The organism is Bradyrhizobium erythrophlei (assembly GCF_900129505.1).
In the GTDB taxonomy this organism is placed as follows: Bacteria; Pseudomonadota; Alphaproteobacteria; order Rhizobiales; family Xanthobacteraceae; genus Bradyrhizobium; species Bradyrhizobium erythrophlei_D.
Genome location: NZ_LT670818.1, coordinates 3426926 through 3483803 on the forward strand (window position 1 = coordinate 3426926; position 56878 = coordinate 3483803).

Here is a 56878-nt window from a genome sequence, read left to right on the forward strand (position 1 = left end):
GGGTCGTCTCCGGCGCGAGGAAGGCGCGGAGCGCCTTGCGGTTCGCCTCCGACGGGTCTTGCCAGTAGGCCTTGATTGGACTCCAGCCCTCGCTGAGGCCTTCCTCATAGGCATTGCCGTTCTGCGAGATGATGGCGGTTATCCGCTCGGGATGGCGGACGGCGAGTCGGAAGCCCGTCGGCGCGCCGTAGTCGAAGACGTACACTGCAAACCGGTCGAGGCCGATGACTTCGGTAAAGCCGTCGATCACGCGAGCGATGTTGTCGAACGTGTAACCGAATTTGTCTCGCGGCGGCATATCGGACTGACCGAACCCGGGAAGGTCCGGCGCGACGATGTGAAACCTGTCGGCCAGCAGCGGGATCAGGTCACGGAACATGTGGCCAGCGCTCGGGAAGCCGTGCAGCAGCAGCAGCTTCGGCGAAGCGCTCGACCCCGCCTCGCGATAGAAAACCTTGAAGCCGTCGACTTCGGCCGTGCGATACTTGATGGATGCCATCCATTCCTCCTGTTCTTGTGATCATGGATAAAAAAGGTCAGCGCGTGAGCAACGATCACCCGCCAGGTGCGGGAGCAGGGGCTTGTTTAGTCGCCGGTTATGGAGCGGATGGCGTCGCGGATCGTGTCGACGACAAATCGTGGAGCAGTGACGATAGGCGTGTGATCGACCGCATGCGCCTTTACCTTCGCCTTCATCCGCGCCGCCATGTAGCGCTGCGTTTCCGGCAGGATCATCCGGTCGCCTTCTGCGACCAGGAACCAGCTCGGAACGTCCTTCCAGAGCGGGCGCCCGACCGGGACCGTGATGCACTCCAGCGAAATCGGCCGCTGCACTGCCATGAGTACAGCTCGATCATCCGAGGATGCGTTTGGCGCGAACGCCGTCGCGAAGGCTGCTTCGGATAGCCAGATCAGGCCGTTGCTATCCGGTGAGAGCTTCGGCGCCTGGGGATGGGGTTCGAGACGATAGAATACGTCTGCGACCTTCTCGCCCTCATCGGGCGCGAGCGCGGTGACGTAGACCAGTGCTTTCACGCGCTCGGGGCGTACCAGCGCGATGACTGCACCGGCATAAGCGTGTCCGGCCACGACGATCGGCCCTTCCGTCCGGTCCAGGCTGCGATTGAGCGCGGCAACGTCATCGGCGAGCGAGGTCAGCGGAAGCGGCGCCGCCATCACCTTGATAGCGTCCGCCTTTAGCGCCGTGATGACGCGCGCCCAGCTCGATCCATCCGCCCATGCTCCATGCGCGAGCACCACGCTCACATCCTTTATCGCCATTTCATTGCTCCCGATCGCGAGGCGCCGCCAGCGCGTAACCTATCTAGTAGCTATTGACAGGTTACGGTCGCGCGCCATAACTTGTCAACCGGTGTCTAACAGGTTATGCGACTGGAGCCAGCTCTGGAGGGGCCGATTGTGCATCACAGAATGCCAGCGATTTTTATTGCCGATTCGCCCGGTCTCGACTTCCTGAATTCGATCGCCACGCCGGTCGATACGGTTGTTGACTGGCTGGACAGTGGCGATGGGCTGTTGAGGTGGCTAGCTCAAGCCAAGCTTGTTCCAGCGGATGTTCTGGAGGAGCTGAAAGCGCGAGCAACGCGTGGTGAGTTGGACAAGGTTGCGGGCAAGGCGCGTGAGCTGCGCGAGTGGTTCAGGGGCTTCGCGCGCAAGCATATGGGCCGGCCGCTGACGCCCAGAGCGCTTCAGGAACTAGGTCCCTTGAACAGGTTGCTGGAACGCGACGAGGCGTTCAGCCAGATATCACGGCATCCGCATGGCGATGGCGGCCCGCTTGAACTGCGGTTGATGCGGCGCTGGCGATCTCCTGAATCCCTGCTGCTGCCGATCGGCGAAGCGCTGGCGAAATTTGTGTGTGAAGAAGATTTTACCGATATGAAGGCGTGCGAGGGACATGCGTGCACGCTGGTGTTCGCCGACCATACAAGAAGGCGGGCAAGAAGATGGTGCAGCATGGCTGTCTGCGGCAATCGCGCCAAACAGGCCGCGCACCGCAGCCGGCTCAAGAACGGGCACTGACGGACCGACGAACTCCGGGCAAGGGGCGCAACAAGACAGGAGTCCATGGCACGGCCATCACCCCTTTTTCACGTAGAGAACCAATCAACGTCCTTCCGAACTTCGGGTTCAGTGCGGACGGCGTCAAGCACCATAAGCCGTCGCGCGAGGCTTACGCCCACGTCGAGAAAGCGCCTGGCGTTGAGCTAAGCGTGGTTCCGAACATCGGCGGCGTCCAGTGTGGGCGTGCTACGAGATCGCAATGATCTCGAGCTCTTGACCGGATGTGGCGACTACATCCCCGACAGCCTTGCCCATCAGAACCCGTGCCACTGGGGATGCGAAGGAAATAGATCCGGCCTTGGGGTCCGCTTCGTCCTCTCCCACGATGTAATATGTCTGTACGCGCCCATCATCGCGCCTGAAGGTCACCGTGCTGCCAAAGGCAACGATATCAGTCGACGTCGGCTTGGTGACGACCTGAGCCGACCGAACTCGGGCCGCAAAGTAGCGCCCATCGCGCAAGGGGGTTGCCGCCTGCCGTCGCCGTTCATTCACGTCTTCGATCTTCTGCGCCGCCTCGAACGCTTCGCGAGCCTGGCGGAGCTGAAGTTCCAGAGCCTTCAATCCTGCTTCCGTCACGAGATTCGGATGAGGGGAAACGGCGCGGTCAGGCAGCAGAAGCTCCGACGCGGTTTCGGCACTGTCCTCCTTGGTGAAAGCAACGCTCAAAGCTCAGACTCCTCTTAAGTTAGTCGTTCGCGTGTCGTTTTAATCAAGAGGTCGTTCACTCCTGCTGCAAAGCGGCCGCCAGCCGTTGAAAACATGCCAGGAGGCTTAGCGCCACCCGAGCGCCGGAGCCACGTGTGTCAGGATCGATTCAATGACGTGCACATTGTAGGCCACGCCGAGTTGGTTGGGGACGGTCAGCAGTAACGTGTCGGCCTCACTGATGGCCTCGTCCTTCATCAGCTGCTCAATCAGAACGCCCAGCTCGGCAGCATAACCGCGCCCGAAAATCGCCTGGGTCTGCGGGTCGATGAAGCCGATCTGGTCATCGTCTTCTCCACCACGGCCGAAATAGGTGCGGTCGCGATCGTCCATGATGGCGACGATGCTGCGGCTGACGGACACGCGAGGCTCGCGCCCGTGGCCCGCCTCCTTCCAGGCTGAGCGGTAGGCTCTGATCTGGGCAGCCTGCTGGATGTGGAAGGGTTCGCCTGTTTCGTTGTTCTTGAGCGTCGAACTTTGGAGGTTCATGCCCAACTTCGCCGCCCATATCGCCGTGGCGTTCGAGCCGGCTCCCCACCAGATGCGATCGCGGAGTCCCGAGGAGTGCGGTTCAAGACGCAGCAATCCCGGCGGGTTTGGAAACATCGGACGCGGATTGGGCTGCGCGAAGCCCTGGCCGCGCAGCACGTCCAGAAAAACCTCTGTGTGGCGCCGCCCCATGTCGGCATCTGTTTCGCCCTCGGCCGGCTGATAGCCGAAATAGCGCCATCCATCGATGACCTGCTCGGGCGACCCTCTGCTGAGCCCAAGTTGCAGGCGGCTGCCCGAGATGAGATCGGCCGCGCCGGCATCTTCGGCCATGTAGAGCGGGTTCTCGTAGCGCATGTCGATGACCGCCGTGCCTATCTCGATGCGGCTGGTTTTTGCGCCGACGGCTGCCAGCAAAGGGAAAGGCGAGGCGAGTTGGCGGGCGAAGTGATGAACGCGAAAATAGGCGCCGTCGGCGCCCAACTCCTCGGCCGCGACGGCGAGGTCGATGGATTGCAGCAGCGCGTCCGCCGCCGAGCGGGTCTGCGACTGGGAAGAGGGCGTCCAGTGGCCGAACGATAGGAATCCAATGTGTTTCATACAGGCAATCTAAGCTCTTCCCGTCGATTTGCGACCGTCGCTGTGGCGGGCTGCCCCCTCGCACCGGGCCCGGGCTCGACGGCTCGTCGCCGTCAGGAGGGGCGACGCCGATTTCGGCGGACGCTTGTTGCTGGCGCAAAGCACCCGACGGCCCATGTTTAACCAAAAACCCTTCGAAATGCCAAAGGCAAGTTATGGGTTGAAAGGGAGGGCGCAGCGCTACCGCTGCGTCCTCCCGCCTGACACGCGGCGACCCACGGCCAACCCAATGCGCGCAAGGAGATTGCGGCGGAGTCCGTTGACACTGCCGAGCGGGGACACGACATATCCTGTACCGTCGATCGAGGTCACGGCTCAGGAGCAAGATATGGACGCGCCACCAAACATCGATCCCGTCACCGCGCATTCTGACAGCGACGTTGTGCACTGGCTGACAAACGACACGCGCGATGAGCGCTTCATTGACAATATTTTCGCTGAGCTGTGTGTCCGGCTCCAGCGGGCGGGCATTCCCGTCAAGCGGGCGTCGCTTCATGTCCTGATCCACCATCCGCAATGGCTTGGTGCCCGGATCATGTGGGCCGACGGGATGCGCGCGGCCGTGATTGAGAGAGTCGACTACGATGTCAGGGGGCGATCCGAATACATCGATAGTCCCGCCAACGAAATCCATGACGGCGCCACCGAGGTACGCGAGAATCTCGAACGCGATCCATCGCTTGGCCGCAAGCACGCCCTCTATGACGAGATGCGGGCGAAAGGCCTGACCGACTATGTGGCGTGGCCGCTGTACCATACGCTCGGCAAGCGGCATATCGTGACCTTTGCAACCGACCGGCCCGGAGGTTTCAACGACGCGCATATCGCCGGCCTGCTGAAGCTATTGCCGGTCCTGGCGCTGGTCAGCGAAATCCGTATCAAGAACCGGCTGGCGCGAACGCTGCTCGAAACCTATGTCGGGTCGCACGCCGGCGAGCTCATTCTGGCCGGCGCCACCAGGCGCGGAAGCGGGACGACGGTACGCGCCGCCATCATGATCTGCGACCTGCGTGATTTTACCAGGATCTCCGACAACTGGCCGCGCGATGACGTCATTGATCTTCTGAACGGGTATTTCGACGCGATGTCGGAGCCGATTGCACGACATGGCGGCGAAATATTGAAATTCATCGGCGACGGCCTGCTCGCCATTTTTCCGCTCAGCCAGCCGTCGGCCTGCGCAAATCTGCTGCGTGCCGTGGCCGAAGCCCGCCAGGCCATGGTTGCCCTGAACGAAAGGAACGGCGAAACCGGTCGCGCGCCGCTGAACTACGGCATCGGTGTCCACGTCGGAGACGTCATGTACGGCAATATCGGGTCGCGCACCCGGCTCGACTTCACGGTCATCGGTCCTGCGGTCAACATGGCTTCGCGTCTCGAAACCCTCACCAAACAATTGGGCAGAACGGTGCTGCTGTCCCGCTCGTTCGCCGACTTCGTCGAAAGCGATTTCGATCTCGAACGCGTCGGCGAATATCCGGTCCGCGGCTTCAACGACCCGATCGAGCTGTTTGCGTATCACGGCTGAATGCCGATCTCAGGCGTTCGGTGCGCACAACCTCGGCCTCGTAGGAGCCGGACTGGCCGTCATCGCACTCATCGTCGCGGAGGTCGCGACAAGTCGCAGATCTCGGCCGGAATGCAGGTGCTATATGGGGCATGGTACTACGCCGCCCTTTTGAAGCCGTTCTCAACGAAGCGCGACAGGCACAGCATCCAGTCGCCGAAAACCTGAGAGCGGAAGGGCCCGACCCCTGGAAGACAAGTATTTTCGGGTCCTTTGCGAATCACTATCTTGCTCGCCTTTTGGAATCCCGTTAAACTTAGGGTACAAGGCGCTGCGTGCAATTAATCAGAAGTTGTTACTAAAATTGTTTCGAAATATCTGCACTGAACTCATCGCGCGCAGCGGCGCAGGGGGAGAGTGCCATGTTTCAAAGAATAATTCTCGCGACACTTGTTTTGATCGTGTTAGCGCCCCAGCCTGGGCGTTCGCAGCCCAGACCATTGGTTCCTCCGGCGTGGCCAATTCTCGCCCAAAATGTCAATAAGGCACCCTCGTGTGTTTTCTGGACTCCGCAGACGACGGGAAAGCCAGAATATTTTTGTGCCGTCATAGTCGCTGATCCCTCACGCGACTTGGACACCAGTCTCTGTCCCGCGAGCACCTCCCCGAACTGTGCCGTGGGAGCATTGCGTGCGGTTCGGATCGATCCGGCAACGGGTACGGTGACTGTTGGTCCCCCTGGCCCAACCCAGTCAATCATACTGCAACAGAATCCAGATAGCGTCACCTGCGCAGTTATCCCGCCGGGCTTTGGCCATCCTCAATCAGTGCAATGCCTTTATGATTCGGTTGAACGAGTCGGTTGGAACGGCACGAACTGGTGGAGCGTCACTATCGGAACGAACCCCACTGGGATCCAAGGGCCGGGACCGGACCCCGGCATTCTAGTGAGCTCCAACCTCAGCTGCGCTCCATGGATCGGATCGGCCACGACGACCTGCTTTGGAATTGAGACCGTGTTCCAAAACGGGCTGCCGTCGGTCTACGTGGTTGATCAATGGACAAGAGATTCCGGGACACACGATTGGGCCAGGGCTTCCAATAACCCTCTCAGTCCCGGTCTCGATCCAATGGGGTCTACCCTACCAAACACAGGGCCGCTGGTATGCTCTGCGACTGCTCCGGGCCTATTTGCGTGTATCCTGATCGCGAATCGCAAGCTGTTTGAGGTGACTGGGAGCACCAACCCAGCGGCGGATGGCGTCGCGTGGCCGCCGTTAGTCGCGGGCGCGAATGAATTTGTGCACAGCGGAGTCAACACGGGACAAGCATGTGTCACGTTTCCATCCGCTACGTCGGCGCCCGCTCGCGCTGATTGTTTTTTCGGGGACGGTGGTCTCATCCCTGCGCCGCCGCCCCCTTTGATTCCCTGCGAGTTCGGCTCGCACGGGCAAATCCTGCGATGCCAAAAGGGTCTCCCAGCGTCGTGGGGACTTTTCTGGGCGCCAGATGATGCAAGCCGCCCTGTTCAAATCGCGATGCTTGAGCAATTCCAGTTGAAGGCAACACCAAGTTGTATCGGTTGGAGCGCAGGGCAGATCGAGTGTTTTTACCCGAATAAGGCCCTTTCTGACTCGGTGACAAGCAGTGAGACCAATGCGAATATTTTTCACGTCCTCAGCTACAATACCGATCATGGCGGCAACCTGCTACGCGAGGAGCTTGCGTTCGACCTGTTGAGAAATGGTATCGTCATGAACACAGGATTTTGGCAGGAGTCTCTCGGGGTCGCGGCGCCGACGACAGAACTAGGCAGGGTGACTGTAAGGGGGCATAGTATATTGGCCCCCGTTCAAAATCCGAAGTCGCTTAGTTCATTTGCTTGCTTCAAGGGCCCGCCATTTCAGTCGTTCTGCGTCGCCGGCTTGATCGACTCAAGATTTGCAACCGTCAACCCTCCGACAACTGCAACTATACCGACCTATCGAGCCTCACGTCGGCTCGTGTTTAATCTGGTGGGCAACCCTAATGGCGTCGCGCCGCAAGAGCCGCCGACTATCCTAAAGGTGAGCGTTCCAGTCGGAGTAAGGCAACCCAAACATTAGTGCATGCTCTAACGTTGAAGTTCGTTTTACGGAGCAGCAACGGCGTGTATCGAACGCCGTGCGGCTTGAAGGACTGCACGCAGAGGGACGTTATAGTGCAGCGTCCGTGTTGGCAGCAAAAAAATAAGGAGCCAAATTCATTGGGCGGGTACCGACATCCGCGTCGTGTATTCGCCGGGTATCCACATAAACCTTTCCGTCCTTTCTCCGACATGGCCAAGGCCGGGAAAGGAAATGTGAGCGGCGCCGATCCAGTAGCGTTGCTTCGCGGCGTCGGCAAAGATGCGCTCGCGGTCGGCTTCGGCCTGGTTTTCGTCGGTGTCGTATTCGACGGTGACGGACGGGTCGGGAAACTGGATAGGGGCGACGTGCACGACGTCTCCCCACACCAAAAGCTTTTGTCCTCTGCTTTCGACCATATACGAAGTGTGGCCGGGGGTATGCCCGGGTGTCGGTATGGCGCGGATGCCTGGTAGCATTTCCTGCTCGCCCTCGAATGGCAGGTACCGGCCGGCGAGGATGTAAGGTTTCAGCGAAGCCTTGTCGCCTTCGAACATCGGCCGCAGGAAGTCGTGGGCCGCCCTCTCGTTTTCGTCGTTCAGCCAGTAATCGGCGTCGAGTTTGCTCGACCGGATGATGGCATTCGGGAAGGCCGCGATTCCGCCGGGTGCGATCCCGCCGACGTGATCGGCATGCAGATGCGTCAACAGCACCTCATCGACCTGCTCCGGCTGATATCCGGACGCGCGAAGATTCTCGATCAGGTGTCCGCAGCATGAACCGTAAAGCGTGCCGGCGCCGCTATCGATCAGGACCAGCTTGCTACCGGTGTTGATCAGGAAGGCGTTGATAGAGCCTTCGGTCGGAGCTTTCAGGTCCGAGGCGGCAAGCAGAGCGTTCGCCTGTTCGGGATCGTCCGTGAACAGTTTCGATCGTCCGGCCGATTTATCAGCCCTTGCCTTCGTGAGTACCTCGGCGGCGGGAAACGGATGGGTGCCGTCGAGCAGGGCGGTGATTTCGAAATCGCCCAGCACCATGCGATAAAAGCCGGGCGCCTGCAGCCGTACCTGCGGCGCGGCGGCGGAAACCGGCGCGGGGACGGTCCACGCGGCAGCTCCCAGGAGCAATGCGAACCATAACGTGCATGTTGACCGGGTCTTCATCGTGGTCTCTCCATCGGTTTTGAAGATGCGGCTCGCCGCCCAAGGCGCTTCGCGGCATTGATGAGTGCGCCTTGAGCGCCGGGCCTATTGTCCCTCGACGAAATTGACGGCTTCCTCGATGACACCAGCGACTTCAGCGGGATGCGACAGCAACGACATGTGGCTGGACTGCAGAACTGTGGTCTTCGCCTTCATTCTCTCGGCCACGGCGGCCTCGAGTTCCGGACTGATCGTCCGGTCGTTCGCCGAAACCACGAACCATGACGGCTTGGTCTTCCAGGCAGCGACCGACGGACTTTCGTCGAAGGTCTTCACCGCGAGGGGGCCCTGGGTCACCGCAAGGGTTCGGGCTTCCTCCAGCGGCAGATCCGGCGCAATGTTCTCGATGAAGCCCTCGACGGTCGAAGTCACGAAGCCGGCCCCATCCATCTGCACCGCCGAAAGTGCGGGCGGCTTGGGATATTTGCCGATCAGCTCGCTCCCCGATTCTCCCGCGTCGTTGCCGAAAGCGGAAATGTAGACCAGCGCGCTGACTTTCGGATCGGCGCCGGCCTCGGTAATTACCGTTCCGCCCCAGCTATGCCCCGCGAGGACGACCTCCCCCTTTGCGGTTGCGATGATCCGCTTCGTCGCGGCGACGTCGTCCCCGAGAGACGTCAGGGGACTCTGGACCGCCAGCACCGTCATTCCCTTCGCCAGCAGAAGCGGTATCACCTTGCTCCAGCTTGAGGCGTCGGCCCATGCACCGTGCACCAGCACGACGGTGACCTGCTTTGGGCGCGTACCGGCCTTCGCCGTCGTTCCCGTCGACGATTTAACGTCTGCGTCGAATGCTGTCCTGGGCATTGGGTCTCTCCTGGGGGAAAAATTGTTGGGCCTTGGCGGCGCCGCCCTTTCCGGGAATTCCAGCCCGCCATTTCGTCTTCGGTGGTGAAACGATGCCCGCCAGGCCGCGAAGACGCCAATAAAGGTTTGAAAATATTTGAAAGGCGCGCGTTCGCAAGTTTCCGCGGCCTGTCGGCATCGGTCGAATCGGCAATGGCTGTCATGGACAGGGAGCGCTGGCAGCTGTTAGATTCGATCGGAACAGGCCCGGGCGGCAACCGTGAACGATTTTTCGTTATCCTTTGGGCCTTTTCGTCTTAATCCAACGCGCCGCGTTCTCTCCCGCGACGGCAAATCGGTTCGCCTTGGCAGCCCCGCACTCGATCTCCTGATTGCGCTCGTTGAAAACGGAAAAGAGCTCATCAGCAAGGAAGATTTGCTCAAACGCGTCTGGCCGGACACTTTCATCGAAGAAGCCAATCTGAGGGTTCACGTCGCCGCGCTGCGCAAGCTGCTTGGCGGCGAAGGAACCGGAGACCAGTACATCAATACGGTGGCCGGCCGAGGCTATTGCTTCGTCGCCCCGGTGGCTCGGGTCGACGAAGTCGTCGACCCTCCCGTCGCCGCTTCGCCGGTTCCCGACACGGCGCCCGGTCTGCCTCCGTCGCTCACACGCGTGATCGGCCGTGCCGAGTGCGTGGGCGCCATTTCGAACCAATTGGCGCGCCGCCGTTTCGTGACCATCATCGGGCCCGGCGGCATCGGCAAGACGACGGTCGCCCTCGCCGTTGCAGGAAAACTTGTCGATTCCTATGCCCACAAGGTTTGCTTTGTCGAGCTTGCCCCGCTGACGGAGGCGCGTTCGATCCATGGCGCCCTTGCTTCCGTCCTGGGACTGGCGACATTGGGCGATCAGCCGCTGGCCGCTCTGGTCGCTCATCTTCGAAGCATGTCGATCCTGATCGTGCTCGACAATTGCGAGCATATGCTCGACGCGACTGCGGTTCTCGCCGAGGCCTTGTTGCGGGGGGCGCCGGGCGTTCATCTGTTGGCGACGAGCCGTCAGCCGCTGCGGGGAGAGGGAGAGTTTCTGTTTCACCTGCCGGCGCTCGCCTTTCCTCCTCCTGCGGAGCGCTTGTCGACGGCCGAGGCGCTGGGTTTCCCGGCGATCGAGTTGTTCGCGGAAAGGGCAGCGGCTTCGCTCGACTCCTTCGAACTCGATGACGGCAACGTCGCGACCGTCATCGAGATCTGTCGCCGCCTGGACGGGATCCCGCTGGCCATAGAACTCGCGGCGGCACGCGTAGATCTGTTCGGCGTCGAGGGCTTGGCTTCGCGGCTCAATGATTGTTTCTCTCTTCTGACAAAGGGACGCAGGACGGCGCTGCCGCGGCATCAGACCTTGCGCGCAACGTTGGACTGGAGCTTTGAACTGCTTCCGGAAGAGGAAAAGCGCGCCCTCGCGCGCGTTGCAGCGCTGGCCGGCGAATTCACGATGGAAGCGGCCATCGCCTTGGGTTCCGCAGGCGGGAAGCCGGCTGCCAATATCGTGGACACGATCACCGGCCTGATCGAGAAATCCCTTGTTGCAACCGATCTCAGCGGCAACGTCGTGCATTACAGGCTGCTGAGTACGACGCGCGCTTACGCGCTGGAAAAGCTGACGCTGAGCGGCGAGCAAGCGTCGATCGCGCTGTGCCACGCGGCGTATTTCAGGGATCTTGCCCGCAAGGCGGAGGTTGATTGGGAGACGGTGCCGGCCTCCCGGTGGCTGCAAATCTACGGCCGCACCATCGACGACATGCGTTCGGCCATCGATTGGGCGCTTTCCGCGATCGAGCATCACGCGATCGGGTTCGATATCATCCTCGCGACGGCCCCGCTCTGGTTCCAGCTTTCGCTGATGGATGAATACCGCGAACGCCTGCAAGGCGCCCTGGACCGCTTGAATCAAAGCGCCGATATCGACCTTCAGAGGAAGGCGCGACTTCGAATCGCGCTCGGACACGCCGTCTGGTATGCCCTCAACGACCCGGACCAGATGGAAGACGCGTTCACCAGAGCCCTTGCAATATCTGAGCAGATCGACGACCGATCTGCTCAGTTGCAATCCCTCTGGGGCATGTGGGCGGTGCGGCGCAGCCGCGGCCAGTATCGGCAAGCCCTTGCCCTCGCCACGCGCTACGAGGCCGTGGCGGCCGCGTTCGGAGAGCCCAAATTCATCTCGCTCGCGAACCGCATCCTGAGTGTCAATAATCACTATTTGGGCCATCAGGACCTGGCCCGGCGTCTGGTCGAGCAGGTACAAAGCCAGGCGCCGCAGCCGGTCCGATCCGCCAATAACGACTTCCAGCTCGACCGCCACGTCGCCATGACCTCGCTGATGGCGCGAATCTCGTGGCTTCAGGGATTTCCGGAACGGGCCGCCGCGAGCGCACGCGAGGCGATCGAGGCCGCGCTAGAGACCAGGCACGTGCTTTCGCTGGGCTATGCGCTCTGCATGGCCGGGTGTCCCGTCGCCCTGTGGACCGGGGACCTTTCGGAAGCAAAGAGGTGCACCGACCTGCTCAGGGAGTACGCTGCAAGGAATGGTCTCTACAGTACCTGGGGTAAATGCTTCGAGCACATTATCCGGCTTCAGCAGGGCACGGAACGGGAGGCGCTTGCGGCGAACTATATCGAAGCGAGGGTCGACGTTTCCACGATTTCCCGTCTGGCCGATTTGAGCGCCGAGAGGCTGGGCGCGGGTCTCGTCGCCGATCCGTGGTCTGAAGACGCGCTCTGGAGTTATCCGGAGGTCTTGCGGGTCGACGCCGAATTGCTTTTGACCAAATCGACGACGGGCGACAAGGAGGCCGAAGCAAAGCTGCTCCGGTCGCTCGATATTTCCCAGTCGCAGTCGCTTCTGTCCTTCGAGCTGCGTACCGCGGTCGACCTGGCGCGCCTCTGGAATCGCACCGGGCGCCGCGCAAAAGCCTCTTCCCTCCTGAAATCGACCTACGGAAAGTTCACCGAGGGCTTTGCGACAAGGGACCTGTCGAGCGCAAGCCATTTGATGGCGGAGCTTGCGTAACGACGTCGCGCGGTTTCGGAAGGAGCGGGCGGCTTCAACGCCGGCTTTAAACGGGTACATACCGATACGCGCCGCCATTGCGCTCGGCGTAGCCGACACCGGGATACGTCCAGTGATAGCCAAGGAGGCTCGTCCGATCGGCGGCTGCGCGTTCGATCAGGCGGGCGCGGTTTTCGATGGCGAGCTCGGGAATCGTGTCGTAGCCGAACCGCGATCTTGGATGCTGAAACGACGCGATTTCGTTGGTCGCAGCATCCGCGGTGATGATGAGGCCTTCGCCCCCGGCCATCTCCAGCGAGAGATGGCCGGGGGTGTGACCCGCAGTATCGATCGCCCTCAACCCCGATACGATATCGTCTCCGGGTTTCAGCATCACAACCCGGTCCTTGATCGCTCCGAGATCGCGCTGCGCGCCTCTCGCGAATTCATGAAGCTCGAACGGCATCATGGTGAGGTAATCCGGATTCATCCAGTAATCCCATTCGGCGGCCCCGACGTAATAGGTCGCGTTTTTGAATCTCAGGCTGCCGGTTTCGGTGAGCGTGCCCCAGACGTGATCGGGATGCGCGTGGGTGAATATGACCTTGGTGATGGCATCGGGATTGATGCCGCTGGCCTTGAGATTTCCGAAAAGCCTGCCATCGGTCGGTTGATACTTGTCGCCCGAACCAACGTCGACGATGATCAGATCGCGTCCCCTGCGGATGACCGGAATATTGGTCTTGGATTCCACGAGTCCGGCCTTGATATCGCCGGTGCGCCGCAATATCTCGGCGCGCTCACCCGGCGTGCCCTCTACGATGTCGATCGGCACGGTGATGAAGCCGTCGCTCAGCACGGTGATCGAGAACTCGCCTTGAACGAAGCTGAAATTATTCGCAGCCGGGGTGGACCTTGACGCAGCCGGCGAGAAAGCATTTTCGAATGGGTCGGTCCGGGCTTCGATCATGTTGCATTCCCTTCGGGTTTGATTTGGAGTTGTCTGACGGCCCCCATCAGCGCCCGGGCGGCTGGAATTGGAGATTTCGAACCATCGCCGACGATCAACAGACCCTCGCCGGCGCCTTTTGGAGCAAGATCGATCCCGCTCGGCATCACCGCGACCGGCTTGCCGGCACCGAGCAGCCTGGAGATCAGGGCGCCTGCAGAGTTTTTGTGTTCGGGCCGCCAGACGGAATCAGGAAGTCCCACGCAGAAAGCGGCATCGAAATCGTCGGTGTAAACTTGCTCGAGGCTCAGCGTGTCGCTGAAGTCGTCGATCGCGTGCTTGTCCCTCTCGAAGCGCTGCATGACCTCGGTAGACGCTTCACCGCCGCTCGCGACTTTCATGACCGCCGGCCCCCCGTCGGGCGAGGCCAGCACCACTTCAACGTCGGCGTCCCTGAAGGCGTAGTAGGGTCCGGCGGCTCGTTCGAGTCGAACGGCCGGATCGCGCTTGCTTCCCGGAACGTCGTTTTCCGGAATAAGGATCATCAGGACTCGCATGGCGACCGGCTCTTCTGCGCATTTTCGATTTCCGGCTTCCCCAGGGTGCGAGGAAGCCGGAGCTTCTCGAGCACATCAGGATTTGATGAACGCGAGCAGGTCTGCGTTGATGATTTCCGCATGAGTTGTGGGCATGCCATGCGGCAGGTCCTTGTAGACCTTTAACGTGCTGTTCTTGAGCAGCTTGGCCGACAGCGGCCCCGCATCGGCGAACGGCACGATCTGATCGTCTTCGCTGTGCATCGCCAAAACCGGCACGGTGATCTTCTTGAGATCCGCGGTGTGATCGGTCTCCGAGAACACCTTGATGCAGTCATAATGGGCTTTGGCGCCGCCCATCATCCCCTGGCGCCACCAATTGTCGATCACGCCTTGCGAGACCTTCGCGCCGGGGCGGTTGAATCCGTAAAACGGGCCGGCCGGGAGATCGACATAAAACTGGGCCCGATTGGCGGCCAGCGCCGCGCGAAAGCCGTCAAACACCTCGACCGGGAGGCCGCCCGGGTTCTTCTCCGACTTCACCATGACCGGCGGAATGGCGCTGATCAGAGCCGCCTTGGCGACGCGGCCACGGGCGTGTTGGGCTACGTAGCGCGTGACTTCGCCGCCACCGGTCGAGTGGCCGATATGGATCGCGTTCATCAAGTCGAGCTTTTCGGCCAATTCCGCGACGTCGGCAGCATAGGTATCCATGTCGTTGCCGACCGAAGTCTGGCTGGAACGGCCATGCCCGCGCCGGTCATGGGCGATGACGCGGTAGCCCTGCGCCAGGAAGAACATCATCTGGTTGTCCCAATCATCGGCGCTGAGCGGCCAGCCGTGGTGGAAGACGATCGGCTGGCCCTTGCCCCAATCCTTGTAGAAGATTTCGGTGCCGTCTTTGGTTGTCATCGTGCTCATGTTGTTGCTCGCTTTGCTGGTATGAGGCGGGGATGTTTTGGATGGCTGGTCGGCGACGCCTGCCTGCGCAGGCAGGCGAACGAGAGAGGTGATGGCCAAGGCAGACGCCCTGAGCAGCAAGCCGCGCCGCGTCGCCTTCCAGGATGAGATTGCTTTGGTCATTGCCGTTCCCTTCGATCTGCCGTGATCAAAGGATGCGCGCGGGCCGCGGCGTAGGCGAATAAAGCTTTGAAAATATTTGAAAGGACCCTGCCTTTTCAGCCTTTTCGGATCGGGACCATTCGGTCCGTTTCGACCAGGTGGGGTCACACGAATGTCGCTAAGCGGAGTTCGTCCCGGGACCGGTCAGGCAGTCCGCGTTGCATCAAAATCCAGCTCTGAGGGAACGCTCTTTCCTGGCGCAAAGCGCCCGACGGGCAAATCAGTCGTAGGGCTGTCCAGCCCCGCTTGTAAAAATATTCCGCTTCTCGTTTCACCCAAATCAACTTTAGAACTCCCGCCATCCCGTCCCACACAGAGGGGCGTTTCGCGATCGTCACGGACGTTGGTGCGGGATGCGGTGGACGCTGATGGTGTGCTGACGAAAGCACCTGACGCGGACGGCGAAGTCGCGTGGTCCTGATGCCCCGACGCTGGCATCAAGTTGGCGGAGTCATTTTCGCCAATGACGGTGGCAAGAAAGCCCGGTCACCGAGGAGAGCGCGTTATAAGCCGTAAAACCATTGCGCGGGGAAAGCCGGAGTGATTCCGGTTGAACCTGTGGTCCTACCCCCGTGCTTTTTTTGCACGGGACCCATGGGTGCAATCGGCACCCGGCTTTCCCTGCGCCCTCTGTACGGAGGGAAAGGAATTTCAGAGCAAACCTCGCGCGAAACCTGCGGCGAGATCGCGAAGCTGTGTTCAAGCACAGCGGCTGTTTGAAATTCAAATCCGAAGGCGGACACGCCCAACCCATCGTCGCTTGTTGTGCCGGTCGCCCGGGGCGTTTCGCTACGGATCGAGTTCCGTGTCCCAATATAAATAATCGAGCCAGCTATCGTGCAGATAGTTCGGCGGGAACAGGCGGCCGTTGCGGTGCAGCTGGTGCACCGTCGGCGCGAACGGGTGCTGCCTTGGAAACATCCGCGCCTGTTGCGGCGTCAGATTGCCCTTGCGCAGATTGCACGGCGAACAGGCGGCGACCACGTTTTCCCAGGTGGTCTGGCCGCCCTTGCTGCGCGGGATGATGTGGTCGAAGGTCAGATCGTCGTGGGCCAGGCAGTACTGGCAGACAAAACGGTCGCGCAGGAACACGTTGAACCGGGTGAAGGCGGGATGCGTGCTCGGCTTGACGAAGGATTTCAGCGATACCACGCTCGGCAGCTGGATCTCGAAGGAGGGGCTGCGCACCGCACGGTCGTAGTGCTCGACGATGTTGACGCGGTCGAGGAACACCGCCTTGATCGCGTCCTGCCACGACCAGAGCGAGAGCGGATAATAACTGAGCGGCCGGAAATCCGCGTTCAGCACCAGTACCGGCCAACCGCCTTGCGAGACATGTGCGTTCAAGTAACGCTCCTGACTCCCATATTAGCTGCGAAGCAGCATGAGATGACATACTACAGGCAGCGTGACGGGATTGTGAAGACCGTTGGCGGCCTTATCCGCCTCCGCCTGCGGGTTGCATGATGCCCGCGAAGGCCGCTAAACCGGGGCGGGCGGCGTTTTTCGGCCGTATACGGGCTCAAAAATAATGGTCACCACCTCGCGTTTTATTGAAGCGCCGCGCCGGCTGCGGGCGTTCGTCCGCGCCCATGAAACCAGCCTGGTCGTCCTTGCGGCCCTGATCGGCGTCATCGGCGGACTGGTCGTGGCGGCCATGAGTGCGGCGGTCGAAGGCATGCATGTGCTGCTGTTCAACATCGAAATAGGGGAACGCCTGTCCAGCCAATTCGCGATCGACCCGCTGCGCGCGCTACTGGTGCCGAGCCTGGGCGGACTATTGCTGGGTGTGGCGTTCCTGGTGCTGCAGCGATTTCGGCCGGCGCGCGAAATCGACCCGATCGAGGCCAACGCCCTGCATGGCGGCAGGATGTCGTTTCGCGGCAGCGTGATCGTGGCGCTGCAGACGGTGTGGTCAAGCGGCGTCGGCGCTTCGGTCGGGCTCGAGGCGGGCTATACCCAGTTGGCCAGCGGTATTGCCGCCTCGCTGGGCCGCGGCTTCCATCTGCGCCGTGCGGATCAGCGCATCATGGTCGGCTGCGGCGCCGCGGCGGCGATCGCGGGCGCGTTCAGTGCGCCGCTGGCCGGCGCCTTCTATGCCTTCGAGCTCGTGATCGGCGGCTATACGCCGGCCAGTCTTACGCCGGTCGGCGTCGCCGCGGTGGCGGGCTATTTCGTCGCCCATGCCTTTACGGTGCTGTCGCTCGGTGTCGGCATCGGCCCGGTCGGCGATGTCCTCGGCCGCGATCTTGCGATCGCGGCCTTGCTCGGGGTTCTGGCAGCGCTGTTCGGCATCGGTATCATGCGCGGCGTGGCGCTGTGCGAGCAACTCCTGGCCAGGACGCGGCTATGGCCGCCGCTGCGCCCGGCGCTGGGCGGCCTCGTCGTGGGCCTGCTCGCTTTGATCTCGCCGCAGGTGATGTCGTCCGGCCATGGCGCGCTGCATTTTGCCGGGTTTGTTTCGATTCCGCTTTCGGTGCTGGCCAGCATCTTCATCCTGAAAGCGATCGCGTCCGTGGTGTCGCTGGGATCAGGCTTTCGTGGCGGCCTGTTCTTCGCCACGCTGTTCCTCGGCGCGCTCGGCGGCCATTTGTTCGCCGGCGCCTTCGACGTGATCTGGCCGGGCCTCAAGCTCAGCCCGAACGTCTATGCCATCATCGGCATGAGCGCGCTGTCGGCCTCCGTCATCGGGGGGCCGCTGACAATGTCGTTCATCGCGCTGGAATCGACCGGCAATCTGTGGCTCTCGACCGCGGTGCTGGTCGCGGTCATCATCTCGACCCAGATCACCCGTGAGCTGTTCGGCTACTCCTTCGCGACATGGCGGCTGCATCTGCGCGGCGAGACCATCCGCAGCGCCGCCGATATCGGCTGGATCCGCGACCTCACGGTGCGCAGCCTGATGCGGCAGGACCTCGCCACCGTCAATGCCAACATGGGCATCGAGGAGTTCCGCGACAAATTCCCGCTGGGCTCGAAGAACCAGGTGGTAGCGGTCGACGGCAGCGGCCGCTATGTCGGGCTGGCGCTGGTCGCCGATGCCCACGCGACGGATATCAAGACGACCGGCGGTTTGATGGGCCTCTTGCATTTCCGCGATGTGGTGCTGCGTCCCGGCATGAATATCCAGGAGGCCATTGCCGTGTTCGACGCCGCGGAAGCCGAATCGCTGGCGGTGGTCGATATCGACGGCGAACAACGCCCCATTGGGGTGCTCAGCGAGGCCCATGCGATGCGGCGTTATGCGGAAGAATCAGAGCAGCGCCGGCGCGAGGTGCTGGGCGAGGTCTGAAGCCCAAATTGTAGCTGCTGAAATAGACCAGAAGGCGTTGCAAACGCTTCATCCGGGGGGAAACCGCATGCGCAAATTGCTGGCCGCGATGGTCGCGACCGTGCTCGGCCTGTCATGCGCCGGCATCGCAGTCGCGCAAACCTATCCGACGCATCCGATCACCATGATCGTGCCGTTTCCCGCCGGCGGCGCCACCGACACCCTGGCCCGCTTCCTGGCAGAGAAGATGCGGGGCATTCTGGGACAACCCATCATCATCGAAAACGTCGCCGGCGCCGCCGGCAGCATCGGTGTTGGCCGCGCCGTGCGTTCGGCCCCCGACGGCTACACGCTCTCGATCGGCACCTCGACCACGCATATGCTGACCGGCGGTCTCTATGCGCTCCCGTTCGACCTATTGAAGGACCTCGAGCCGGTCATCCAGCTCGGCAGCGAGCCGCTCTTGATCGTCGGCAAGAGGAACCTGCCGGCGGACGATCTGAAGGGGCTGATCGCCTGGCTCAAGGCCAATCCCGACAAGGCGTCGGCCGGCATCGCCGGCGTCGGCGCGACCGGCCATCTCACGGGAATTTCGTTTCAGAAGGAGACCGGGACGACATTTCAGTTCGTGCCGTTTCGCGGCAACGCACCGGCGATGACGGATCTGCTGGCGGGTCAGATCGATTTCATGATCGAGCCGTCGTCCAATTTCAAGTCGCTGATCGCGGCCGGCAGCGTCAAGCCCTTCGCCATCACCGGGCGGACGCGGCTGCCGTCATCGCCGGATATTCCGACCGCGGACGAGGCGGGGCTGCCCGGCTTCTTCGCTTCGCTCTGGTACGGGCTGTGGGTGCCCAGGGATACGTCGAAGGATATCGTCGCCAAACTGAATGCCGCCCTGGTGCAGGTGCTCGCCGATCCCACGGTGAAGCGGCGCCTGGACGATCTCGGCATCCAGATCACCCCGCTCGCGCAGCAATCGCCGGAGGCCTTGCGGGCGTTCCAGAAAGCCGAGGCCGAGCGTTGGTGGCCGATCATCAAGGTGTCCGGCATCAAGGCGGAGTGAGAGGGAATCGTCGGGCTAGCTTTCGATATCCTCTGCGGCGATGATCCGCTGGCGAAGCGCAAGTCGGACGAGCTCGATGTCGGACGCGACGCCGAGTTTGGCGCGGATCAGATAGCGCGTGTTGGCCGCGGTCTTGACGCTGATATGCAGCGTCTCGGCGATGTCATCGACGGATTTCTCGGCCAGCAGCATGCGCAGGATCTCGAACTCCCGCGGGCTCAGCGCGTCGACGGCGGCAGGTTCGTCGGCGAGCCGGTTGATGGCGAGTTCGTGGTCGATATCGGGACTGAGCGCGATGCGCCCGGCCATCACCTCGGCGATCGCACGCAACAGCGCGTCCGGCGGGTTGCTTTTGGTGACGAAGCCGCGCGCGCCCGCCTTGATCGCCTGCACCGCGTAAGCCGCGCTCTGGTGCATGGTGAACACCAGGATACGCGCGAGATGGTCCCATCGCCGGATGCGCCGGATCGCCTCGACCCCGCCAATTCCCGGCATCGATACGTCCATGATGACGAGGTCGGGCCTGACCTCCTTGTAGACACGATAGGCCTCGGCGCCGTCGCCGGCCTCGGCGACGACCTGCAGGCGATCCTGCTTGTGCAGCAGCGAGCGATAGCCCTCGCGCACGATCGCATGGTCGTCGGCCAGCATTACGCGCGTGAAAGTTTTGGTGTCCGGCATCCCTAGGCTTCCGATCCCACATTGGGAATGGTCGCGACGAGCCGGGCGCCGCCCGCTGGCCGCCTCTCGAAACGCAGCGTGCCGCCGAGCGAGACGACCCGCTCCTGCATGCCGAGAAGTCCCATGCCGGCTTTTGGCGCGAGATTTCCGTTCACCGCCTCGCCGTCGTCTTCGACGCTCAGGATGATCTCGGCGTGTCCGGCCTCGAGACGCAGCCGCACGCACCTCGCCCGGGCATGCTTCGCCGCATTGGTGATCGCCTCCTGCGCGATGCGATAGAGACTGGCGCAGACGCTTGGCGGCAAATCATCGGCCTTGCCGATGATGGCAATGTCGAACCGGGTGCGGCCCTTTTCGAAGCCGTTCCAGCTTGCCACGAGGCTTTCGAGGCTCAGCGTGAGGCCGAGTTCCTCGATTTCGGGCGGGCGCAGGCGCACCAGCGCGCCGCGCAGCGTTTCCATCATGCCCGCCGTGGTGCGCGAGATGCCCCGGCATTCCTCCAACAGCGGCGGACATTCGCGCTCCGCCGTATGGGCGGCGGCGGCGGCCTGCGCCGCGATGGCGGTCAGCGACTGGCCGAATTCGTCGTGCAATTCGCGGGCAAGATGGCGCCGCTCCTCGTCCTGCACGGCGATGAGCTTTCGCGTCAATGCGTTGCGTTCGGCGAGGGCGGCTTGCAGCTTCTGCGCCAACGCGTTGAAGACGTCGGAAATCGCCGAGAGTTCCGCAAGGTCGAAACTGGGCAGCCGTGCGGAAAGATCGTTCGCCGCAAGCTGCGTCAGCCCGGCGCGAATCACACGCGTCGGCCGCAGGGCGCGCGCGAGCGCGGCGTAGACCGCAAGGCAGAGCCCCACCAGCGCGAAAGCCATGATGGAGAGAAGGCGGCTGGTCTCGCGCCAGCTCTGGCCGATCTGCGTGGCGGGATCGAAGGTCGCGACCGCCACGCCGGAGGCGTTGCCTTCGACGAGAAGCGGCATCGAGACCGGCTGGCCGGGATGGAAGATGGCGCGATAGAGCGCGGTGAAACTTTCGGGCGCGACGGTCTCGTCGGCGAGCGCGCCGTTGCAAATACCCTGGCGGAAATCGCCGACCTTGTTCCGATAGGCGATGCAGAGGCCTGGTTCCATCAGCGGCGCTGCGACCCGCTGCAGATCCGGTGTCGCGTTGGCGGACAGCGAATACCATTGCGCCTGCGCCTGCTGCAGCGAGATGTCCTTGGCGACGATTTCGGCGATCCGGCTCGCCTTCGCCCTGGCGGCCCGGTCGCTGTCGACCAAGGCGTAGGCCGCGACCGCGAGAAGGCAAACCGCCGCCAGCGCCGCGACGCGCAATGTCAGCCGCAGCTTCAGATCGATGGCGCGCGCGGGGCCCGCCACGAATTCAGGGGCCTGTTGCAAGCTCCCTCCCATGTCCATCGCATTTAGAAGCAAATTTCGTCGGGAAGAAAGCACCGCAAGGTTAGATCGGGCATTTCACCCGGTCAATCCAGGGAAAACCGCCGTTTCGCGGGTGTGAAAGGTCGGCTGAGATCATGGGGAATTTGCAGCTTCAGGGGTCATTCATGCGCGGCATCACTTTCGTTCTCGCCCCAGCCATGATTGTTGCAGGGCTCACCGCCGCCAATGCGGCCGAACCTGCCGCACCGCAACCGATAAAACTTGCGGTGTTTCCGTTTGAACTGGAGGATTTCAGCGCCGCTGCGGCCTATACTCCCCCCGATGACATCGACCGCGAGCAATTGCGGCTTTCGACGGAAGAGGCGCGTCGGCTGATCGGGCAATCGGGACGCTATCAACTGGTCGACGTCGGCGCGGTGAGCGACGAAGCGGCCAAGGCCGGCAAATTGCACAATTGCGATGGCTGCGAAGCGAAGATCGCCGCTGCCCTCAACGCGGATCAGTCCATGATCGGGATCGTCACGCGCATCAGCCGAACGGATTACGCGGTAACCTACAAGATTCGCGACGCCCAATCCGGGGCGCTGGTCGACGTCGAGCAGACCGACCTGCGTGCGGGCGCCAATTCGGCCTGGAGCCGCGGCGCGCGCTGGCTGATTCAACGCCGCCTCCTGGAAAAGGAGAACTAGCGTGGAACACAAAAGCCAGCCCTGAGGTTGCGGAATAGATTGCAACGGGATGCCAAGCCGCATCGCCAAGTGAGGATCGTGTCGTATGCAAAAGCCGATGAAAACGGGGTCAGCGGGCCTCGCTTTGGTAGCCGCCGCCGTTTTCTGCGCCAGTGCGGTTACGCAAAGCCGAGCGCAAGCGGAGACGCCCGTCCTCGCGGTCGCCGAAATCCAATATGTCGACACCTCGGGCGAGGTCATGGATCAGAGCGCCGACCATTTCCGGCGCTTGCGCGAATTCGAGGCTTCATTGCGCACCGATCTGGCGGCGAGCGGCAAGGTACAAAGCGTCAATCTCGATTGCCCGCCAAACGCCTGTTCGATCGGTGACATCGATGCAGATCAGTTGCTCGGCATGGCGCAAGCCGCCGGTGCCGGCTATCTCCTGATCAGCAGCTTTCACAAGATGAGCACACTGGTGCAATGGGCAAAATTCGACCTCGTCGAGGTCAAATCGCGGAACGTCGTCTTTAATCGTCTTGTCACTTTTCGCGGCGACAACGACAAGTCCTGGCGTCACGCGGAATCCTTCATCGTCCGCCAGATCCTGGATCACGAAGACCAGTGAAACCTACGCGCTCCGCGGCAGCAGCCCTTCTTCGATGGCCTTGATCTGCAGCGCCAGATATTTCGAGTTGATCCGGCACTGCGCGAGGCTGCCGGCGATGAACCAGAGGCCGGGCTGCGGCGTGCGGGTGTACATGTTGCGCAGTTCCTGGCCCTCGCCGAAACCCCAGATCGGGCCGACACGCGTGGCGATGTCGGTGCCGAACAGTTTGCGCACCAGAACCTCCTGTGGCTTGTAGCCGGTCGCCAGCACGATCAGCTCGGCGGCAAGCCGCTCGCCGCGCTTCATCCACACGCCGTCGGCGACAAACGAGTCGATATCCTCGAACTGGATCAGCTTGATCGCGCCGCTGGCGACCAGATCAGAACAGCCGACGTTGAAATAATAGCCGCCGCCGCGGGTGAGGTATTTGAACTGCCAGCCGGTGCCGCCGTCGCCGTAATCGAGCTTGAAGCCGACCCGCGTCAGGCCGTCGAGCAGTTCCTTGTCGAGATTTCTGGATTGCTCGGTCAGCATCACGTGGCTGCGCCTGGCCAGCACCAGCGGCATCGAGGTCGCGATCAGGTCGTTATCGTCAAGCGTGCCTTCGTTGTACGCCGCATAGGCCAGTTGCGCGGAGGGTTCGATGTTGGTGACCAAGGTCGAGCTGCGCTGCACCAGCGTAACGTCGGCCCTCCTCGAATGCAGGTCCTGCGCGATATCGTGACCGCTGTTGCCGGTGCCGATCACGAGGGCCTTCTTGCCCTTCCATGGCTCGCCGTCGTCATACTGGCTGGAGTGCAGCACCGTGCCGGTAAAGTTTTTCAAAGCGGGAATATCGGGCAGGTTCGGAATGCCGCTGACGCCGGTGGCCATCACGACATGGCGCGGACGCATGACGCGCTTCGCACCGTCGGCGAGGCGCAGCGCCACCGACCAGCGGCCGTCCGCTTCGTCATAGCTGCCGCTCTCGAACTCGGTGCCGGTCCAGTAGTTCAGCTCCATGGCATCGACATAGGCCTCGAACCAGTTGGCGAGCTTGTCCTTGGGGATATAGACCGGCCAGTTCGGCGGGAACGGCATATAGGGCAGGTGATTGACCTGGACCTGATTATGCAGTGTCAGCGCGTGATAGCGCTTGCGCCAGTTGTCGCCGATGCGCGTCTCGCGGTCGACGATCAGCGTGTCGATCCGCAATTGCTTCAGGCGCGCCGCGATCGCGAGCCCGGCCTGGCCGCCGCCGACCACCAGCACGATGGGATCGCGATCGGCATATTGGGCCGACGCCTCCCGCAGGTCGAGCCAGTTGGGCCCGCGAAAATCCCGTGAATAGGATTGGCCGCGCGGCCGCGCCGATCGCAGCTGCTCCTCGAACCCCTTCAGCTCGTCGAGCGCGGTAAGCAGCGTCCAGGCCTTCAGGCGGTTGCCGTCGGCGGCGTCCGGGATCAGCCGCAGAATCCCGCTGCCGCGCCCCTGCGCGGTTTCGAACTTGAAGATCGCCTCGATCGAAACGGTGCCGGCGCGGGTGACCGGCCGTGGCGCGGCGCGGTCGGGATCGATTGCAAAATCGCGCGGCGCGGCGCGAATGGCGTGAACCTTTAGCTCGCGCAGGATCTCGTCGCCGCCGTTGATGGTCTGCAGATGCCAGCTCAGCGCCAGCACGTCGCGCCAATAGCTTTCCGGGTGAAACAGCTTCTTCAGCGCCGATTCATCGGGCTTTGCAATGGCGCTTTCGAACTCCGACAGCCAGTTCTCGGCGGCGATCGAGACATCGTCGGTTCTGTCCAGCATTTGGCGTTTTCTCATTCCCGGCCGTCTTCGCGGCGTTTCCCTGTGGCAAAGCCTATACCGTTTGGGATCGCGCAGAAAGGTCGGGATGAGAACTCCGCTATGTCGTCAGCGACAGGATGTGACCCTGCTCCGGCAGCACGCGGCCATTCAGCGTGTCGAGATAAACCTGCTTCACGGCCTCCTCGCCGCGGCCTTCGATCACGTTGAGCCATCGATCCAGCATCGGCGCGAAGCCGGACCACGCCGCGCCGAACCGCGTGTCGATCCCGCCCGGGCCCCATTCCCTGGCGCGTTTGCGAATCAGGTCGGGCGCGAAGAACCAGCTCGGTTTGGCGCCCGGCAATTGCGGCTCGTCCGGCGATGAACTGCGGTGGGTGAGCCCGATGCGCCCGGAATATTTTATTCTATCGCCGAAATGCCGATGCAGGGTGGCGCGCAATTCGCTGTTGCCGGCCATGTCGACGAAGGCGACGGGCACGTCCGAGGGCAGCGAGGTTACGGCGTCATAGGTCACGACCTCGTCGTAACAGCCGAGCGACCTGACAAAATCGACGTTGCTCGCCGAGGTCAGCCCGATCACGCGGACCTCCTTGCGCAGCGTGTGCAAAAGATGCGCAAGCCCGAACGCGGTCTTGCTGGAGGCGCTGGAGAGCATCACGCGGCGCGCGTCGAAGAACGCATTCTCGGCAAGAAAATCATCGACCAGGAACGACAGCATGAACAGCGGCCGCAGCAACGCCTGATAATCGCCCTGCCGTCCGGCGAAGGCGGGGTCGCCGCTCACGCGCGCATAGGCATTGTAGACCGGCGCCACGCCCTGGCGATGCGCGGCACCGTCGCGCAGGCCGCGCTTGCGGACGTCGGCGGCTTCGATGACGAGATGGGTCGCCATCGGAAAATAGCCGAACAGGCGTTCGCCCTCAGCGACGGCCGGATGCGCCGAGGCGATCACCTCGCCAAATCCCCACACCGGGATGTTGCCGAAATTTTCCGGCGCCGGAAACAGCTGCCAGTATTTCAGCTCGTCGCCGAGCACGGCGTAGGTGATGTTGTTGGCGGTGAAGGCGAAGCGATCGATCTTGACCAGCAGCGTCTCGGCGGGAAGCTCCGCGGCGTCGGGCAGTTGCGTCTGGATGAATTTGCATTGCTGCAGATCATCGCGGGTAACGATGAAGTCTCTGGATTTCATGTTTTCGATCCCGGCAGTTTCGCTGCCGCGATATTTGCTTTTGCCGATGACCGTTTTGCAACAGCCAACTTGTTTAAAACAGCGTTCGCTTTTGCTGCGGCCTTGTCCGCTCCTGCGATCACGCCCTCGCGCTTCTTGATCGCGCGGTAATAGGACCACCACAGATGTGCCGCGGCGCCGCGCCAGGGACGCCACGGCTCGGCCAGCGGCGCCATCTGCTTTGCGGTCGGCCGCGTCTTCAGGCCGAGCCCGATCTTGACCGCTTCCTGCACGGCGAGGTCGCCGGCGGGCCAGGCATCGCCATGGCCGAGGCAAAACAAGAGATAGACGTCGGCGGTCCAGGGGCCGATGCCGTGCAGCGCGGTCAGCGTGTTGTGCGCGGCGTCGGCGTCCTCGTTCGCCAGCACGTCGAGATTGAGCCGCTCGGCGGCGATCTCGCGCGCCAGGCTCTTCAGGGTCTTGATCTTTGCGGCTGACAGGCCGAGCCGGCCCAGCCGGCCGGCGCGCACCTTGCGCAGGGTCTCGTGATGAAACGGATCGAACGCGGCCGTGAGGCGGGCCCAGATCGCCGCGGCGCTCGCGGTGGACAATTGCTGGCCGCAGACGATCGCAGCGAGGCCGGCATAACCGGGCTCGCGCCGCCGCAGCGCCGGCATGCCGGCGATGTCGAATACCGGTTTGAGCCGCGGGTCCTGCCTGACCAGCGCGTGGATGGCCTCTTCAAGGTCGGCCTGGGTGTTGAGGTGGAAGGTCATTGCGACTTAAAACCACCATGTCCGGTGAAAGAGATCAATGCCACCCGTTTTCCGCTTTGCGCCGAGCCCAAACGGCTATCTGCATCTCGGCCATGCCTATTCGGCGTTGCTGAATTTCGATTCGGCGCGCCGGAGCGGCGGCCGCTTCCTGCTGCGCATCGAGGATATCGACGCCACCCGCTGCCGCCCGGAATTCGAGACCGCGATCTATGAAGACCTCGCCTGGCTCGGCATCAGCTGGGAAACGCCGGTGCGGCGGCAGTCCGGGCATCTGGCCGATTATCGCCAGGCGATCGAAACCCTCGCAGGCCTGGGCCTGGTCTATCCGAGTTTCGAGAGCCGCGCCGAGATCGCGCGACTGGTGGCGGAGCGGCGCGCGCAGGCAGCCTGGCCGTGCGATCCCGACGGCGCGCCGCTCTATCCCGGTGTTGCAAAACGGCTGCCGCAGGTTGAGCGCGCGCGGCTGCTCGAAACCGGCGCGCCTTACGCGCGGCGGCTCGACATGGAAGCGGCCTGTGCCAAGACCAACGCTAAGACCTACGCCAAGACCGGGGCCCTGACCTGGATCGAGCACGGCCAGGGTCCCGAAGGCGAAACCGGCGTCGTGGCCGCGGGGGCGGAAGCGTGGGGCGACGTCGTCCTCGCGCGCAAGGAGACGCCGACCAGCTATCACCTTTCGGTGGTGGTCGACGACGCCCTGCAAGGTGTGACCGAAGTCGTGCGGGGACAGGACCTGTTCTGGTCGACCAGCGTCCACCGGCTGCTGCAGGCGTTGCTCGGCCTGCCGCCGCCGGTGTACCGGCACCACCGCCTCATCCTCGATGCGGCGGGGCGGAAGCTGTCGAAGTCGACCGCGGCGACCGGGCTTCGCGAACTCCGTGGCCAGGGTGCGACATCAGCCGATATCCGCCGCCTGGTCGGCCTGCCGTAACCGAGGGGCAGCCCCGATTTAGGGCAGCCTTGTTGCGGGCCGATTGCAAGGGGAAAAGCCCCCTTCGGCGTGACTCACCGCGTCCAGCCGTGGCATGGTGGGGATGGCCAGGGTCAGGGGAATCATGGCGGCAACATCGCGCTCACAGCGCACCACGCGGCCGGTGAAAAAGCGGCCGCCGAAAAAGCGTGCTTCCGGCCTTGCCGCCCGCAAGGCGCGCAAGCGCGTTGCCAAGACCCACGCAATGAAAACGGTCGGACCGGGCATGGTCGAGGCCGCGCTCGCCGCATTCGCGCACGAGGTCCGCACCCCCCTTACGGGTATTCTCGCCATCAGCGATCTGCTGGCGACCTCGGATCTCGACGAGCGCGAACGGCGCTGGGTCGACACCATCAAGGCGGGCGCGGAACATCTCGCCCGCCTTGCGACCTTGTTCGTCGATGCCGCGCGGGGCGCGGTTGTCGCCGGCGTGCGGCAGGATTTCTTCGATCTGCGCGCGCTGGCGCGCAGCGCCGGCGATTCGCTCGCCGGCCGGGCGGCGGCGAAAGGCCTGCAATCCGGCGTCGATATCTCGGACAAGCTGCCTGCGCTGGTGGTCGGGGATCCCGTGCGGCTGCGCGCGGCGCTGGAAAACCTGATCGACAACGCGGTCAAGTTCACCGATCAGGGCGGCGTCGCGCTCGAAGTGGTCCCGATGCGCGGCGTGAAGGGCAAGGTCGGTGTCGCCTTTTCGGTTTCCGACAGCGGGATCGGTATCACGCTCAACGAGATCAAGCGCCTGTTCCGCCCGTTCTCGCAGGCCAATGTCAGTGTCGCCTCCCGCTTCGGCGGCGCCGGGCTTGGCCTGTCGTCGGTGAAACAAATCGCGCGCGCCATGGGCGGCGACATCATCGTTGCGCAACGGCGCGGCGGAGGAACCACCTTCACGCTGACGGTGAGTTTGACCCGCGCCAGGGCCTCGAAGGCGGCCGGCGCCGGTTCGAATACCGTTGTCCCGGCATCGCCGGCGCCGGCGCTGCGCATCCTCGGCGTTGAGGACAATCCGTTCGGCCGCGTCGTGCTCAACACGATCCTGACCGAACTCGGTCATGGTGCGGAATTCATCGGGCGGGGCGAGGCCGCCACCGAACGGATCGCGCAAGGCGATTTCGACGCGGTGCTGATGGACATGGTGCTGCCGGGCATCGACGGCATCGAGACCATCAGGCGAATTCGAGGCCTGAGCCCGCCGTCCGGCCAAATCCCGATCATCGGGGTGTCGGGCCGCGGCGACGACGAAGCCGCCGCGCGCGCAGCCGGCGCCGACGCCTTCCTCGTCAAGCCTGTGAGTCCAAGGGCGCTAGCGACTGCGCTGCTTGAAGTGACACGCCGTGGGGCAGCCGCGACTTGATGATCGCCGCGTTCAGCTCGCCGCCATACACGAAGATCGCGGCGATGAAATACAGAAATACCAGCGCGATGATGACCGACGCGAGGCCGGCATACATCGTGACGTAGTTGTTGGCGAAGCGGGCCAGATACTGGCCGAACACGATGCCCGACACCAGCGAGGCCACCAGCGTGAAGACGATGCCCGGCAGGATCTGCAGGAATCCGCGGCGGCCCGCCGGCAGCCAGGCATGTAGGATGAACAGCGCCACCGTCATCGCTGCGATGGTGATGCCGTAGCGCGACAGATTGAGAAAATGCTCGTTGCTCTCGACGATCAGCGGAATATGACGCCGCACGGCCTCGATGATGAGAGGGCCAAGCACGATGAGAAACGCCATCGCCAGCGAGGTCACCGCGGCAACCAGCGTGTAGCCGATCGATTCGATCCGCAGCCAGTACCAGCGCCGCGGCTCGATCACCGAGTAGGCGCGGTTGAGCGCGACCCGTAGCGCTTCCACGCCGTTCGAGGCAAAATAGACCGCGAGAACCGCGCCGATGGTCAGGATGTCGCCGCGGCTCGTCGTCAGCACGTCGTGGATCTCGCCGGAGAGCGAATCGGCGACCTGCTTCGGCCAGATCTGCAACAGCAGCCCGACGGCCTGATCGGCGAGTTCCTTCGACCCGAAAAAGCCGGCCAGCGACGCCAGCACGATCAGAAACGGAAACAGCGCCATCAGTGTCGATAGCGCGATGTGGCTGGCGATCGCCCAGCCGTCATCGGCGAGGAACTCGTAGAACGCATCCATGACGACCAGATAGATGTAGCGGAGCTGCCTCACATTTCACCTTGGCCGGGGCCGGACGGGTTCAGCCGGCGCACCGTGCTACCTTCTGATATTATTGAACTAAAAGCCAGAACCTGACGGCGGCGCGAGCGCGGTAGCGGACCGCCCGGCGTGGTGTTAGATACGGCCATGGCATCGTTCCTGAGCATGATCGTTCTTCCCGTCGCCGTCGGCGCCGTCGCGCTGGTGCTGCTGATGGGTCTCGTTAACATGATGCGGGGCGGATCGCCGAACCGCTCGCAGACGCTAATGCGGTGGCGGGTGCTGCTGCAATTCGTAGCGATCGTCATCACCATGTTCACGGTGTGGGCGATGGGACACTAATGGAGACGGATCATCATGGTCGTGCTTAATCGCATCTATACGCGAACCGGCGACGACGGCACGACCGCGCTCGGCAGCGGCGAGCGCCGGCCGAAATACGATCTGCGGATCGGCGCCTATGGAACCGTGGACGAGACCAACGCCGCCATCGGCATCGTGCGGCTGCACCTGAGGGAGCATCGCGAACTCGACGGGATGCTGGGGCAGATCCAGAATGACCTGTTCGACCTCGGCGCCGACCTCGCGGTGCCTGAGCGGCAGGGCAAGGCGGAGCGGTTGCGCATGCTTTCGAGCCAGGTCGAGCGCCTCGAGCGCGACATCGACACCCTGAATGCGCACCTCGCCCCGCTCACCTCGTTTGTGTTGCCCGGCGGCACGCCGGCCGCGGCCTATCTGCATCTGGCGCGCACGATATGCCGCCGGGCGGAACGGATGATGGTGGAACTCGCGGCCAAGCCCGATGAACCGGTCGGCGACGCCGCGATCCAGTATATGAACCGGCTGTCGGACTTCCTGTTCGTCGCCAGCCGTTCGGTGAACGACAACGGCGCCGGCGACGTGCTTTGGGTGCCCGGCCAGAATCGTTAAGGCGCCGCCATTTAGGGCGATTTTTGGCCTTCGCGCGTTGACCGGGGTTGGCCGGACCTTTAGGTTCCGCGCCCAAGCTGATCAAAACCGAAATTGAAGCGAAAGAGGATCGATGAAGGTTCTGGTGCCGGTAAAGCGGGTGGTCGATTACAACGTCAAGGTCCGGGTCAAAAGCGACGGATCGGGCGTGGAGCTGTCCAACGTCAAGATGTCGATGAATCCGTTCGATGAAATCGCGGTCGAGGAGGCTCTGCGGCTGAAGGAAGCCGGCAAGGCGACCGAGGTGGTGGTGGTGTCGATTGGACCCGCGCAGGCGGCCGAAACCATCCGGACCGGCCTCGCCATGGGCGCCGACCGCGGTATCCTGGTCAAGGCCGAGGGCAACGTCGAACCTTTGGCGGTCGCCAAGATTCTCAAGGCCATCGCCGACGAGGAAAAGCCCGGCCTGATCATTCTCGGCAAGCAGGCGATCGACGACGATTCGAACCAGACAGGCCAGATGCTGGCGGCGCTGCTCGGATGGTCGCAGGCCACGTTCGCCTCCAAGCTCGAGGTCGATGGAACCGACTTCAAGGTGACGCGCGAGGTCGACGGCGGCCTGCAGACCGTGAAACTCAAGGGCCCGGCGATCGTAACTACCGATCTGCGGCTCAATGAACCGCGCTACGCCAGCTTGCCCAACATCATGAAGGCGAAGAAGAAGCCGATCGCCGAGAAGAGCGCGTCCGACTACAGCGTCGATCTCACCGCCCATCTCGAGATCCTCAAGACCTCGGAACCGCCGGGCCGCAAGGGAGGCGTCAAGGTCAAGGACGTCGCCGAGCTGGTGTCGAAACTCAATGAAGCCGGGGTTCTCTAGATGACCACGCTGTTGATTGCCGAACACGAACACGCCACGCTGAAAGATTCCACCAACAAGGCGTTGACGGCCGCGACCCAGCTCGGCGCCGAAGTTCACGTTCTGGTCGCCGGTGGCGGCGAAGGCACCAAGGCGGCGGCCGAGGCGGCGTCCAAGCTTGCCGGCGTCACCAAGGTGCTGGTCGCCGACGGTGACGCCTATGCCCACGATCTCGCCGAGCCGCTGGCTGCGCTGATCGTGGCGCTGGCGCCGTCCTATGACGCCTTCGTCGCGCCCGCGACCTCCCGCTTCAAGAACGTGATGCCGCGCGTCGCGGCGCTGCTCGACGTCATGCAGGTGTCGGAAATCATCAAGGTGGTTTCACCCGATACCTTCGAGCGCCCGATCTATGCCGGCAACGCGATCCAGACAGTGAAGTCGAAGGACGCCAAGAAGGTCATCACGGTGCGGACGTCGACCTTCGCCGCGGCCGGAACCGGCGGCAGTGCTGCGATCGAAAATGCGGCCTCGGCCGCCGATCCCGGCCTTTCCAGCTTCGTCGGCGAGGAAGTCGCGAAAAGCGACCGTCCCGAACTGACATCGGCGAAGATCATCGTCTCCGGCGGCCGCGCCATGCAGAGCCGCGAGAACTTCGCCAAATATATCGAGCCGCTCGCCGACAAGCTCGGCGCCGGCGTCGGCGCCTCGCGTGCCGCGGTCGATGCCGGCTATGCGCCGAACGACTGGCAGGTCGGACAGACCGGCAAGGTGGTGGCACCTGAGCTATACATCGCAATTGGCATTTCCGGCGCGATCCAACATCTCGCCGGCATGAAGGATTCCAAGGTGATCGTCGCGATCAACAAGGATGAGGACGCGCCGATCTTCCAGGTCGCCGATTACGGTCTGGTCGCGGATCTCTATCAAGCGGTGCCCGAGTTGACCGAAGAACTCGGCAAGCTGGGTAAATAACGACACAGCCGGCCGGATGAAGTGAACTTCGGCCGGTGTTTATGCAAAGAGGGGCAGGCGCGGGACGCGCGCCGCGTTCCGGTGAGATGGCAAGATGGCAGCTAAGATCAAGAAGGTCGGCGTGATCGGCTCGGGCCAGATGGGCAACGGGATCGCCCATGTGGCGGCGCTGGCCGGGCTCGACGTCGTGCTCAACGATGTGTCGGCCGATCGGCTGAGGTCGGGCATGGCTACCATCAACGGCAACCTGTCGCGCCAGGTCGCCAAGAAGATGATCACCGAGGACGCCCGCAAGAAGGCGCTGGAGCGGATCGTCTCCACCGAGACCATGGACGGGCTTGCCGATTGCGATCTGGTGATCGAAACCGCGGTGGAAAAGGAAGAGGTCAAGCGCAAAATCTTCCACGATCTGTGCGCGGTGCTGAAGCCGGAGGCCATCGTCGCTTCCAACACGTCGTCGATCTCGATCACGCGGCTCGCCGCCTCCACCGACCGGCCCGAGCGCTTCATCGGCATTCACTTCATGAATCCGGTGCCGCTGATGGAGCTGGTCGAACTGATCCGCGGCATCGCCACCGACGACGCGACCTTCGACGCGGCCAAGGAGTTCGTCACCAAGCTCGGCAAGCACGTCGCGGTGTCGGAGGACTTCCCGGCCTTCATCGTCAACCGCATCCTGCTGCCGATGATCAACGAAGCGATCTACACGCTGTATGAAGGCGTCGGCAATGTCGAGGCGATCGATGCTGCGATGAAGCTCGGCGCCCATCATCCGATGGGGCCGCTGGAACTCGCCGATTTCATCGGGCTCGATACTTGCCTGTCGATCATGCAGGTGCTGCACGAGGGGCTCGCCGACTCCAAATATCGGCCGTGCCCGCTGTTGGTAAAATATGTCGAGGCTGGTTGGCTCGGCAGAAAGACCCAGCGCGGCTTCTACGATTATCGCGGCGACAAGCCGGTCCCGACGCGCTGAGGCTTGTCATTGCCTGGCCATAGCCGTCCGAAGGACGGCGTCGCTTCCGCTCGCCTATGCCCGACAATCCATCCGCTTCGAAAGTGCATTTTGTGAAGCCGTAGCCCGTAGGGTGGGCTGAGCGAAGCGAGCCCACCATGCTGATGAGCATTCTGGGTGCTGGCTGGTGGGCACGGCGCGAAACGCGCCTTTGCCCACCTTACATGGCCCTTGATCTCCAGCATTCGTTAACCCCTGTCGGTTAGCGTCGCTCGCGACGGAGAGTTGTGCGTTATGGATATGATGAGCATGGTCACCAGTATGCTTGCCGCCCAGGCGGGCAACACGCAGATGCAGGTCGCCACGACCATCATGAAATCGAATGCCGATTCCGAGAAATCCACGGTCCTGACGCTGCTGGGGGCTGCCCAGCAGAACATGTCGTCGCTGGCCAATGTCGGCGCCGGGGTCGGCGGCAATCTCAACATCTCGGCCTGATGGCCTAGGCTCTGATCAGCTTCGCTGAATCAGAACCGTCGTTCATCTTCTTGTTTGGGCATGATCTTTTCCGAAAAACCGGTATCCACTTTTCGGGATCATGCCCTAAAGCCCGGCGGCGACCGGGTTCATGGCCGCCTTGATCAGCTTGATGGCGTCGTCGCTGTCCCAATCCGCCGGCCCCGCGATGGTGGCGATCTCGCAGCCCTGGGCGTCGACCAGCACCGAGGTGGGCATCCCCAGCGCCCGTCCGACAGCCTTAAGGTCTTGAAAAACCTTGGCCTTTTCGTCGCTGAAATAGCCTAGCCGGGTCAGATGGGCATCCCTCAGGAAATTCTTCGGCTTTTCGGAGTCGCGGGTATCGATGTTGATGGCGACCACCTCGAAATTTTCACCTCCCAGCCGGGTTTGCAGGCCGTCCAGGGCGGGCATTTCCTTGCGGCAGGGCACGCACCAGGTGGCCCACAGGTTCACCAGCACCGTGCGTCCGCGCCAGTCGGAGAGCTTTTTGGGCTTGCCGTCGGCATCCTCGAAGGCGAGGTCCGGCAGACGCAGCGGCGTCGTCGCCACGGTCAGCGCCGCCACTTCGCCATGCGCCAGCGGCGCGATTCGGTGGGCGAGGTCGACCGCCCCGCGGCAGGCGGCATCGCCCGTTGCGTTGCGCCGCAACCCGCCGATCCCGTATACCCCGGCAAATCCGATCACCGCCCCGATCAGGACCGCCGCGATGGCAATGGGAATCCGGCGCGTGGCGGCGGGGCGGGACGGGGGCAGTTCGGGCATATCGTTTGTCATCCTGTATCAGATACGGCTATGCAGAGCCTGTGCAACGGCCGGTTTCAAGCGTTCGGCGCGGCGATCAATGGAAGTCCTGGGAAGTCAATTTTCATGAGTAGCAGATCATGAGCAACAAGATGTGGGGCGGCCGGTTCACCGAGCGCCCCGACGCGATCATGGAGGAAATCAACGTCTCCATCGACGTCGATCGTCACCTGTATGCCCAGGACATCGCCGCGTCCAAGGCCCACGCCGCGATGCTCGCCGCGCAAGGCATTATCACGGCAAACGATGCGAAAAATATCAAATCCGGTCTAGACACGATTTTGTCAGAAATCGGCAAGGGATCGTTCGATTTCAAGCGCGCGCTCGAGGACATTCACATGAATGTCGAGAGCAGGCTCGGCGAGCTGATCGGCCCCGCCGCGGGACGGCTGCACACCGCGCGCTCGCGCAACGACCAGGTCGCGACCGATTTCCGGCTCTATGTCCGCGACACGATCGACGACACCGACGCGGCGCTGGCCGCCTTCCAGCACGCGCTGGTGCAGCGGGCGCTGGAACATGCCTCGACCGTCATGCCGGGCTTTACCCATCTGCAGACCGCGCAGCCGGTGACCTTTGGGCATCACCTGCTGGCCTATGTCGAAATGGCGGCGCGCGACCGCGGCCGCTTCGCCGACGCCCGCAAACGTCTCAACGAATCGCCGCTGGGCGCAGCGGCGCTGGCCGGGACCTCGTTCCCGATCGATCGCGCCGCAACGGCGAAGGCGCTCGGCTTCGACCGGCCGATGGCCAATTCGCTCGACGCGGTGTCGGATCGCGACTTCGTGCTCGAAACGCTGTCGGCCGCCTCGATCGCGGCGGTGCATTTGTCGCGCTTCGCCGAGGAAATCGTGATCTGGACCTCGCCGCTGGTCGGCCTGGTGCGATTGAGCGACAAGTTCACCACCGGCTCCTCGATCATGCCGCAGAAGCGCAACCCCGACGCCGCCGAATTGGTGCGCGCCAAGACGGGCCGGGTGATCGGCGCGCTCACCGCCCTGCTGATCGTGATGAAGGGCCTCCCGCTCGCCTATCAAAAGGATATGCAGGAGGACAAGCAGGGCGCGATGGAAGCTTTCGCCGCACTGTCGCTTGCCGTTCGCGCGATGACCGGAATGGTCATGGACATCGTGCCGGACGAGGCGCGGATGAAGGCCGCCGCCGGCGAGGGCTACGCCACCGCCACCGATCTTGCCGACTGGCTGGTGCGGACGCTGAAAATGCCGTTCCGCGACGCCCACCACGTCACCGGCCGCATCGTGGCTGCGGCGTCGAAAGCCGAGGTGCCGCTGCACCTTCTGCCCCTGAAAGACATGCAGGCCATCGAGCCCAGGATTACGAAAGAGGCGTTGGGTACCCTTTCGGTGGAAGCATCGGTGAAAAGCCGCAGCAGCTATGGCGGAACCGCGCCGAAGAACGTATTGGCGCAGGCAAAAACCTGGCTCAAGCGGCTCGAAAAAGAGCGGAAATTGGGCTGAGGACAGGAATTTCGCTGCAATTTAATTTCGCTGCAATTTCATGATGGTCCTCCTCTCGCCAGAGCAGGGCAATCTTTGTATGGTGCGGCCGCATTGGGGATTTTGTCGTGAATCGTAATTACCGCCCGACACGCCAGGGATGGGCCATCATCCTGTTGAGCGCGGCCGTGCTCGCGCTCGGCGGCTGTGGACGCAAGGGCGGGCTCGACCTGCCGCCGAACACCCCGCCGCAGGCGGCCGCGGCGGCGCAAGCCGATGCCGACCACGAGCCGGCCGCGAGCGCGCCCAGCGTGTACAATCCGTATTACGGAAGCGATGCGCCGCCGGCCGCCACTAAAGGCGCCAAGAAACCCTTCATTCTCGATCCGCTCCTCGACAGTCACTGAGCTGGTGCGGTGGATTTGACATTCGCTACGGTCTTTCCGCGAGTCCTTCTAGCGAATGTCAAATCCAGGGCCGCACCAGAATTATATTTTGCTAGTGTTCCCTTGGGTTCTAACATTCGCAAAAGTGCTCGCTGCAAGGGGATGCGAATGTTAGAACTGGAACACTAGCCATGAACCATTTCGACTATCGCAACGGCGTGCTGCACGCCGAGGCGGTGAATCTTATCGATCTGGCGGATGCGGTCGGCACGCCCTTTTATTGTTATTCGACCGCGACGCTCGAGCGCCATTACCGGGTGTTCAGCGACGCCTTCGCCGGCGAGAAGGCGGTGGTGTGCTACGCGATGAAGGCGAACTCCAACCAGTCGGTGCTGCGCACGCTGGCAAAACTCGGCGCCGGCGCCGACGTGGTGTCGGGCGGCGAGCTGAAGCGGGCGCTGGCCGCCGGCATTCCGCCGCAGAAGATCCTGTTTTCGGGCGTCGGCAAGACCGAAGCCGAGCTGCGCGCGGCGCTCGCTGCCGGCATCCTGTGTATCAATGTCGAATCCGAGCCCGAACTCGAATTGCTGTCGCGGCTGGCCGTCGAGACCGGCAGGACCGCGCGGATCTCGGTGCGCGTCAATCCTGACGTCGATGCCGGCACCCACGCCAAGATCGCCACCGGCAAATCCGAGAACAAGTTCGGCGTTCCGCTGGCGCGCGCCCGCGCCGTCTATGCCCATGCCGCCAAGCTGCCGGGGATCGAGGTCACCGGTACCGATATGCATATCGGCAGCCAGATCACCGATCTGAGCCGGATGGAAACCGCGTTCCGCATCCTGTCGGATTTCGTGCAGACGCTGCGCGCCGACGGCCACACTATCTCGCATATCGATTTCGGCGGCGGCCTCGGCATTCCCTATTACATGGATCGCGAAGCGCCGCCGGCGCCGGATGCCTACGCCGCCATGGTCAAGCGTGTCACCCACAATCTCGGCTGCACGCTGATGTTCGAGCCGGGGCGGATGATCGTCGGCAATGCCGGCATCCTCGTCACCCGCGTGATCTATCTGAAGCCCGGCGACGCCAAGAACTTCGTCATCATCGATGCCGCGATGAACGATCTGATTCGCCCCACACTGTACGAGGCGCATCACGACATCCTGCCGGTCCGGCAAACGGTCGGGGACGCGCGCATTATCACGGCCGACGTGGTCGGGCCGGTCTGCGAAACCGGCGATTACCTCGCGCTCGACCGCAAGCTGCCCGAGCCCAGGGCCGGCGACCTGCTGGCGATCATGACCGCCGGCGCCTACGGCGCGGTGCAGTCCGGCACCTACAACACCCGGCCCCTGGTGCCGGAAGTGCTGGTCAAGGACGACCAATACGCCGTGGTGCGCCCGCGCATTGAGGTCGAGGAACTGATTGCAATGGACAGGACCGCGCCCTGGCTGTGAGCGGCTGTCGCTCCCGCGAATGCGGGAACCCATAACCACCGGCGGTAATTGTTTCGCGAGCTATTCTTTCTTTTCTAACAATACGGGCCGCCGAGTAATAGTCCCGGCTCGAGGCCGGGACGACGATCGAATCCGCTTCACGGGTCCGGTTGGCCCTCAGCCCTTGTCCAATTCGGCAAACACTTCGCGTGCGATTCGGAAACTGTCGACGGCCGCGGGCATCCCGCCATAGATCGCGACCTGCATCAGAATTTCCCGAATCTCCTCTCTCGTGACGCCGTTGGTCAGCGCGCCCTTGAGGTGCGCGCGTAATTCGTGCGGCCGGTTGAGGATGGAGATCATGGCGATATTGAGCATGCTGCGGGTCTTGCGCGGCAGCTCCTCGCGGCCCCAGACCGTGCCCCAACAATATTCGTTGAGCAGTTCCTGGAACGGCTGGTTAAAGCTGTCGACGCTCTTCAGGGCGTTGTTGACATAGGCCTCGCCCAGCACCGCCTTGCGAATTTCCAGTCCCTTGTCGTGCGTTTTCTTGTCCATAATGGTCCTCGGCGTTTCCCGGATGGTTCGGGGCCGACGTTACGGGGTCGCGGCGGCGCAGTCACGCCTTCGTGTTATGCGTATTTCCGGGTGGGTTACCGTTCAAGTACGGGTGCCTCACGGCCGCCGTTGTGCTAGGCTCCTGTGTCGGCAACCCGGAGAGATGATTGAGCGGCGCTACCCCCGACCCTTCACAGCCAGGCCCTACGGCGGACGCCGTTTCGCGGCTCAAGCTCGCGCAGGCACTGCAGCGGGCCAGATATGCGATCGCCTGGGAGCGCAGCTGGCCCCATCTGGCGCGGCTTTTGACTGTTGTCGGGCTGTTTCTAGCGGTGTCCTGGGCCGGATTGTGGCTGGCACTGCCGTTTGTGGCGCGTGCCGTCGGCCTCGGCCTGTTCGTGCTGGCCGCGCTTGGCGCCGTGTTCCCCCTTGTCAGGTTCCGCTGGCCCAGCCGCGAAGAGGGCCTGAGCCGGCTCGACCGCGGCTCGGGTATCCGCCACCGCCCGGCGACCGCGCTGACCGATACGCTGGCGATCAAGGATCCGGTCGCGCAGGCGTTATGGCAGGCGCAGCGCGAGCGCACGCTGGCATCGATCAAGCGCATCCGCGCCGGCCTGCCGTCGCCGCGGCTGGCGATCCATGATCCCTGGGCATTGCGCGCGCTGGTCGCGGTAATGCTGGTCGCCGCCTATGTCGCCGCCGGCGACGAGCGCAGCATGCGCACCGTGGCGGCGTTCGACTGGAATGGCGTGCTGTCGCCGGCCAATATCCGCGTCGACGCCTGGGTGACGCCGCCGCTCTATACCGCCAAGCCGCCGGTCATCCTGTCGGCCGCCAACAAGGAAGCCGCCATTCCCGCCGCCGGACCGTTGCCGGTACCGGCAGGCTCCACGCTGATCATTCGCTCCAGCGGCGGCACGCTCGATGTGCTCGCCGGCGGCGGCGTGACCGAAGCCCAGCCGACCCAGGAAGCGCCCAAAGGCACCAATGAGCGGCATTTCACCATCGCCGGCGACGGCACGGTCCATGTCCGCGCACCCTCCGGTCAGCCGCAATGGAAGTTCACTGCGATTCCCGATCGCGCCCCGACCATCGTGCTCGCCAAGGATCCGGAACGTCAGGCCCGCGGCTCGCTGCAGATGTCCTACAAGATAGAGGACGATTACGGCGTCACCGAAGCGCAGGCGCATTTTGTCGCCCGCCCAAGCGAGACGGCGAAAGGCGCTCCCGAGAAAGGCACTTCCGGGAAAGGCACTCCCGAGAATGCCTCGGCCGCGCCGCGGCCGCTGTTCGATCCGCCGCAATTTCCGCTGGTGCTTCCCAATGCGCGGACGCGCAACGGCGTCGGCCAGACGGTCAAGGACCTCAGCGAGGACCCTTATGCCGGCGCCGACGTGACGCTGACGCTGACGGCCAAGGACGAGGCCGGCAATGAGGGCAAGAGCGAGCCCTTCAACATGCGGCTGCCGGAGCGGCTATTTACAAAGCCCCTGGCGCGCGCGCTGATCGAGCAGCGCCGCATCCTGGCGCTCGATGCCAATCAGAACGACAAGGTCTATGCGGCGCTCGACGCGCTGATGATCGCGCCGGAAATATTCACGCCCGAGGCCGGGCAGTATCTCGGGCTCTACAGCGTCGCTCGGCAGCTCGAGGCCGCCCGCACCGACGATTCGCTGCGCGAGGTGGTCGCGAGCCTGTGGGCGCTCGCCGTCACCATCGAGGACGGTGACATCACCGACGTCGACAAGGCGCTGCGCGCCGCCCAGGACGCGCTCAAGCAGGCGCTGGAGCGCGGCGCCAGCGACGAAGAGATCAAGAAGCTGACCGAGAATTTGCGCGCGGCGCTGGACAATTTCATGCGCCAGCTCGCCGAACAGCTGCGCAACAATCCGCAGGCGCTGGCCCGGCCGCTCGATCCCAACACCAGGGTGATGCGCCAGCAGGACCTCAACAACATGATCGAGCGCATGGAGCGGCTGTCGCGCTCCGGCGACAAGGAAGGCGCCAAGGAACTGCTCGAACAGCTGCAGCAGATGCTGGAAAATCTGCAGATGGCGCAGCCCGGCCAGTCCGGCGACAGCGACATGGAGCAGGCGCTGAACGAACTCGGCGACATGATCCGCAAGCAGCAGCAATTGCGCGACAAGACCTTCAAGCAGGGCCAGGATTCGCGGCGCGACCGGTCGCGCGGCAAGCAGGGCGACCAGAGCATGGGCGACCTGCAGCAGGACCAGGAAGGCCTGCGCGACCGGCTGAAGAAATTGCAGCAGGAACTCGCCAAGCGCGGCATGGGTCAGGGCCAGAAGGGCGAGAAAGGCCAGCGTGGCGAACAGGGCCAGCAGGGTCAGCCAGGCCAGGGCCAGTCGGGCGAACAGGGTGAGGACGGCGACGGCGAGGATGGGCTCGGCCAGGCCGACAGCGCCATGGGCGACGCCGGCTCCAGGCTGGGCGAGGGCAACGCCGATGCCGCGGTGGACTCGCAGGGCAAGGCGCTGGAAGCGCTGCGCAAGGGCGCCCAGAGCATGGCAGAGGCGATGCAGCAGGGCGAAGGCGAGGGGCAGGGCGAAGGTCCGGGCAACCGCGCCGGCCGGCAGCAGAGCGGCGGCAATCAGACCGATCCCCTCGGGCGGCCGCTGCATGGACGCGAATTCGGCGACGATTTCACGGTCAAGATCCCCGGCGAAATCGACGTCCAGCGGGCGCGCCGGATCCTGGAAGAACTGCGCCGCCGCCTCGCCGATCCGGCCCGCCCGCAGATCGAGCTCGACTATCTCGAGCGGCTGCTGAAGGATTATTAGTTTCGCCGTCATTGCGAGCGAAGCGAAGCAATCCATGCAACCGCATGGGCGCTGTGGATTGCTTCGTCGCTTCGCTCCTCGCAATGACGAATTGAGGCTAGTAGCCCCGATGGAGCGAAGCGCAATCCCGAACTATTACCCCTTCCGCGCCCCTAGCGCCTCGGCCACGGCGGTGCGGATGTCGGCCACCGAAAACGGTTTTGTCACCACGTCGTGGACGATCGCGTTGAGGCCGTGGGCGCGTTCGCGCTGATCGGCAAAGCCGGTCATCAATAATATCGTCAGCTCCGGAAAGTCGCGCGCTGCCGTCAGCGCCAGCGCAATGCCGTCCATGACGGGCATCTGGATATCGGTGAGCAACAGATCGAAGGCACCGGCCTCACGGACGAGAATCTCCAGCGCTTCGGCGCCGTCTTCCGCGGTGACGGTCTCGTGGCCGTCCATGGCGATGGCGCGCGCCACCAGGGTGCGCATGGAATCTTCGTCGTCGGCGATCAACACGCGCGGCATGGCGCATCCCACTTTCGAAAGCGAAACCAGGCGGCGGCGTTTATGCGCTGCCGCTGGCCATATCCCGTCTGTTGAAGAAGCGTATGTCGATATTGCGCCCTTCCGGGGGCGGCGAGGCCAGCCGCGACTTGAACGAGGCGCGTTCGCCCGGCCTCAGCACCGTCTGTTCCAGCACGGTATTCCAGGCATAGATCTCCGCGCCCTGCGCGTCGCGGACGCTGAAGCGCAGCCGCGGCAGTTCGACCGGCTTGCGGGCTTCGCCCGTGATCACGCCCTCGATCACTAGCACCCGCTTGCCTTCGACGGTTTCGGTGCTGATCTTCACGTCCTTGAACATCAGGCCGCGCAGATTTACCTCGAACCCGACCATCTTGTAGAACGTGGCGGTCTGCGGCAGCAGCCGCACCACATCGACCCGCCAGATCATCAATGCCAGCACCAGCGCGCCCATCGCGGCACAGGCCGTCGGCAGGCCGACGAAGGGCTTGCCCGATGCGCGAAGCAGGGCAGGCCGCCTCAGGAGATAGCGGAACCAGGATCCGTTCCGCCGCGCGGCTCCGCCGTCCCCGGCATCATCTTGCGCCGCCGCCGCCCAGTCGGAATCGGCGCTCGGCGGCGAACCGTCGCCGTCCGGCCAGTCGGCCGAAATCGAGGGGCTGTCGACGACCGGGGCCTCCAGGCTGTCATCCTCGGCGGCCATCGCTTCCCATTCCGCGGCAGCGTCGGCCTCGCTGGATGCCTGGCCGGCTGACGCCATCGCGCGCGCCGGCGCCAGATTCTCGACCGCATCCTCCGGGCGCGCCAGCCAGACTTCCCTGCACCGGGAACAACGCACATTGCGGCCGGCCACGCCTAACGCAGCCGGATCAATGGCATAGGAGGTCGTACAATGAGGGCAAACGATGTACATCGAGCCAATGTCCACAATGATATGCTGGCAGAACGCTACAAGCCGAGCGTTAACGAACCGGAAACCATAACCAAAGCACAACCACTTTGTTTGGTTCGCCGCGCAAGCGACGCTAATGAGCCCCGGGCCCGCGGTTTGCCGGTTCCGGCCGCGCCCCACATCGAACGGAGCTGAGCTTGGTTCGGTTCGAAAATGTCGGATTGCGTTACGGGCTTGGCCCGGAGATTTTGCGCGACCTCAGTTTCCAGATCCCCGCCCATTCCTTCCAGTTTCTCACCGGCCCGTCCGGCGCCGGCAAGACCTCGCTCCTGAAGCTGCTGTTCCTGTCGCTGCGGCCGACCCGCGGCCTCGTCAACCTGTTCGGCTACGACATTTCGTTGCTCGGCAAGGATGAGGTCGCCGACCTGCGCACGCGTATCGGTATCGTCCTGCAGGACTTTCGCCTGCTCGATCACATGACTACCTATGAGAACGTGGCGCTGCCGTTCCGGGTGATGGGCCGCGAGGAATCGAGCTATCGCAAGGAAGTCATCGATCTCCTGAGGTGGGTCGGCCTCGGCGAGCGCATGGATGCGCTGCCGCCGATCCTGTCCGGCGGCGAGAAGCAGCGCGCGGCGATCGCGCGCGCGGTGATTTCGCGGCCGCAGCTATTGCTCGCGGACGAGCCGACCGGCAATGTCGATCCGACGCTGGGGCGGCGATTGTTGCGGCTGTTCATCGAGCTGAACAAGTCGGGCACCGCGGTGATCATCGCGACCCATGACATCACGCTGATGGACCAGTATGACGCGCGGCGGCTGGTGCTGCATCAGGGACGGTTGCATATCTATGAGTAGACCCGACCAGCATTCGCCTTTGGTGGACCTCGGACAGGAACGTCCGCAGCTCCCGGCGCGAGCCCGCAATTTGTCGCCGATCGTGCCGCGCGCCTCGATCGCCGGCCGCGCGCTGGTCGCGGTCGTCGCCATCATGACGTTCCTCGCATCGATCACCACGGGCACGGTGCTGCTGGTGAGCGCTTCGGCGTCGGAGTGGCAGTCGGAAGTCGCAAGCGAAATCACCATCCAGGTTCGACCCGCAGCCTCGCGCGATCTCGACCGCGATGCGGCGGCGGCGACGCAGGCGGTGCGCAACCAGTCCGGCATTGTCGAGGTCAGGCCGTTTACCAAGGAAGAATCCGCCAAGCTCCTGGAGCCATGGCTCGGCACCGGCCTTTCGCTCGACGACCTGCCGGTGCCGCGCGTCATCGTCGCGCGCGTTCAGCCCGGAACCACGCTCGATCTGGCGGCGCTGCGCAGGGCAGTGACGCTGGTGGCGCCGACGGCCAGCGTCGACGATCACCGCGCCTGGATCGAGCGGATGCGGTCGATGACCGGCGCGACCTTGTTCGCCGGCATCGGCATCCTTGCGCTCGTGATCATGGCGACCGTCATCTCGGTCTCGTTCGCCACCCGCGGCGCGATGGCGGCCAATCGTCCCATCGTCGAAGTCCTGCACTTCGTCGGCGCCGGGGATCGCTACATCGCCAACAGGTTCCTGCGGCATTTCCTGCGGCTCGGCCTGGAAGGCGGCGTGATCGGCGGCGGCATCGCGATGCTCGCCTTCGGCTTCTCCGAATCGATCGCCGGCTGGTTTTCGGGAACGCCGGTCGGCGACCAGTTCGCCGCATTGCTGGGAACGTTTTCGCTGCGTCCGTCGGGCTATCTGGCGCTGGCGGCGCAGGCGGTGCTGATCGCCGCGATCACGGCCTGGGCGTCGCGGCGCACGCTGTTCGCCACGCTGAACGAAATCGACTGATGCGAGCGGTTACCAAGTCAAACCGGACTCCACTTCGTCACAAAACGCTCTAGACTTGAGCCGGGAAGGGATCACTGGCATCGTATGAGCTTGCAGCCCGACGACCAAGCGACGAAACCGCCACGCGCCGCGTCGCGGGGATGGCTGCGCGGCGTCGTCCTGGCGGGGATGGCGGTCGTGTTCGTCGGCGTCACGGTCGGTTTTGTCGGGTTTCTCGCCAAATTGCGCGGCGTCGAGGTTGCGCCGGCCAGCCGTGCCGACGGCATCGTAGTGCTGACCGGCGGCTCTTCACGCGTCTCGGACGCGATGGAATTGCTGGCCGGCGGCTACGGCAAGCGGCTGTTGATCTCGGGCGTGCATCCGACCAACGCCGCCAGCGATATCTCCCGTTCGCTGCCCGACAACCAGCAGCTTTTGACCTGCTGCGTCGATCTCGACCGCTCCGCTATCAACACCCGCAGCAATGCGGCCGAGACGCGGCGCTGGGCGCATGAGCGCGGCTTCAGGTCGCTGATCGTGGTGACATCGAACTATCACATGCCGCGGGCGATCGTCGAATTGTCGCATGCGATGCCCGATGTCAGGCTTATTCCGTTCGCGGTGGTGGGCGAGAAATGGCGCGACGAACCGTGGTGGACGCGTGGCGCGACGGTGCGGCTCCTGCTATCGGAGTATGTCAAATACGTCGCCGCCGAGCTGCGGGTGCGCCTGGCCGATGCCGGTCTCGATCTGACGCCCGAGCTTGCCGACCATCCGGAGGGATCGCCGGCGCCCAGCCCGGCGACGGCGCAAGCCAACTGATTTGGGTATGCGATGGTTTTGATCTTCCTGCGCTCGCTCGTCTACAACGTGCTGTTCTATGCGATGCTGATTTGCTGGATGATCGTCGCTATACCGACCTATGCGATGCCGCGCTGGGCCATCGTGGCTGTCGCCCGTAACTGGGCGCGCAGCAGCATCTGGCTGTTGCGCGTGGTCTGCAAGGTCAAGGTGGAGTATCGCGGCCTCGAGAAGATTCCGAAAGGGCCGCTGATCGTCGCATCGAAACATCAGTCGATGTGGGAGACCTTCGCGCTGCTGCAGTTCTTCGACCAGCCGCTGTTCATCCTGAAGCGCGAACTGCTGTGGATTCCGCTGTTCGGCTGGTACCTGATGAAGTCGAAAATGATCGGGATCGACCGCAGCGCCGGCGGCCGCGCGCTGCTGGAAATGGCGCGCCGCGCCGGCGCCGCCGTACGGCACGGCCGCCAGCTGATCATCTTCCCCGAGGGCACGCGGACCCCGGTCGGGGCGCCGCCGCAATACAAGACCGGCATCGCCCAGATCTATGTCGATTGCGGCGTGAGCTGTCTGCCGGTGGCGCTCAATTCGGGGCTGTTCTGGCCGCGCCGGACCTTCATGCGCTATCCCGGCACGCTGGTGGTCGAGTTCCTCGATCCGCTGCCGCCCGGCCTGTCGCGCCGCGAATTCATCGCGCGGGTCTCGACTGTCATCGAGGAGGCGACCGGCCGGTTGGTCGAGGTCGCGCGCCGCGAGCAGGCGCAGTTGTTCGGCCGCGTGCCGGGTTCGGCGTCAGTCAATCCCTAGAGCACGATGGCTTTGAGCTGAATTATATCTGGCGCGAGTTCGATCACCTCGCCCCGCTTGCGGGGAGAGGTCGCCCGGCGAAGCGCAGCGAAGTCGGGCGGGTGAGGGGGACTCTCAGCGAGTCGAGCTTGCCGAGACAGCCCCTCATCCCGACCTTCTGAGAGCGAGCTTCGCTCGTCTCGACCCCGCGGGCGGGGAGAAGGAGAAGTTGTCGGTGATCGCCTACGCTTCCGGGGGAGGCTGATGTAGCGGCCTGTCGTCATGCAGCATCAAGGCGAGCTGGTGCAGTGGCGCATCGCGAAAGCCTTCCGCCTCGATCGCCTTCACCGTCGAGATGACATAGTCGCGATTTGCGCCGGATTGACCGTGCCCCTGCTGCACGTGACGCAGCTGTTCCGCCAATGACAGCCGTCCGGCATACTGGACATGGCCGCGGTCGACCACGTAAGCCAGCGCGCTGACGCGCTGCCGCGGCTCGTTCTCCAGCCACACCGACCGCATCACCTCGCGATAGACGGAGGTGACCTGCTCGCGCGCGCGCAAATAGGCGACCGTGTCGGCGTGATGCTTCTCCGCGACCCGGAACGCGACGCCGCGGCAGGCGCCGCCGCGGTCCAGCCCGAGCACGAGGCCGGGCTTTTCCGGTGTTCCCCGATGCACGAAGGAGTAGACGCAAAGCGCGCGATGCTCGCCGATCAACCGCGCCGGAACCTGCTCGAGGAACGGAAAGCCCGGCCGCCACATCAGCGAACCATAGCCGAACACCCACAGGTCGCCTTTGGACAATTCCGCTTCGGACTGGATTTTCGCTTGCATCGGCCCACGACCTATCAGAATTCCCCAGCGGATGAAAATGCGGTAACTTGATTAGGGCCGGCGCGACCGCTTAATTGACAAAATCACTGGCCAAAGGTCGCCGCATGTCCGATTTGACCCTCGCGCCGCGCCGGCGCCCGCTTTGGCGCCTTTTCTTCATGCCCGTCCTGCTCGTGATCGCCGCCGCGGCGTGGAGCGCATTCTGGTTCTATGCGGCCTCACAGGTCGACGTGAAAGCCGATGCCTGGCGGGCGCAGGAGGCGAAGGCCGGCCGGGTCTATGATTGCGCCAGGCGATCGGTGGCGGGTTTCCCGTTCCGTCTTGAAGTCCGCTGCGACGGCGCCAGCGTCGCGCTCGTCTCGCAGACCGCCGGCCAGGCCGCCGCGCCGCAAGCGCCGATCACGGCGAAGCTCGGCGAGATCCTGGTCGTGGCGCAGATCTATGATCCGAAATTGCTGATCGCCGAATTCACCGCCCCCGCCACGATCTCCGATTCCGGCGGGCAGAATTCGATGTCGGTGAACTGGCGCACGGCCCGCTCCAGCGTGGTCGGATTGCCGGCCGTCCCGCAGCGCGCCTCCATCGTGTTCGACGATCCCAAAATCGAGCGCATCAGCGGATCGACGCAGACGCCTCTGGCGCAGGCCAGGCATGTCGAACTGCACGGCCGGTTTGCGGAAAGCTCGTCAGCCGATCATCCCGTCATCGAGACCGTGTTTCGGATCGAAGGCGGCAGCGTGCAGGAGATCCATCCGCTGCTCGCGCAGCCGTTCGATGCCGATGTGCGGACGCTGCTGACCGGCCTGAAGGATTTCTCGCCAAAACCCTGGCCGGAGCGGTTTCGCGAGCTGCAGGCGGCGGGCGGCCATGTCGAGATCGTGCAGTCTCGCATTGCGCAGGGCGATCTGGTCGCGGTCGCCGCCGGCACGCTCGGGCTGAGCGCCAATGGCCGTCTCGACGGCGAATTGCAGATGACGGTGGCCGGCATCGAGAAGGTGATCCCGGCGCTCGGCATCGAGAAGATGCTGGACGACGGCGTACCGCAAGCGACGCTCGACCGCGTCGCACCCGGCGTCAAGACCAAGGACCTCAACAGCCTGTTCGGCGCGCTGGACCGCGCGATTCCCGGCCTCGGCAAGGCGGTCAAGCAGAACGCCGGCGCCGGCGTCGCCGCCGGGATCAATGCGCTCGGCAAGGAAGCCGAACTGGAAGGCAAGAAGGCGCGGACCTTTCCGCTGCGCTTCGTCGACGGCACGGTATTTCTGGGGCCGCTGAAGGTCGGGCAGGTGCCGCCGCTGTTTTAGCCGCCGTCGCACGCGACGGTCGTTTGCACGCCGAACGCCACGTGGCTTGATCGGCAGCATCGGTTTGATGGCGGTCCATTCAAAATCGTTGCGTTCGTAGCGCATAATTCGAGACTCCGGTTTGAGCGCTTGAATCACACCCATAGCCGGATCATCAACCTGCAGCGGCCCGTAGTGTCGCCGCGATCGTGGCCCGGTCGGCAACTTCCCAAATTTTTCTGAGATATTGGCTCGCAAAAAAGGCCGGCATTTCTGCCGGCCTAGTTTGCTGGAGATATCGAAAATAGTCGAGATCAGTATTTCGATACGATCGGCGCGCTACCCCAGTTGAAGCGATAGTTGACGCGCGCCGTGATCATATTGATATCCGACCTGGTGTTGGCCGTGATGGAGGTGATGGCAGGCGCGAGCGCCGGTGTCAGGAACGTGTTGCTATTGTTCGTCCTGAAAAGAAAGTCGTATTCAACGCCGACCGACCAATTCGGTGCGAAGCCGTACTCAAAGCCCGTTCCGACCGTCCCACCCCAACGGGTCCGTTCTGCCTGAGCCAGGCCAATGCCAAATGCATTAAAAAGATCCAACCGCTGGTTGGCGACTGCGGCGCCGCCCTTCACGTACCAGAGAGCGTTGTTCCAGGCATAGCCGACCTGACCCGTGAAAAGACCCAATGCATTGGTTTTGGAGGTCCACGTATCTCCCGGGAAAAACAGGCTGGCGTTCGAGTTTCGGAGATTGGCCCAGTCCCCCTGAGCCTCCAATCCGAACACCCAGGATGCTGTCTGCCAACGATAACCAATCTGGCCACCAGCGATGGCACCGCTAGCATTGCGGCAACCTTCAGCGCCAGCGACGCCGAAGGCGCCAGTCGCAGTGACGTCGAGGCACCGATTGCTAAAACCACCCCCGGCGTTAGCGCCGATGTAGAAGCCGCTCCAATCATAGATGGGGGCAACCATCGGCGGAGGTGCTTTGGTGTAAGGGCGGGCGGCAAGATCAGCCGCCGATGCGGGTGTGACGATGCTCAATGCAGCCAAACCAACCGTACCCAGCAAAAACTTCTTCATCGTATGTTCTCCAAGTCTGCCAATCTGATCCGGTAAGCGACTCTCAAACGCGTTATAGTTGTAGGCGCTAAAGGCCCGAAATTCCGTGCCAAAAGAGCAACACTCAGCTTTTCAAAAATGGCGGCAAAACGGCAGGTTGTATCTTTGGTGGGTAACGTATGTTGACCTTTCCAGGCACCCTGACTCCAAAAATACGTCGCGCGCGTTTCGGAATGGTCGATTCGAAAACTGTTTAGTTTGCACTGTCGATGAGTCCGGAAGCGGCACACTTAGCGTCGTTTCGCCGCGATGCGGACTTTGGTCCGCTATCGGCGCATATCGACATCGAGTCGCAATCAAGCTCGATTTATCGGTACGGGCCCTAGCTTTCACCCGACGGGCAAATCACCTGGGCGATTATCGACCCCTCTGTCCAGCCCCTTTTGAAAAAATATTCTGATTTTCCGAAAACGCAAATCAGTCCATATGTACGCCGTCCCGTCCCACGAGAGGGGCGTTTCGCGATCGTCACGGACGCGGGGCGGGATGCGGTGGACGCGCTTTTGACGAACAGCGCCGGATGCGGACGGCAAAATCGTGTGGTCCTGACGCCTCGACGCTGGCGTCAAGTTCTTGAGAAGCAAGCTTCTTGGGGATGACGGTGACAAAAAAGCCCGATCGCCGGGGAGAGTACGACATAAGCCGTAAAACCATTGCGCGGGGAATGCCGGGTGATTCCGGTGTGACCTGACTAACGCGTGTGCTCTTTGCTTTCTACCATCGCACACGCGGCTATCGGGCGCATCGGGCGCCCGGCATTCCCTGCGCCCTGATGAGGAGGGCGGAACGAACCTGGCAAAACTCGCGCGAAACACGCGGCGAGATCGCGAAGTTGTGCGCGGTGATCTCCCCTCCCTCCACGCGCCCTTGCGCGTGGCGGGGAGGGGTCGGGGGTGGGGGCTGTCTCGGCAAACTCGCTGCCAGAGGAGCAAACTGATAGACCCCCCACCCCCGACCCCTCCCCGCCGCTTCGCGGGGGGAGGGGAGCGAACGTTGCCGTCAGCTGTTTGAAAATTGAATCCGTAGCACAGCTCCTGCTGTCATCATCCGAAGGCGGATGATCCAGTACGCCGTGGCCTTTCGGTTCTATCGCTGGCGCAGGTGGAATACTGGATCCCCCGCCTTCGCGGGGGACGACGATTTCGTCTCGAGTCCGGGCTACGCCCAGAAGCGACGAAGCACCGCTTCCTCAATCCGTCTTCCCCAATTGCGCGTGCGGGCGGCCGAAGTCGGGCGCGGCGGAATCCTGGCCGATCTCGACGATGCCGCGGCGGATGGCGCGGGTGCGGGTGAAATGCTCGAACAACGCCTCGCCGTCGCCGCGGCGGATCGCGCGGGTGAGTTTTGACAGATCCTCGTTAAAGGTGCCGAGCATTTCCAGCACGGCCTCCTTGTTGGCGAGGAACACGTCGCGCCACATCACGGGGTCGGAGGCCGCGATGCGGGTGAAGTCGCGAAAACCGCCGGCGGAGAATTTGATCACTTCCGACGACGTCACTTGCGCGAGTTCGTCGGCGGTGCCGACGATGGTGTAGGCGATCAGATGCGGCAGATGACTGGTGATCGCGAGCACCAGATCGTGATGGTCCGGTGTCATGATCTCGACCCTGGCGCCGAGCGCCGCCCAGAACGCGCGCAGCCGTTCGACCGCATCCGGATCGGTGCCTTCGGGCGGCGTCAGGATGCACCAGCGGTTGATGAAGAGTTCGGCGAAACCCGAATCGGGGCCGGAATGCTCGGTGCCGGCCACCGGGTGCGCCGGCACGAAATGCACAGCCTTTGGCAGATGCGGCGCCATATCCTTGACCACCGCCCCCTTGACCGAGCCGACGTCGGAGACAATCGCGCCCGGCTTCAAGTGTCCAGCGATCTCCTGCGCGACCGGACCGCAGGCGCCGACCGGGATGCAGAGGATGACGAGATCGGCATCTTTCACCGCTTCCGCATTGGTCTCCACCACGCGGTCGACGATGCCGAGTTCCTCGACCCGCGCGCGGGTTTGGGCCGAGCGCGCCGTGGTGACGATTTCGCCTGCGAGCCCCTGCGCGCGCGCGGCGCGCGCGATCGAGCCGCCGATCAGGCCGAAGCCGATCAGCGCGACCTTCTTGAAGTGCGGCGCGGCGCTCACTTGCCCGCCATGAAGTCGCGCAGGCCCTCGGCCACCAGCCGATTAGCCTCTTCGGTGCCGATGGTCATGCGCAAGCAGTGCGGCAGGCCGTAATTGTTCAGCCCGCGCAGCACCAGGCCGCGTCTGGTCAAATAGACGTCGGCCTCGGCCGAGGTCTTGCCCTTCTCGGGCGGGAAGTGGATCAGGATGAAATTGGCCACGCTCGGCGTCACCTTGAGGCCGAGCTTTGTCACTTCCTCCGTCAGCCAGTTGCGCCATTTCTCGGTGTGCGCCCTGGACATCTCCTGGTGCGCGGTGTCCTCGATCGCCGCCACCGCCGCCAGCATCGCCGGCGTCGAGACGTTGAAGGGGCCGCGGATGCGGTTGACCGCATCGACGATGTTGGCGGGCCCGAACATCCAGCCGACGCGCAACGCCGCAAGTCCGTGGATCTTGGAGAAGGTGTGGGTCACCACGGTGTTGTCGGAGGTCGCCACGAGTTCGATGCCGAGTTCGTAGTCGTTGCGATATACGTAGTCGGAATAGGCGGCATCGAGCACCAGCACAACATGCGGCGGCAAGCCGGCGCGCAGCCGCTTGACCTCGTCGAACGGCAGATAGGTCCCGGTCGGGTTGTTCGGGTTGGCCAGCCACACGAGCTTGGTGCGCGGCGAAACCAGTTTCAGGATGGCGTCGACATCGGCGGTGAAGTCGGTCTCGGGCGCGACGACGTTGATGGCGCCGTTGGCCATCGTGGCGATCGGATACACCAGGAAGCCGTGGGCGGTGGAGATCGCCTCGTCGCCACGGCAAAGATAGGTGTGCGCCAGCAGGTTGAGGATTTCGTCCGAGCCGGCGCCGCAGATGATGCGATCGGGATCGAGCCCGAAGGCGCGGCCGATCGCCTGGCGCAGCACCCGCGAGGTGCCTTCCGGGTAGTCCTCGAGATGGTCGGCGGCCGCCTTGTAGGCCTCAACGGCCTTCGGCGAGGGGCCGAACGGCGTCTCGTTGGCCGACAGCTTGAACACCTTGCGGCCCGGCTCCGGCACCGGGCTCTTGCCGGGTGTGTAGGGCGCAATTTCGAGAATGCCGGGATTCGGCACGGGGCAGGACATCTTCGACTCCGGAAAAATCTGGGGAGGCTTCTAAGGCTTCGCCGCCCCGTTCGGGGGCACCGTATAGCGCGTTGCATGGCTGCCGACGAGAGCCGATGAGCGCACCGAGGCGCCGGCCTCGATCAAGGCCGATTTGATCTTCTCGAGGTTGCCGGGGCCGACCGACACCAGCAGCGCCGCGCCGTCGAAGGCGGTATCCGGTACCGCGACGATTTCCGCCAGTGGCGACAGCGCACGCGCGATCTCGGCGCTCCAGCCGGACACCCGCACGCTCCAGGTCTCGACTTCGGTGACCATGGCGCTGTCGGCGACGCGCGACACCACGAACACCGGCAGCGCCGCCGGATGGTCGGCGCGCTCGAGGAACGGCAGCCGCGCGATGATCTTGGGGGCGCCATCGGCCTCGAGCGCGATCCACCACGGCGTGCGGCTCGCATCGGCCGGGACCAGCGCCAGGTCGCCCTTCGATTTGGATACCGCTTCCACTGCTGCCTGCGCGCTGAAATGCGAGACATAGGGCACGACGAAGCCGAAATGAAACCGCGCCGAATCCCGCATCGCGGATTCGCCGACGGAAACATCCGCATGCACCGAAAACGGCGCCTGCACGTAAGTGAAGGTCGAGATGATGACGCGCCAGATGCTCTCGATGGTGTCGATCGGCAGGATGCCGCGGTGGCGCTCGACCAGGCGCCGCATCATCGCGGCTTCGCGCGCCGGGCGGAACGCCGAACCGACCTCCTGGGTCTGCTTGACCTGGATCAGCCGGTCGATGATGTCGCCGCGCGCCATCAGCAGGCGGTGGACCTGCTCGTCGATGCTGTCGATCTCTTTGCGCAGCACCTCGAGCGAGGGCGGAGCGGGGGGCGTTCGAGACATCTTCAAACCCTAAGGGAGCGCCGGCCAAGGAGCCGCGCAAGCAGCATTGATTAGGAAAGACGGTCGCCAAAAGCAAAGAAAACGTTGCGCCTTCAGACCGGCGTGGCCGCTGGAAGCTCGCGTCAACCGGCCGCCTGCCTTGACGAAGGGCCCCCGCGCGACTAATATTTAATCTCTTCCGTGGTCATTTGAGCCGGCCGGCTTGCAGCCACGTTAAACAACTCGCTAAACAGGCCGGGGACACATGTGATCCCGGTCGAACTTATGTTCAGGCCGGGTTTTTTTATGGCCTGATTTCCGTGGTGGCCTGTCAGCCTCCCCGGGGGAGGTCGGTGTCAAAATGGTAAACGTGAAGTCGATACCCAGTCCGGCGATCCACGCCGACGAGCGGTCGCAGGAGGCGGACCATCCGAGTTCGCTCGTCGCATTGTTCGAAGCCGACCAGCCGTTGCCGCTCGATTGCGGCATTGATCTCGTCCCGTTCCAGATCGCCTACCAGACCTACGGCGAACTCAACGCCGACCGCTCCAACGCCATTCTGGTCTGCCATGCGCTGACCGGCGATCAGCACGTCGCCAATGTGCATCCGGTGACCGGCAAGCCCGGCTGGTGGGAGACCATGGTCGGCCCCGGTCGCCCGCTCGATACCGACAGCTACTTCATCATCTGCGCCAATGTGATCGGCGGCTGCATGGGCTCGACCGGGCCGGCCTCGACCAATCCGGCCACCGGCAAATTGTGGGGACTGGATTTTCCGATCATCACCATTCCCGACATGGTGCGCGCGCAGGCCATGCTGCTGGATCGCTTAGGGATCGACACGCTGTTTTCCGTGGTCGGCGGCTCGATGGGCGGCATGCAGGCGCTGCAATGGACCGCGGCCTATCCCAAGCGCGTGTTCTCGACGCTGGCGATTGCCTGCAGCACCCGGCATTCGGCGCAGAACATCGCGTTTCACGAACTCGGCCGGCAGGCCGTGATGGCCGATCCGGACTGGCACAGCGGGCGCTATTTCGAGCAGGGCACCCATCCGCATCGCGGCCTCGGCGTCGCGCGGATGGCCGCGCATATCACCTATCTCTCGGACGCAGCCTTGCACCGCAAGTTCGGGCGGCGGATGCAGGATCGCGACCTGCCGACGTTTTCGTTCGACGCGGATTTCCAGGTCGAAAGCTATCTGCGCCACCAGGGCTCGTCCTTTGTCGAGCGCTTCGACGCCAACAGCTATCTCTATTTGACGCGGGCGATGGACTATTTCGACATCGCCGCTGATCGTAATGGCGTGCTGGCGCAGGCGTTTCGCGGCATCCAGACGCGGTTCTGCGTGGTGTCGTTCACCAGCGACTGGCTGTTTCCGACCTCGGAATCGCGGGCGCTGGTGCATGCGCTCAACGCTTCCAGCGCGCGGGTGTCGTTCGCCGAGATCGAGACCGACCGCGGGCACGACGCCTTCCTGCTCGACGTTCCCGAGTTCTTCGACATCTCCCGCGCCTTCCTGCAATCCGCAGGCAAGGCACGCGGCCTGACCGGGAAGGGCCGCTCATGACCATGCAGCAACAGGTGCTACCGCTGAACGGCAGGGCGCGGCCCGACACCGGGCATTATCGCGGCGATCATCTCCTGGTGGCGGAGATGGTCGAGCGCGGCTCGCGGGTGCTCGACGTCGGCTGCGGCGACGGCGACCTGCTGCAGCTGCTGGAAAGCCGTGGCATCGACGGGCGCGGCATCGAATTGTCGCGCGAGGGCGTTAACCGCTGCGTCGCCAAGGGGCTCGCGGTGGTGCAGGGCGACGCCGACACCGACCTCGTCAATTATCCCGACGACGCCTTCGACTATGTGATCCTGTCGCAGACCCTGCAGGCGACGCGGCAGCCCCGCGTGGTGCTGGAAAATTTGCTGCGGATCGGCCGTCGCGCCATCGTGTCGTTTCCCAATTTCGGCTTCTGGCGGATGCGGCTGCAGCTATTGGTCGGCGGGCATATGCCGCGCACCGAAAACCTGCCCGCCACCTGGTACGACACGCCGAACATCCATTTCTGCACCATCAAGGATTTCGTGCAGCTCTGCGACGAGATCAACGTCAAGATGGAGCGCGCGGTCGCGCTCGATCTCTACGGCCGCCCCTTGCGGGTCAACATGCCCTGGTGGTTCTGGAACATGTTCGGCGAGCAGGGCGTGTTTCTGCTGAGCCGGGCGGGGAAGAGCAGGTAAGTCACGCCGTCATTGCCTGCGACAAACGCGAAGCGTTTGCGCAAGGGAGCGATAGCGACGAAGCAATCCAGCTTCTCGTTGCGGAGCCTGTGGATTGCTTCGCTCGCAATGACGGCTATTTATCCCGGCATCATCGACCTCGGATCCCGCGCCGGCCAGCGGCCGGCCTCGACCAGCGCGATGAAACGCTCGACCATTTCGTTGAACAATGCAGGTTCTTCCAGATTAAGCACGTGGCCCGATTTCGGAAAGAACGCCAGGCCCGCCGCCGGCAGGTGCTTCTTGAGGAACAGGCTGGGCTCGACGCAATTGTCGTCCTCGTCGCCGCAGATGATCAGGGCGGGAGTCGGGACTTTCCCGATCGTCTCGGTCAGGGTGTAGATCGAGGGCCTCGCGCCTTGAAAGCTGCGCATGGTGTTGGCCGAGCCCTTGGCGTCGTGGCGGGCCAGCGAATTGTAGAACTCCGCGTGTCCGCGCGGGTCCTTCAGCAAGAACGGAATCCGGCTCGGCGCCTCGCGCGTGGCTTTTGCGACCTCGGCCGAGCCGATCGCCTCATATTGCTCGGCGTTGGCCCGGCATTGCCTACGGAAGGCATCGAGGTTTTCCAGGCTCGAGCCGGAGCCGACCGCGGCCAGCGTCATCGACAGCGCGCGCTCCGGCGCGTTGAGACCGATCTGCAGCGACGAGTAGGAGCCCATCGACAGCCCGACGAAATGCGCCCTTGCAATCTTCAAATGATCCAGCACGGCCAAGGCGTCGGTGTAAAAATGTTTGTAGGTGTAGATCTCGGCCGATGGCGGCACATCCGACGGTGTGTAACCGCGCGCGGAGTAGGCGATGCAGCGGTGGCCGCGGGAGAAGTAGCGCATCTGCGGCTCCCAATTGGTGTGGTCGGCCGCGAATTCGTGCAGGAAGATGATCGGCGTTCCCTGGCCGGCCTCCTCGAAATAGAGGCGGACATTGTCGCTGGTGACGGCGTGGGGCATTTGAACATTCCTCTCGTTGCGAGCTCCTTGCTTGGAGCTTCCTGGGCCGAAGCGTTATTCGCAAGTAATGCTTGCGGCCGCAATGAGGCGGGAAGCCGGTTCCTTCGTCAAGGAATCATCGCGGAATCGTTCTTGCGCTGCCGCATCGCGTCTTGCTCTCGCCATACCC

Annotated in this window: 52 protein-coding genes, 1 pseudogene and 1 riboswitch (1 of these 54 only partly in view); of the genes and pseudogenes, 27 read left to right on the top strand and 26 right to left on the bottom strand. The window is 63.5% G+C overall.

From position 1 onward, the window contains the following. Both B5525_RS15790 and B5525_RS15795 read right to left on the bottom strand, forming a co-directional pair. Positions 1–499 carry the 5' portion of an alpha/beta fold hydrolase gene (locus B5525_RS15790; RefSeq protein WP_079566823.1) on the bottom strand. Its footprint begins 353 nt before the window's first position, so only the first 499 of its 852 coding nucleotides appear in the window; it begins with the start codon at positions 497–499; its stop codon lies beyond the left edge, outside the window. A gap of 86 nt (positions 500–585) precedes the next feature. Next, positions 586–1281, bottom strand: coding sequence for an alpha/beta fold hydrolase (locus B5525_RS15795; RefSeq protein WP_079566824.1), 696 nt, complete (start codon positions 1279–1281; stop codon positions 586–588). Positions 1282–1431: 150 nt separating this feature from the next. Between B5525_RS15795 and B5525_RS15800 the strand changes: the two genes are divergently transcribed. Further along, positions 1432–2043, top strand: coding sequence for a CGNR zinc finger domain-containing protein (locus tag B5525_RS15800; protein WP_244567914.1), 612 nt, complete (start codon positions 1432–1434; stop codon positions 2041–2043). A gap of 228 nt (positions 2044–2271) precedes the next feature. Here B5525_RS15800 and greA read toward each other — a convergent pair whose 3' ends face one another. Both greA and B5525_RS15810 read right to left on the bottom strand, forming a co-directional pair. After that, entirely contained in the window at positions 2272–2754 is a 483-nt protein-coding gene (greA, locus tag B5525_RS15805; protein ID WP_079566826.1) for a transcription elongation factor GreA, read from the bottom strand. A 105-nt stretch (positions 2755–2859) separates the two neighbouring features. After that, a complete protein-coding gene (locus B5525_RS15810; protein ID WP_079566827.1) occupies positions 2860–3882 on the bottom strand; it encodes an LLM class flavin-dependent oxidoreductase in 1023 nt (340 codons plus the stop codon). Between the two features lie 367 nt (positions 3883–4249). On the opposite strand from B5525_RS15810, the gene B5525_RS15815 reads away from it, so the two are divergent. Further along, positions 4250–5449 carry an adenylate/guanylate cyclase domain-containing protein gene (locus B5525_RS15815; protein ID WP_079566828.1) on the top strand — a complete coding sequence of 400 codons (1200 nt, stop codon included), beginning with the start codon at positions 4250–4252 and terminating at the stop codon, positions 5447–5449. 2221 nt (positions 5450–7670) lie between these two features. Here the strand turns inward: B5525_RS15815 and B5525_RS15820 are convergent. Together B5525_RS15820 and B5525_RS15825 are read right to left on the bottom strand one after the other, a co-directional pair. Then, the gene (locus tag B5525_RS15820; RefSeq protein WP_079566829.1) at positions 7671–8696 is read right to left on the bottom strand and encodes an MBL fold metallo-hydrolase; all 1026 of its coding nucleotides are present in this window, start codon (positions 8694–8696) and stop codon (positions 7671–7673) included. 84 nt (positions 8697–8780) lie between these two features. Continuing rightward, the gene (locus B5525_RS15825; RefSeq protein WP_079566830.1) at positions 8781–9542 is read right to left on the bottom strand and encodes an alpha/beta fold hydrolase; all 762 of its coding nucleotides are present in this window, start codon (positions 9540–9542) and stop codon (positions 8781–8783) included. Between the two features lie 259 nt (positions 9543–9801). On the opposite strand from B5525_RS15825, the pseudogene B5525_RS47820 reads away from it, so the two are divergent. Continuing rightward, positions 9802–10473, top strand: a pseudogene (locus B5525_RS47820) (winged helix-turn-helix domain-containing protein); the annotation flags it as partial. Positions 10474–11016: 543 nt separating this feature from the next. Then, entirely contained in the window at positions 11017–12594 is a 1578-nt protein-coding gene (locus B5525_RS46320) for a hypothetical protein (protein ID WP_244567916.1), read from the top strand. Between the two features lie 46 nt (positions 12595–12640). On the opposite strand, the gene B5525_RS15835 is transcribed toward B5525_RS46320, so the two are convergent. From B5525_RS15835 to B5525_RS15850, 4 genes are all read right to left on the bottom strand, one after another. After that, the gene (locus tag B5525_RS15835; RefSeq protein WP_079566832.1) at positions 12641–13543 is read right to left on the bottom strand and encodes an MBL fold metallo-hydrolase; all 903 of its coding nucleotides are present in this window, start codon (positions 13541–13543) and stop codon (positions 12641–12643) included. Then, positions 13540–13923 carry a hypothetical protein gene (locus B5525_RS15840; RefSeq protein ID WP_154073258.1) on the bottom strand — a complete coding sequence of 128 codons (384 nt, stop codon included), beginning with the start codon at positions 13921–13923 and terminating at the stop codon, positions 13540–13542. The genes B5525_RS15835 and B5525_RS15840 overlap by 4 nt, the downstream gene beginning before the upstream one ends. A gap of 231 nt (positions 13924–14154) precedes the next feature. Then, positions 14155–14979 (bottom strand): alpha/beta fold hydrolase, encoded by an 825-nt coding sequence (locus tag B5525_RS15845; RefSeq protein WP_244567917.1) that lies wholly within the window; start codon positions 14977–14979, stop codon positions 14155–14157. A 990-nt stretch (positions 14980–15969) separates the two neighbouring features. Then, positions 15970–16527 carry an HNH endonuclease gene (locus B5525_RS15850; protein WP_079566835.1) on the bottom strand — a complete coding sequence of 186 codons (558 nt, stop codon included), beginning with the start codon at positions 16525–16527 and terminating at the stop codon, positions 15970–15972. 184 nt (positions 16528–16711) lie between these two features. Here B5525_RS15850 and B5525_RS15855 point away from each other — a divergent pair, with 184 nt between their 5' ends. Then, positions 16712–18472, top strand: coding sequence for a chloride channel protein (locus tag B5525_RS15855; protein WP_079566836.1), 1761 nt, complete (start codon positions 16712–16714; stop codon positions 18470–18472). 67 nt (positions 18473–18539) lie between these two features. After that, positions 18540–19517: a Bug family tripartite tricarboxylate transporter substrate binding protein gene (locus B5525_RS15860; protein WP_079566837.1), complete on the top strand. Its 978-nt coding sequence runs from the start codon at positions 18540–18542 to the stop codon at positions 19515–19517. 15 nt (positions 19518–19532) lie between these two features. Here B5525_RS15860 and B5525_RS15865 read toward each other — a convergent pair whose 3' ends face one another. Further along, positions 19533–20198 carry a response regulator gene (locus tag B5525_RS15865; RefSeq protein ID WP_244567918.1) on the bottom strand — a complete coding sequence of 222 codons (666 nt, stop codon included), beginning with the start codon at positions 20196–20198 and terminating at the stop codon, positions 19533–19535. A gap of 2 nt (positions 20199–20200) precedes the next feature. After that, positions 20201–21595 carry a sensor histidine kinase gene (locus tag B5525_RS15870; protein WP_244567919.1) on the bottom strand — a complete coding sequence of 465 codons (1395 nt, stop codon included), beginning with the start codon at positions 21593–21595 and terminating at the stop codon, positions 20201–20203. Positions 21596–21759: 164 nt separating this feature from the next. Here B5525_RS15870 and B5525_RS15875 point away from each other — a divergent pair, with 164 nt between their 5' ends. Both B5525_RS15875 and B5525_RS15880 read left to right on the top strand, forming a co-directional pair. Continuing rightward, positions 21760–22284 carry a DUF3280 domain-containing protein gene (locus B5525_RS15875; RefSeq protein WP_172899893.1) on the top strand — a complete coding sequence of 175 codons (525 nt, stop codon included), beginning with the start codon at positions 21760–21762 and terminating at the stop codon, positions 22282–22284. 97 nt (positions 22285–22381) lie between these two features. Further along, entirely contained in the window at positions 22382–22891 is a 510-nt protein-coding gene (locus B5525_RS15880) for a DUF2380 domain-containing protein (protein WP_172899894.1), read from the top strand. 3 nt (positions 22892–22894) lie between these two features. On the opposite strand, the gene B5525_RS15885 is transcribed toward B5525_RS15880, so the two are convergent. From B5525_RS15885 to B5525_RS15895, 3 genes are all read right to left on the bottom strand, one after another. Beyond that, the gene (locus B5525_RS15885; protein WP_079566840.1) at positions 22895–24661 is read right to left on the bottom strand and encodes a flavin-containing monooxygenase; all 1767 of its coding nucleotides are present in this window, start codon (positions 24659–24661) and stop codon (positions 22895–22897) included. 97 nt (positions 24662–24758) lie between these two features. Next, entirely contained in the window at positions 24759–25850 is a 1092-nt protein-coding gene (locus B5525_RS15890) for a DUF2855 family protein (RefSeq protein ID WP_079566841.1), read from the bottom strand. Continuing rightward, complete coding sequence (locus B5525_RS15895; RefSeq protein ID WP_079566842.1) at positions 25847–26605, bottom strand: DNA-3-methyladenine glycosylase family protein; 759 nt, start codon at positions 26603–26605, stop codon at positions 25847–25849. The genes B5525_RS15890 and B5525_RS15895 overlap by 4 nt, the downstream gene beginning before the upstream one ends. Before the next feature lie 37 nt (positions 26606–26642). Here B5525_RS15895 and gluQRS point away from each other — a divergent pair, with 37 nt between their 5' ends. Further along, positions 26643–27536 carry a tRNA glutamyl-Q(34) synthetase GluQRS gene (gene gluQRS / locus B5525_RS15900; protein ID WP_079566843.1) on the top strand — a complete coding sequence of 298 codons (894 nt, stop codon included), beginning with the start codon at positions 26643–26645 and terminating at the stop codon, positions 27534–27536. A gap of 124 nt (positions 27537–27660) precedes the next feature. Further along, on the top strand, positions 27661–28926 hold the full coding sequence (locus B5525_RS15905; protein ID WP_079566844.1) for an ATP-binding protein: 1266 nt from the start codon (positions 27661–27663) through the stop codon (positions 28924–28926). On the opposite strand, the gene B5525_RS15910 is transcribed toward B5525_RS15905, so the two are convergent. Further along, positions 28853–29713, bottom strand: coding sequence for a YihY/virulence factor BrkB family protein (locus B5525_RS15910; RefSeq protein WP_425305314.1), 861 nt, complete (start codon positions 29711–29713; stop codon positions 28853–28855). The genes B5525_RS15905 and B5525_RS15910 overlap by 74 nt on opposite strands. A 168-nt stretch (positions 29714–29881) precedes the next feature. Between B5525_RS15910 and B5525_RS15915 the strand changes: the two genes are divergently transcribed. The 6 genes from B5525_RS15915 to B5525_RS15940 all read left to right on the top strand — a co-directional run bounded on the left by B5525_RS15915 (position 29882) and on the right by B5525_RS15940 (position 33927). Beyond that, positions 29882–30076 (top strand): twin transmembrane helix small protein, encoded by a 195-nt coding sequence (locus B5525_RS15915; protein ID WP_079566846.1) that lies wholly within the window; start codon positions 29882–29884, stop codon positions 30074–30076. 15 nt (positions 30077–30091) lie between these two features. Then, positions 30092–30664: a cob(I)yrinic acid a,c-diamide adenosyltransferase gene (locus tag B5525_RS15920; RefSeq protein ID WP_079566847.1), complete on the top strand. Its 573-nt coding sequence runs from the start codon at positions 30092–30094 to the stop codon at positions 30662–30664. Positions 30665–30776: 112 nt separating this feature from the next. After that, the gene (locus B5525_RS15925; protein ID WP_079566848.1) at positions 30777–31523 is read left to right on the top strand and encodes an electron transfer flavoprotein subunit beta/FixA family protein; all 747 of its coding nucleotides are present in this window, start codon (positions 30777–30779) and stop codon (positions 31521–31523) included. After that, entirely contained in the window at positions 31524–32474 is a 951-nt protein-coding gene (locus B5525_RS15930) for an electron transfer flavoprotein subunit alpha/FixB family protein (protein WP_079566849.1), read from the top strand. Positions 32475–32568: 94 nt separating this feature from the next. After that, positions 32569–33450 (top strand): 3-hydroxybutyryl-CoA dehydrogenase, encoded by an 882-nt coding sequence (locus B5525_RS15935; RefSeq protein ID WP_079566850.1) that lies wholly within the window; start codon positions 32569–32571, stop codon positions 33448–33450. A gap of 273 nt (positions 33451–33723) precedes the next feature. Continuing rightward, a complete protein-coding gene (locus tag B5525_RS15940; RefSeq protein WP_079566851.1) occupies positions 33724–33927 on the top strand; it encodes a hypothetical protein in 204 nt (67 codons plus the stop codon). Between the two features lie 105 nt (positions 33928–34032). Here B5525_RS15940 and tlpA read toward each other — a convergent pair whose 3' ends face one another. Further along, on the bottom strand, positions 34033–34722 hold the full coding sequence (tlpA, locus tag B5525_RS15945) for a thiol:disulfide interchange protein TlpA (protein WP_079566852.1): 690 nt from the start codon (positions 34720–34722) through the stop codon (positions 34033–34035). Between the two features lie 107 nt (positions 34723–34829). Here tlpA and argH point away from each other — a divergent pair, with 107 nt between their 5' ends. The 3 genes from argH to lysA all read left to right on the top strand — a co-directional run bounded on the left by argH (position 34830) and on the right by lysA (position 38049). Next, positions 34830–36227 carry an argininosuccinate lyase gene (gene argH, locus B5525_RS15950; protein ID WP_079566853.1) on the top strand — a complete coding sequence of 466 codons (1398 nt, stop codon included), beginning with the start codon at positions 34830–34832 and terminating at the stop codon, positions 36225–36227. Positions 36228–36334: 107 nt separating this feature from the next. Next, entirely contained in the window at positions 36335–36613 is a 279-nt protein-coding gene (lptM, locus tag B5525_RS15955) for an LPS translocon maturation chaperone LptM (RefSeq protein WP_154073259.1), read from the top strand. Positions 36614–36783: 170 nt separating this feature from the next. Next, a complete protein-coding gene (lysA, locus tag B5525_RS15960) occupies positions 36784–38049 on the top strand; it encodes a diaminopimelate decarboxylase (RefSeq protein WP_079566855.1) in 1266 nt (421 codons plus the stop codon). A 156-nt stretch (positions 38050–38205) separates the two neighbouring features. On the opposite strand, the gene B5525_RS15965 is transcribed toward lysA, so the two are convergent. Beyond that, positions 38206–38586 (bottom strand): carboxymuconolactone decarboxylase family protein, encoded by a 381-nt coding sequence (locus B5525_RS15965; protein ID WP_079566856.1) that lies wholly within the window; start codon positions 38584–38586, stop codon positions 38206–38208. A gap of 167 nt (positions 38587–38753) precedes the next feature. Between B5525_RS15965 and B5525_RS15970 the strand changes: the two genes are divergently transcribed. Next, positions 38754–41384 (top strand): TIGR02302 family protein, encoded by a 2631-nt coding sequence (locus tag B5525_RS15970; RefSeq protein WP_079566857.1) that lies wholly within the window; start codon positions 38754–38756, stop codon positions 41382–41384. Between the two features lie 135 nt (positions 41385–41519). On the opposite strand, the gene B5525_RS15975 is transcribed toward B5525_RS15970, so the two are convergent. Together B5525_RS15975 and B5525_RS15980 are read right to left on the bottom strand one after the other, a co-directional pair. After that, positions 41520–41894, bottom strand: a complete 375-nt coding sequence (locus B5525_RS15975) for a response regulator (RefSeq protein WP_079566858.1) — start codon at positions 41892–41894, stop codon at positions 41520–41522. Positions 41895–41934: 40 nt separating this feature from the next. Further along, complete coding sequence (locus B5525_RS15980) at positions 41935–42804, bottom strand: MJ0042-type zinc finger domain-containing protein (RefSeq protein WP_079566859.1); 870 nt, start codon at positions 42802–42804, stop codon at positions 41935–41937. 176 nt (positions 42805–42980) lie between these two features. Between B5525_RS15980 and ftsE the strand changes: the two genes are divergently transcribed. The 4 genes from ftsE (at position 42981) to B5525_RS16000 (ending at position 46188) form a co-directional block, all read left to right on the top strand. After that, complete coding sequence (gene ftsE, locus B5525_RS15985; RefSeq protein ID WP_079566860.1) at positions 42981–43640, top strand: cell division ATP-binding protein FtsE; 660 nt, start codon at positions 42981–42983, stop codon at positions 43638–43640. Continuing rightward, a complete protein-coding gene (locus B5525_RS15990) occupies positions 43633–44601 on the top strand; it encodes a cell division protein FtsX (RefSeq protein ID WP_079566861.1) in 969 nt (322 codons plus the stop codon). Before ftsE ends, B5525_RS15990 begins: the two co-directional genes overlap by 8 nt. 84 nt (positions 44602–44685) lie before the next feature. Next, a complete protein-coding gene (locus B5525_RS15995; RefSeq protein WP_079566862.1) occupies positions 44686–45402 on the top strand; it encodes a YdcF family protein in 717 nt (238 codons plus the stop codon). Positions 45403–45414: 12 nt separating this feature from the next. Further along, positions 45415–46188 (top strand): lysophospholipid acyltransferase family protein, encoded by a 774-nt coding sequence (locus B5525_RS16000; protein WP_079566863.1) that lies wholly within the window; start codon positions 45415–45417, stop codon positions 46186–46188. Between the two features lie 222 nt (positions 46189–46410). Here the strand turns inward: B5525_RS16000 and B5525_RS16005 are convergent, their stop codons facing one another. Then, positions 46411–47004, bottom strand: a complete 594-nt coding sequence (locus B5525_RS16005; protein ID WP_079566864.1) for a gamma-glutamylcyclotransferase — start codon at positions 47002–47004, stop codon at positions 46411–46413. 104 nt (positions 47005–47108) lie between these two features. Here B5525_RS16005 and B5525_RS16010 point away from each other — a divergent pair, with 104 nt between their 5' ends. Then, on the top strand, positions 47109–48308 hold the full coding sequence (locus tag B5525_RS16010; protein ID WP_079566865.1) for a DUF2125 domain-containing protein: 1200 nt from the start codon (positions 47109–47111) through the stop codon (positions 48306–48308). A 293-nt stretch (positions 48309–48601) separates the two neighbouring features. On the opposite strand, the gene B5525_RS16015 is transcribed toward B5525_RS16010, so the two are convergent. The 4 genes from B5525_RS16015 to B5525_RS16030 all read right to left on the bottom strand — a co-directional run bounded on the left by B5525_RS16015 (position 48602) and on the right by B5525_RS16030 (position 53512). Then, positions 48602–49372, bottom strand: a complete 771-nt coding sequence (locus B5525_RS16015) for an outer membrane protein (RefSeq protein ID WP_079566866.1) — start codon at positions 49370–49372, stop codon at positions 48602–48604. 1228 nt (positions 49373–50600) lie between these two features. Then, positions 50601–51539: a prephenate/arogenate dehydrogenase family protein gene (locus B5525_RS16020; RefSeq protein WP_079566867.1), complete on the bottom strand. Its 939-nt coding sequence runs from the start codon at positions 51537–51539 to the stop codon at positions 50601–50603. Next, entirely contained in the window at positions 51536–52633 is a 1098-nt protein-coding gene (gene hisC / locus B5525_RS16025) for a histidinol-phosphate transaminase (protein ID WP_079566868.1), read from the bottom strand. Before hisC ends, B5525_RS16020 begins: the two co-directional genes overlap by 4 nt. Before the next feature lie 30 nt (positions 52634–52663). Then, entirely contained in the window at positions 52664–53512 is an 849-nt protein-coding gene (locus tag B5525_RS16030; RefSeq protein WP_079566869.1) for a chorismate mutase, read from the bottom strand. Positions 53513–53682: 170 nt separating this feature from the next. Further along, positions 53683–53762: riboswitch (SAM riboswitch) on the top strand. A 90-nt stretch (positions 53763–53852) separates the two neighbouring features. Between B5525_RS16030 and metX the strand changes: the two genes are divergently transcribed. Continuing rightward, positions 53853–55058 (top strand): homoserine O-acetyltransferase MetX, encoded by a 1206-nt coding sequence (gene metX, locus B5525_RS16035; protein WP_079566870.1) that lies wholly within the window; start codon positions 53853–53855, stop codon positions 55056–55058. Further along, entirely contained in the window at positions 55055–55723 is a 669-nt protein-coding gene (gene metW, locus B5525_RS16040) for a methionine biosynthesis protein MetW (RefSeq protein WP_079566871.1), read from the top strand. Before metX ends, metW begins: the two co-directional genes overlap by 4 nt. Before the next feature lie 119 nt (positions 55724–55842). On the opposite strand, the gene B5525_RS16045 is transcribed toward metW, so the two are convergent. Beyond that, a complete protein-coding gene (locus B5525_RS16045) occupies positions 55843–56709 on the bottom strand; it encodes an alpha/beta fold hydrolase (protein WP_079566872.1) in 867 nt (288 codons plus the stop codon). Between the last annotated feature and the right edge of the window lie 169 nt (positions 56710–56878).

What these genes read in the sequence shown, in the direction of transcription:
- B5525_RS15980 (WP_079566859.1), bottom strand. Translation starts at nt 42,804, where the DNA reads ATGTACATCGTTTGCCCTCATTGTACGACCTCCTATGCCATTGATCCG.
- B5525_RS15920 (WP_079566847.1), top strand. Translation starts at nt 30,092, where the DNA reads ATGGTCGTGCTTAATCGCATCTATACGCGAACCGGCGACGACGGCACG.
- B5525_RS15890 (WP_079566841.1), bottom strand. Translation starts at nt 25,850, where the DNA reads ATGAAATCCAGAGACTTCATCGTTACCCGCGATGATCTGCAGCAATGC.
- B5525_RS15835 (WP_079566832.1), bottom strand. Translation starts at nt 13,543, where the DNA reads ATGATCGAAGCCCGGACCGACCCATTCGAAAATGCTTTCTCGCCGGCT.
- B5525_RS15925 (WP_079566848.1), top strand. Translation starts at nt 30,777, where the DNA reads ATGAAGGTTCTGGTGCCGGTAAAGCGGGTGGTCGATTACAACGTCAAG.
- B5525_RS15825 (WP_079566830.1), bottom strand. Translation starts at nt 9,542, where the DNA reads ATGCCCAGGACAGCATTCGACGCAGACGTTAAATCGTCGACGGGAACG.
- B5525_RS15975 (WP_079566858.1), bottom strand. Translation starts at nt 41,894, where the DNA reads ATGCCGCGCGTGTTGATCGCCGACGACGAAGATTCCATGCGCACCCTG.
- B5525_RS15905 (WP_079566844.1), top strand. Translation starts at nt 27,661, where the DNA reads ATGGCGGCAACATCGCGCTCACAGCGCACCACGCGGCCGGTGAAAAAG.
- B5525_RS46320 (WP_244567916.1), top strand. Translation starts at nt 11,017, where the DNA reads ATGGAAGCGGCCATCGCCTTGGGTTCCGCAGGCGGGAAGCCGGCTGCC.
- B5525_RS15820 (WP_079566829.1), bottom strand. Translation starts at nt 8,696, where the DNA reads ATGAAGACCCGGTCAACATGCACGTTATGGTTCGCATTGCTCCTGGGA.
- B5525_RS15845 (WP_244567917.1), bottom strand. Translation starts at nt 14,979, where the DNA reads ATGAGCACGATGACAACCAAAGACGGCACCGAAATCTTCTACAAGGAT.
- B5525_RS16010 (WP_079566865.1), top strand. Translation starts at nt 47,109, where the DNA reads ATGTCCGATTTGACCCTCGCGCCGCGCCGGCGCCCGCTTTGGCGCCTT.
- B5525_RS15895 (WP_079566842.1), bottom strand. Translation starts at nt 26,605, where the DNA reads ATGACCTTCCACCTCAACACCCAGGCCGACCTTGAAGAGGCCATCCAC.
- B5525_RS15840 (WP_154073258.1), bottom strand. Translation starts at nt 13,923, where the DNA reads ATGAAAGTCGCGAGCGGCGGTGAAGCGTCTACCGAGGTCATGCAGCGC.
- gluQRS (WP_079566843.1), top strand. Translation starts at nt 26,643, where the DNA reads ATGCCACCCGTTTTCCGCTTTGCGCCGAGCCCAAACGGCTATCTGCAT.
- B5525_RS15865 (WP_244567918.1), bottom strand. Translation starts at nt 20,198, where the DNA reads ATGCCGGACACCAAAACTTTCACGCGCGTAATGCTGGCCGACGACCAT.
- B5525_RS15855 (WP_079566836.1), top strand. Translation starts at nt 16,712, where the DNA reads ATGGTCACCACCTCGCGTTTTATTGAAGCGCCGCGCCGGCTGCGGGCG.
- B5525_RS15990 (WP_079566861.1), top strand. Translation starts at nt 43,633, where the DNA reads ATGAGTAGACCCGACCAGCATTCGCCTTTGGTGGACCTCGGACAGGAA.
- B5525_RS15940 (WP_079566851.1), top strand. Translation starts at nt 33,724, where the DNA reads ATGGATATGATGAGCATGGTCACCAGTATGCTTGCCGCCCAGGCGGGC.
- metX (WP_079566870.1), top strand. Translation starts at nt 53,853, where the DNA reads ATGGTAAACGTGAAGTCGATACCCAGTCCGGCGATCCACGCCGACGAG.
- B5525_RS15930 (WP_079566849.1), top strand. Translation starts at nt 31,524, where the DNA reads ATGACCACGCTGTTGATTGCCGAACACGAACACGCCACGCTGAAAGAT.
- B5525_RS15935 (WP_079566850.1), top strand. Translation starts at nt 32,569, where the DNA reads ATGGCAGCTAAGATCAAGAAGGTCGGCGTGATCGGCTCGGGCCAGATG.
- B5525_RS16015 (WP_079566866.1), bottom strand. Translation starts at nt 49,372, where the DNA reads ATGAAGAAGTTTTTGCTGGGTACGGTTGGTTTGGCTGCATTGAGCATC.
- hisC (WP_079566868.1), bottom strand. Translation starts at nt 52,633, where the DNA reads ATGTCCTGCCCCGTGCCGAATCCCGGCATTCTCGAAATTGCGCCCTAC.
- B5525_RS15860 (WP_079566837.1), top strand. Translation starts at nt 18,540, where the DNA reads ATGCGCAAATTGCTGGCCGCGATGGTCGCGACCGTGCTCGGCCTGTCA.
- B5525_RS15885 (WP_079566840.1), bottom strand. Translation starts at nt 24,661, where the DNA reads ATGCTGGACAGAACCGACGATGTCTCGATCGCCGCCGAGAACTGGCTG.
- B5525_RS15810 (WP_079566827.1), bottom strand. Translation starts at nt 3,882, where the DNA reads ATGAAACACATTGGATTCCTATCGTTCGGCCACTGGACGCCCTCTTCC.
- B5525_RS15910 (WP_425305314.1), bottom strand. Translation starts at nt 29,713, where the DNA reads ATGGATGCGTTCTACGAGTTCCTCGCCGATGACGGCTGGGCGATCGCC.
- B5525_RS15915 (WP_079566846.1), top strand. Translation starts at nt 29,882, where the DNA reads ATGGCATCGTTCCTGAGCATGATCGTTCTTCCCGTCGCCGTCGGCGCC.
- B5525_RS15795 (WP_079566824.1), bottom strand. Translation starts at nt 1,281, where the DNA reads ATGGCGATAAAGGATGTGAGCGTGGTGCTCGCGCATGGAGCATGGGCG.
- B5525_RS15815 (WP_079566828.1), top strand. Translation starts at nt 4,250, where the DNA reads ATGGACGCGCCACCAAACATCGATCCCGTCACCGCGCATTCTGACAGC.
- B5525_RS16005 (WP_079566864.1), bottom strand. Translation starts at nt 47,004, where the DNA reads ATGCAAGCGAAAATCCAGTCCGAAGCGGAATTGTCCAAAGGCGACCTG.
- B5525_RS15875 (WP_172899893.1), top strand. Translation starts at nt 21,760, where the DNA reads ATGCGCGGCATCACTTTCGTTCTCGCCCCAGCCATGATTGTTGCAGGG.
- tlpA (WP_079566852.1), bottom strand. Translation starts at nt 34,722, where the DNA reads ATGACAAACGATATGCCCGAACTGCCCCCGTCCCGCCCCGCCGCCACG.
- B5525_RS15880 (WP_172899894.1), top strand. Translation starts at nt 22,382, where the DNA reads ATGAAAACGGGGTCAGCGGGCCTCGCTTTGGTAGCCGCCGCCGTTTTC.
- B5525_RS16000 (WP_079566863.1), top strand. Translation starts at nt 45,415, where the DNA reads ATGGTTTTGATCTTCCTGCGCTCGCTCGTCTACAACGTGCTGTTCTAT.
- argH (WP_079566853.1), top strand. Translation starts at nt 34,830, where the DNA reads ATGAGCAACAAGATGTGGGGCGGCCGGTTCACCGAGCGCCCCGACGCG.
- B5525_RS15800 (WP_244567914.1), top strand. Translation starts at nt 1,432, where the DNA reads ATGCCAGCGATTTTTATTGCCGATTCGCCCGGTCTCGACTTCCTGAAT.
- lysA (WP_079566855.1), top strand. Translation starts at nt 36,784, where the DNA reads ATGAACCATTTCGACTATCGCAACGGCGTGCTGCACGCCGAGGCGGTG.
- metW (WP_079566871.1), top strand. Translation starts at nt 55,055, where the DNA reads ATGACCATGCAGCAACAGGTGCTACCGCTGAACGGCAGGGCGCGGCCC.
- B5525_RS16030 (WP_079566869.1), bottom strand. Translation starts at nt 53,512, where the DNA reads ATGTCTCGAACGCCCCCCGCTCCGCCCTCGCTCGAGGTGCTGCGCAAA.
- B5525_RS16045 (WP_079566872.1), bottom strand. Translation starts at nt 56,709, where the DNA reads ATGCCCCACGCCGTCACCAGCGACAATGTCCGCCTCTATTTCGAGGAG.
- B5525_RS15965 (WP_079566856.1), bottom strand. Translation starts at nt 38,586, where the DNA reads ATGGACAAGAAAACGCACGACAAGGGACTGGAAATTCGCAAGGCGGTG.
- B5525_RS15995 (WP_079566862.1), top strand. Translation starts at nt 44,686, where the DNA reads ATGAGCTTGCAGCCCGACGACCAAGCGACGAAACCGCCACGCGCCGCG.